General features: G+C 60.0%; 60 protein-coding genes, 2 tRNA genes and 1 pseudogene (2 of these 63 running past the window's edge). 39 read left to right on the top strand and 24 right to left on the bottom strand.

The window, feature by feature from the left end:
- Both pta and QF039_RS00550 read left to right on the top strand, forming a co-directional pair.
- Positions 1-372, top strand: partial view of a phosphate acetyltransferase gene (pta, locus tag QF039_RS00555; RefSeq protein WP_003208454.1) — the end only. Its footprint begins 1,728 nt before the window's first position; 372 of the gene's 2,100 nt are visible here — the last part of the coding sequence; its start codon lies off the left edge, out of view; the stop codon is at positions 370-372.
- Complete coding sequence (locus tag QF039_RS00550; RefSeq protein WP_307516542.1) at positions 373-1,272, top strand: acyltransferase; 900 nt, start codon at positions 373-375, stop codon at positions 1,270-1,272.
- Between the two features lie 168 nt (positions 1,273-1,440).
- Here QF039_RS00550 and cysN read toward each other — a convergent pair whose 3' ends face one another.
- The 3 genes from cysN to QF039_RS00535 all read right to left on the bottom strand — a co-directional run bounded on the left by cysN (position 1,441) and on the right by QF039_RS00535 (position 5,281).
- On the bottom strand, positions 1,441-3,339 hold the full coding sequence (gene cysN, locus QF039_RS00545) for a sulfate adenylyltransferase subunit CysN (RefSeq protein WP_003208449.1): 1,899 nt from the start codon (positions 3,337-3,339) through the stop codon (positions 1,441-1,443).
- A gap of 9 nt (positions 3,340-3,348) precedes the next feature.
- A complete protein-coding gene (gene cysD, locus QF039_RS00540) occupies positions 3,349-4,266 on the bottom strand; it encodes a sulfate adenylyltransferase subunit CysD (RefSeq protein ID WP_003208447.1) in 918 nt (305 codons plus the stop codon).
- Positions 4,267-4,522: 256 nt separating this feature from the next.
- Positions 4,523-5,281, bottom strand: coding sequence for a Nif3-like dinuclear metal center hexameric protein (locus tag QF039_RS00535; protein ID WP_003208444.1), 759 nt, complete (start codon positions 5,279-5,281; stop codon positions 4,523-4,525).
- Positions 5,282-5,384: 103 nt separating this feature from the next.
- On the opposite strand from QF039_RS00535, the pseudogene algW reads away from it, so the two are divergent.
- The 3 genes and pseudogenes from algW to QF039_RS00520 all read left to right on the top strand — a co-directional run bounded on the left by algW (position 5,385) and on the right by QF039_RS00520 (position 9,492).
- A pseudogene (algW, locus tag QF039_RS00530) lies at positions 5,385-6,540 on the top strand (Do family serine endopeptidase AlgW).
- A gap of 108 nt (positions 6,541-6,648) precedes the next feature.
- Positions 6,649-8,760 (top strand): TonB-dependent siderophore receptor, encoded by a 2,112-nt coding sequence (locus tag QF039_RS00525; RefSeq protein WP_307516541.1) that lies wholly within the window; start codon positions 6,649-6,651, stop codon positions 8,758-8,760.
- Between the two features lie 12 nt (positions 8,761-8,772).
- Entirely contained in the window at positions 8,773-9,492 is a 720-nt protein-coding gene (locus tag QF039_RS00520; RefSeq protein ID WP_307516539.1) for a DUF4198 domain-containing protein, read from the top strand.
- Positions 9,493-9,625: 133 nt separating this feature from the next.
- Here QF039_RS00520 and hemH read toward each other — a convergent pair whose 3' ends face one another.
- Both hemH and QF039_RS00510 read right to left on the bottom strand, forming a co-directional pair.
- Positions 9,626-10,651, bottom strand: a complete 1,026-nt coding sequence (gene hemH, locus QF039_RS00515) for a ferrochelatase (protein ID WP_307516537.1) — start codon at positions 10,649-10,651, stop codon at positions 9,626-9,628.
- 14 nt (positions 10,652-10,665) lie between these two features.
- Complete coding sequence (locus QF039_RS00510; protein ID WP_177036370.1) at positions 10,666-11,565, bottom strand: TIGR01777 family oxidoreductase; 900 nt, start codon at positions 11,563-11,565, stop codon at positions 10,666-10,668.
- Between the two features lie 209 nt (positions 11,566-11,774).
- Here QF039_RS00510 and QF039_RS00505 point away from each other — a divergent pair, with 209 nt between their 5' ends.
- From QF039_RS00505 to QF039_RS00450, 12 genes are all read left to right on the top strand, one after another.
- Entirely contained in the window at positions 11,775-12,761 is a 987-nt protein-coding gene (locus tag QF039_RS00505; RefSeq protein ID WP_003208434.1) for an NAD(P)/FAD-dependent oxidoreductase, read from the top strand.
- A complete protein-coding gene (locus QF039_RS00500) occupies positions 12,758-12,973 on the top strand; it encodes a TIGR02450 family Trp-rich protein (RefSeq protein ID WP_003208432.1) in 216 nt (71 codons plus the stop codon). Before QF039_RS00505 ends, QF039_RS00500 begins: the two co-directional genes overlap by 4 nt.
- Positions 12,974-13,085: 112 nt before the next feature.
- Positions 13,086-14,057 carry a DUF523 and DUF1722 domain-containing protein gene (locus tag QF039_RS00495; protein ID WP_307516533.1) on the top strand — a complete coding sequence of 324 codons (972 nt, stop codon included), beginning with the start codon at positions 13,086-13,088 and terminating at the stop codon, positions 14,055-14,057.
- Positions 14,058-14,060: 3 nt separating this feature from the next.
- Entirely contained in the window at positions 14,061-14,990 is a 930-nt protein-coding gene (locus QF039_RS00490) for a MerR family transcriptional regulator (RefSeq protein WP_134325749.1), read from the top strand.
- Positions 14,991-16,436 (top strand): deoxyribodipyrimidine photo-lyase, encoded by a 1,446-nt coding sequence (phrB, locus tag QF039_RS00485; RefSeq protein ID WP_307516530.1) that lies wholly within the window; start codon positions 14,991-14,993, stop codon positions 16,434-16,436. It begins immediately after the preceding gene.
- Positions 16,429-16,851, top strand: a complete 423-nt coding sequence (locus QF039_RS00480) for a nuclear transport factor 2 family protein (protein WP_003208426.1) — start codon at positions 16,429-16,431, stop codon at positions 16,849-16,851. The genes phrB and QF039_RS00480 overlap by 8 nt, the downstream gene beginning before the upstream one ends.
- Positions 16,848-17,630: an SDR family oxidoreductase gene (locus QF039_RS00475; protein WP_008432280.1), complete on the top strand. Its 783-nt coding sequence runs from the start codon at positions 16,848-16,850 to the stop codon at positions 17,628-17,630. The genes QF039_RS00480 and QF039_RS00475 overlap by 4 nt, the downstream gene beginning before the upstream one ends.
- Complete coding sequence (locus tag QF039_RS00470; protein WP_307516528.1) at positions 17,627-18,874, top strand: NAD(P)/FAD-dependent oxidoreductase; 1,248 nt, start codon at positions 17,627-17,629, stop codon at positions 18,872-18,874. The genes QF039_RS00475 and QF039_RS00470 overlap by 4 nt, the downstream gene beginning before the upstream one ends.
- Positions 18,871-19,677 (top strand): DUF1365 domain-containing protein, encoded by an 807-nt coding sequence (locus QF039_RS00465; protein WP_087693766.1) that lies wholly within the window; start codon positions 18,871-18,873, stop codon positions 19,675-19,677. The genes QF039_RS00470 and QF039_RS00465 overlap by 4 nt, the downstream gene beginning before the upstream one ends.
- Positions 19,664-20,935, top strand: a complete 1,272-nt coding sequence (locus QF039_RS00460) for a cyclopropane-fatty-acyl-phospholipid synthase family protein (RefSeq protein WP_017475993.1) — start codon at positions 19,664-19,666, stop codon at positions 20,933-20,935. The genes QF039_RS00465 and QF039_RS00460 overlap by 14 nt, the downstream gene beginning before the upstream one ends.
- Positions 20,928-21,419: a DUF2878 domain-containing protein gene (locus QF039_RS00455; protein ID WP_003208418.1), complete on the top strand. Its 492-nt coding sequence runs from the start codon at positions 20,928-20,930 to the stop codon at positions 21,417-21,419. The genes QF039_RS00460 and QF039_RS00455 overlap by 8 nt, the downstream gene beginning before the upstream one ends.
- 54 nt (positions 21,420-21,473) lie before the next feature.
- Positions 21,474-21,779, top strand: a complete 306-nt coding sequence (locus QF039_RS00450) for a YkgJ family cysteine cluster protein (RefSeq protein WP_003208416.1) — start codon at positions 21,474-21,476, stop codon at positions 21,777-21,779.
- Positions 21,780-21,916: 137 nt separating this feature from the next.
- On the opposite strand, the gene QF039_RS00445 is transcribed toward QF039_RS00450, so the two are convergent.
- From QF039_RS00445 to hemA, 6 genes are all read right to left on the bottom strand, one after another.
- Complete coding sequence (locus QF039_RS00445) at positions 21,917-22,435, bottom strand: acyloxyacyl hydrolase (RefSeq protein WP_003208415.1); 519 nt, start codon at positions 22,433-22,435, stop codon at positions 21,917-21,919.
- A 112-nt stretch (positions 22,436-22,547) separates the two neighbouring features.
- A complete protein-coding gene (murI, locus tag QF039_RS00440) occupies positions 22,548-23,342 on the bottom strand; it encodes a glutamate racemase (protein ID WP_307516525.1) in 795 nt (264 codons plus the stop codon).
- The gene (locus QF039_RS00435; protein WP_307516524.1) at positions 23,335-24,090 is read right to left on the bottom strand and encodes a molybdopterin-synthase adenylyltransferase MoeB; all 756 of its coding nucleotides are present in this window, start codon (positions 24,088-24,090) and stop codon (positions 23,335-23,337) included. The genes murI and QF039_RS00435 overlap by 8 nt, the downstream gene beginning before the upstream one ends.
- Complete coding sequence (gene prmC / locus QF039_RS00430; protein ID WP_003208408.1) at positions 24,087-24,914, bottom strand: peptide chain release factor N(5)-glutamine methyltransferase; 828 nt, start codon at positions 24,912-24,914, stop codon at positions 24,087-24,089. Before prmC ends, QF039_RS00435 begins: the two co-directional genes overlap by 4 nt.
- Positions 24,915-25,997, bottom strand: a complete 1,083-nt coding sequence (gene prfA, locus QF039_RS00425) for a peptide chain release factor 1 (protein ID WP_003208405.1) — start codon at positions 25,995-25,997, stop codon at positions 24,915-24,917.
- Positions 25,994-27,283, bottom strand: a complete 1,290-nt coding sequence (hemA, locus tag QF039_RS00420; protein WP_008432265.1) for a glutamyl-tRNA reductase — start codon at positions 27,281-27,283, stop codon at positions 25,994-25,996. The genes prfA and hemA overlap by 4 nt, the downstream gene beginning before the upstream one ends.
- 274 nt (positions 27,284-27,557) lie before the next feature.
- On the opposite strand from hemA, the gene QF039_RS00415 reads away from it, so the two are divergent.
- The 15 genes from QF039_RS00415 (at position 27,558) to QF039_RS00345 (ending at position 38,953) form a co-directional block, all read left to right on the top strand.
- The gene (locus QF039_RS00415; protein ID WP_307516520.1) at positions 27,558-29,282 is read left to right on the top strand and encodes a tetratricopeptide repeat protein; all 1,725 of its coding nucleotides are present in this window, start codon (positions 27,558-27,560) and stop codon (positions 29,280-29,282) included.
- 4 nt (positions 29,283-29,286) lie between these two features.
- On the top strand, positions 29,287-29,904 hold the full coding sequence (gene lolB / locus QF039_RS00410; protein ID WP_307516519.1) for a lipoprotein insertase outer membrane protein LolB: 618 nt from the start codon (positions 29,287-29,289) through the stop codon (positions 29,902-29,904).
- Between the two features lies 1 nt (position 29,905).
- The gene (ispE, locus tag QF039_RS00405; RefSeq protein WP_003208395.1) at positions 29,906-30,757 is read left to right on the top strand and encodes a 4-(cytidine 5'-diphospho)-2-C-methyl-D-erythritol kinase; all 852 of its coding nucleotides are present in this window, start codon (positions 29,906-29,908) and stop codon (positions 30,755-30,757) included.
- A 36-nt stretch (positions 30,758-30,793) separates the two neighbouring features.
- Positions 30,794-30,868 (top strand) — tRNA-Gln (locus QF039_RS00400).
- A gap of 45 nt (positions 30,869-30,913) precedes the next feature.
- A complete protein-coding gene (locus QF039_RS00395; RefSeq protein WP_003208392.1) occupies positions 30,914-31,855 on the top strand; it encodes a ribose-phosphate pyrophosphokinase in 942 nt (313 codons plus the stop codon).
- 138 nt (positions 31,856-31,993) lie between these two features.
- Positions 31,994-32,593, top strand: a complete 600-nt coding sequence (locus QF039_RS00390; protein WP_003208391.1) for a 50S ribosomal protein L25/general stress protein Ctc — start codon at positions 31,994-31,996, stop codon at positions 32,591-32,593.
- A gap of 165 nt (positions 32,594-32,758) precedes the next feature.
- On the top strand, positions 32,759-33,343 hold the full coding sequence (pth, locus tag QF039_RS00385) for an aminoacyl-tRNA hydrolase (RefSeq protein WP_003208389.1): 585 nt from the start codon (positions 32,759-32,761) through the stop codon (positions 33,341-33,343).
- A 23-nt stretch (positions 33,344-33,366) separates the two neighbouring features.
- On the top strand, positions 33,367-34,467 hold the full coding sequence (gene ychF, locus QF039_RS00380) for a redox-regulated ATPase YchF (protein WP_003208384.1): 1,101 nt from the start codon (positions 33,367-33,369) through the stop codon (positions 34,465-34,467).
- A 404-nt stretch (positions 34,468-34,871) separates the two neighbouring features.
- Positions 34,872-35,804, top strand: coding sequence for a sigma 54-interacting transcriptional regulator (locus QF039_RS00375; protein ID WP_177009586.1), 933 nt, complete (start codon positions 34,872-34,874; stop codon positions 35,802-35,804).
- A 206-nt stretch (positions 35,805-36,010) separates the two neighbouring features.
- Positions 36,011-36,163, top strand: coding sequence for a hypothetical protein (locus QF039_RS00370; RefSeq protein WP_307516515.1), 153 nt, complete (start codon positions 36,011-36,013; stop codon positions 36,161-36,163).
- 148 nt (positions 36,164-36,311) lie between these two features.
- Complete coding sequence (locus QF039_RS00365; protein WP_158660272.1) at positions 36,312-36,674, top strand: hypothetical protein; 363 nt, start codon at positions 36,312-36,314, stop codon at positions 36,672-36,674.
- Between the two features lie 7 nt (positions 36,675-36,681).
- Positions 36,682-37,488, top strand: a complete 807-nt coding sequence (sctJ, locus tag QF039_RS00360) for a type III secretion system inner membrane ring lipoprotein SctJ (RefSeq protein ID WP_307516513.1) — start codon at positions 36,682-36,684, stop codon at positions 37,486-37,488.
- 211 nt (positions 37,489-37,699) lie between these two features.
- Entirely contained in the window at positions 37,700-38,020 is a 321-nt protein-coding gene (locus tag QF039_RS00355) for a type III secretion protein (protein WP_307516512.1), read from the top strand.
- A gap of 19 nt (positions 38,021-38,039) precedes the next feature.
- On the top strand, positions 38,040-38,627 hold the full coding sequence (sctL, locus tag QF039_RS00350) for a type III secretion system stator protein SctL (RefSeq protein WP_003208376.1): 588 nt from the start codon (positions 38,040-38,042) through the stop codon (positions 38,625-38,627).
- Positions 38,628-38,734: 107 nt separating this feature from the next.
- A complete protein-coding gene (locus tag QF039_RS00345; RefSeq protein ID WP_307516509.1) occupies positions 38,735-38,953 on the top strand; it encodes a hypothetical protein in 219 nt (72 codons plus the stop codon).
- 9 nt (positions 38,954-38,962) lie between these two features.
- On the opposite strand, the gene QF039_RS00340 is transcribed toward QF039_RS00345, so the two are convergent.
- Positions 38,963-39,289, bottom strand: coding sequence for a hypothetical protein (locus QF039_RS00340; protein ID WP_173406097.1), 327 nt, complete (start codon positions 39,287-39,289; stop codon positions 38,963-38,965).
- Positions 39,290-39,361: 72 nt separating this feature from the next.
- Here QF039_RS00340 and sctC point away from each other — a divergent pair, with 72 nt between their 5' ends.
- From sctC to QF039_RS00325, 3 genes are read left to right on the top strand one after another with little or no spacing between them, the layout of a single operon-like run.
- Entirely contained in the window at positions 39,362-41,503 is a 2,142-nt protein-coding gene (gene sctC, locus QF039_RS00335) for a type III secretion system outer membrane ring subunit SctC (protein WP_307516507.1), read from the top strand.
- The gene (gene hrpT / locus QF039_RS00330; protein ID WP_003208370.1) at positions 41,500-41,694 is read left to right on the top strand and encodes an HrpT family type III secretion system protein; all 195 of its coding nucleotides are present in this window, start codon (positions 41,500-41,502) and stop codon (positions 41,692-41,694) included. The genes sctC and hrpT overlap by 4 nt, the downstream gene beginning before the upstream one ends.
- 5 nt (positions 41,695-41,699) lie before the next feature.
- A complete protein-coding gene (locus QF039_RS00325; protein WP_102368120.1) occupies positions 41,700-42,059 on the top strand; it encodes a transcriptional regulator in 360 nt (119 codons plus the stop codon).
- Here the strand turns inward: QF039_RS00325 and sctU are convergent.
- From sctU to sctW, 11 genes are all read right to left on the bottom strand, one after another.
- Entirely contained in the window at positions 42,056-43,153 is a 1,098-nt protein-coding gene (gene sctU / locus QF039_RS00320) for a type III secretion system export apparatus subunit SctU (RefSeq protein WP_307516504.1), read from the bottom strand. The two genes, QF039_RS00325 and sctU, sit on opposite strands and share 4 nt — an antisense overlap.
- Positions 43,146-43,937 (bottom strand): type III secretion system export apparatus subunit SctT, encoded by a 792-nt coding sequence (gene sctT / locus QF039_RS00315; RefSeq protein WP_003208364.1) that lies wholly within the window; start codon positions 43,935-43,937, stop codon positions 43,146-43,148. Before sctT ends, sctU begins: the two co-directional genes overlap by 8 nt.
- A gap of 10 nt (positions 43,938-43,947) precedes the next feature.
- Positions 43,948-44,211 carry a type III secretion system export apparatus subunit SctS gene (gene sctS / locus QF039_RS00310; RefSeq protein ID WP_003208363.1) on the bottom strand — a complete coding sequence of 88 codons (264 nt, stop codon included), beginning with the start codon at positions 44,209-44,211 and terminating at the stop codon, positions 43,948-43,950.
- 7 nt (positions 44,212-44,218) lie between these two features.
- Positions 44,219-44,872, bottom strand: a complete 654-nt coding sequence (gene sctR / locus QF039_RS00305; RefSeq protein ID WP_003208361.1) for a type III secretion system export apparatus subunit SctR — start codon at positions 44,870-44,872, stop codon at positions 44,219-44,221.
- Positions 44,869-45,882, bottom strand: a complete 1,014-nt coding sequence (locus QF039_RS00300; protein ID WP_008430697.1) for a FliM/FliN family flagellar motor switch protein — start codon at positions 45,880-45,882, stop codon at positions 44,869-44,871. Before QF039_RS00300 ends, sctR begins: the two co-directional genes overlap by 4 nt.
- A complete protein-coding gene (locus QF039_RS00295) occupies positions 45,879-46,337 on the bottom strand; it encodes a type III secretion system HrpP C-terminal domain-containing protein (RefSeq protein ID WP_307516498.1) in 459 nt (152 codons plus the stop codon). Before QF039_RS00295 ends, QF039_RS00300 begins: the two co-directional genes overlap by 4 nt.
- Positions 46,334-46,762: a YscO family type III secretion system apparatus protein gene (locus QF039_RS00290; protein WP_003208357.1), complete on the bottom strand. Its 429-nt coding sequence runs from the start codon at positions 46,760-46,762 to the stop codon at positions 46,334-46,336. Before QF039_RS00290 ends, QF039_RS00295 begins: the two co-directional genes overlap by 4 nt.
- Positions 46,749-48,107, bottom strand: coding sequence for a FliI/YscN family ATPase (locus tag QF039_RS00285; RefSeq protein ID WP_177055670.1), 1,359 nt, complete (start codon positions 48,105-48,107; stop codon positions 46,749-46,751). The genes QF039_RS00290 and QF039_RS00285 overlap by 14 nt, the downstream gene beginning before the upstream one ends.
- Complete coding sequence (locus QF039_RS00280) at positions 48,104-49,003, bottom strand: FHA domain-containing protein (protein ID WP_307516494.1); 900 nt, start codon at positions 49,001-49,003, stop codon at positions 48,104-48,106. Before QF039_RS00280 ends, QF039_RS00285 begins: the two co-directional genes overlap by 4 nt.
- A gap of 85 nt (positions 49,004-49,088) precedes the next feature.
- Positions 49,089-51,185, bottom strand: a complete 2,097-nt coding sequence (gene sctV, locus QF039_RS00275) for a type III secretion system export apparatus subunit SctV (protein WP_307516493.1) — start codon at positions 51,183-51,185, stop codon at positions 49,089-49,091.
- Positions 51,182-52,276, bottom strand: a complete 1,095-nt coding sequence (gene sctW, locus QF039_RS00270) for a type III secretion system gatekeeper subunit SctW (protein ID WP_008430704.1) — start codon at positions 52,274-52,276, stop codon at positions 51,182-51,184. The genes sctV and sctW overlap by 4 nt, the downstream gene beginning before the upstream one ends.
- Before the next feature lie 263 nt (positions 52,277-52,539).
- Here sctW and QF039_RS00265 point away from each other — a divergent pair, with 263 nt between their 5' ends.
- Positions 52,540-53,085, top strand: coding sequence for an RNA polymerase sigma factor (locus tag QF039_RS00265; protein ID WP_003208348.1), 546 nt, complete (start codon positions 52,540-52,542; stop codon positions 53,083-53,085).
- Positions 53,086-53,199: 114 nt separating this feature from the next.
- Here QF039_RS00265 and QF039_RS00260 read toward each other — a convergent pair whose 3' ends face one another.
- Positions 53,200-54,417: an MFS transporter gene (locus QF039_RS00260; protein ID WP_093201834.1), complete on the bottom strand. Its 1,218-nt coding sequence runs from the start codon at positions 54,415-54,417 to the stop codon at positions 53,200-53,202.
- A 426-nt stretch (positions 54,418-54,843) separates the two neighbouring features.
- Between QF039_RS00260 and QF039_RS00255 the strand changes: the two genes are divergently transcribed.
- The 3 genes from QF039_RS00255 to QF039_RS00245 form a co-directional block, all read left to right on the top strand.
- On the top strand, positions 54,844-55,164 hold the full coding sequence (locus QF039_RS00255) for a DUF6124 family protein (protein ID WP_177068010.1): 321 nt from the start codon (positions 54,844-54,846) through the stop codon (positions 55,162-55,164).
- A 269-nt stretch (positions 55,165-55,433) separates the two neighbouring features.
- Positions 55,434-55,510, top strand: a tRNA-Met gene (locus QF039_RS00250).
- A gap of 203 nt (positions 55,511-55,713) precedes the next feature.
- On the top strand, positions 55,714-55,884 hold the 5' portion of the coding sequence (locus QF039_RS00245) for a hypothetical protein (protein WP_307516490.1). 39 nt of this gene lie beyond the right edge of the window; the window shows 171 of its 210 coding nt (coding positions 1-171); its start codon is at positions 55,714-55,716; its stop codon lies beyond the right edge, outside the window.

Raw genomic sequence — 55,884 nt, 5'->3', positions numbered from 1 at the left:
GATTCGGCCACGGGCGAGGAGGTCGAGAAGGTCCGCGAAGCCACCCTGCTGGCCCACGAAGCCCAAAGCTCGCTGCTGATCGACGGCCCGTTGCAGTACGACGCCGCCGCCAACGAAAGCGTGGCCCGGCAACTGGCGCCCAACAGCCTGGTGGCGGGCAAGGCCACGGTGTTCGTGTTCCCGGATCTCAACACCGGCAACACCACCCACAAGGCCGTGCAGCGCAGTGCCGATTGCGTCAGCCTGGGCCCAATGCTGCAAGGCCTGCGCAAACCGGTGAACGACCTGCCCCGCGGGGCGCAGGTGGACGACATCGTGTACACCATCGCATTGACCGCGATTCAAGCCGCCAACCGACCTATGGATGTCTAAATGCTGGATTTTCTACCTGCCGCCGTGCGCGGGGTGATCGCCTCGCTGTTGCTGGCGTTGAATACGATTTTGCTGTGCTCGTTCCTGTTTATCGTGGCGCTGTTCAAGGCGCTGCCGTTTGCCAAACGCTTCAGTGAATGGCTGATGAACCAGACCCACGAGGCCTGGATCAGCAACAACAAGGCCTGGATGAACCTGGTGTGTCGCACCCGCTGGCACCTGAAAGGCCTGGAAGGCCTGGACTATGAACACTCATATCTGGTGACCAGTAACCACCAGAGCTGGGTCGATATCATGGTGCTGCAATACGTGCTCAACCGGCGCATTCGCCCGCTGAAGTTCTTCCTCAAGCAGGAGCTGATCTGGGTCCCGGTGATTGGTTTGGCGTGGTGGACACTGGGCTTCCCGTTCATGAAGCGCTACACCAAGGCGTACCTGGAAAAGCACCCGGAAAAGAAAGGCAAGGACCTGGAAACTACCCGCAAGACCTGCGCGAAGTTTCGCCACAACCCGGTGGGAATCTTCAACTTTGCCGAAGGCACGCGGTTTACCCCGGGCAAGCATGCACAGCAACAGTCACCGTTTCGCTACCTGCTCAAGCCCAAGGCCGGCGGCATTGCCTTTGTGCTGGATGCCATGGGTGAACAGCTGAAGTCGCTGGTGAACGTGACCATTCACTATCCTGGTGGGCGCCCCGGTTATTGGGATTTGCTGTGCGGGAATGTGAAGGACGTTGTCGTGCAGTTTGAAGAGGTGCAGATTCCGGCCGAGTTTATCGGCAAGAATTATGAGCAGGACGGGGAATATCGGTTGGCGTTCCAGGGCTGGATCAACCGGTTGTGGGAAGAGAAGGATGTGCTGCTCGCAAAATTGAACACAGATTATCCCGCCAGTCGCTGATCAAAATGTGGGAGCGGGCTTGCTCGCGAATGCGGTGTGCCAGCCTATACATGTGGCGGCTGACACTCTGCTTTCGCGAGCAAGCCCGCTCCCACATTTGACCGAGTTGTTTCCAAGGCCCCATAAAAAAGCCCGCCAACATGGCGGGCTTTTTTGCGCGCGTGAAGCTTAGATCGCGCCGCGCTGGCGCAGCAGGTCCAGCACTTGCTTGACGCTGTCTTCCAGCGACAACGCCTGGGTGTCGATCACCAGGTCCGCATTCAACGGTACGTCATACGGGAACGACTCACCCGGGATGTTATCGCCGCCCGCCGCGTACAAACCTTGCGGATCACGCTCGGCACACACCAAAGGCGAAGCCTGCACGTACACGGTCAGCAAACGATCACCGCCGATCAGCGCCTTGGCCTGTTCACGCCCTTCAGCATCCGGGGCAACAAACGCCGCCAACGTCAGCAAGCCGGCTTCGTTGAATTGACGCGCCACGTGCGCGGCACGACGCCAGTTCTCGGTACGCCCGGCACGGTCCTGCGGCAAGCCCTTGTTCAGGTCGTGGCGCAGGTTCTGGCCGTCCAGCACAAACACCGCACGGCCCATGTCGAACAGCTTGCGTTCAACCGCGTAGGCCAGGGTGCTTTTGCCGGCGCCCGACAAGCCGCTGAACAACACGGTCGCCGGTTGCTGGCCGAAGCGCTGGGCGCGCTCTTCGGTGGCCACGTGAGCCAGTTTGCCGTGCTGCGCCGCGCTGCCATGGGTCACCGGCGGCGCGATGATCATGCCCGCAGCCACGGTGCCGTTGGTCAAACGGTCGATGACGATGAACGAACCGGTGGTGCGGTTGCTCGCGTAACCGTCCAGGGCGATGACCGTGTCGAGGCTGACCTTGACCCGGCCGATCTCGTTCAACTGCAAGGCGCTCGCCGGGCCTTCTTCCAGGGTGTTCACATCCACGCGATGCACAATGCTGGTGATGGAACCCGGCACGTAGCTGGTGGCGCGCTTGATGTCGTATTTCTTGCCCGGCAGCATCGGTTCTTCAGCCATCCACACCAGCATGGCGTCGAAAGCGTCGGTCACTTGCGGCACGTTGTCGGCATGCACCAGCAGGTCGCCACGGGAGATGTCGATTTCGTCTTCCATGGTCAGGGTCACGGCCTGGCCGGGACCTGCGTTTTCCAGTTCACCTTCAAAGGTGACGATGGATTTGACGCGGCTGCTCTTGCCCGACGGCAGCACCACGACTTCGTCGCCCTTGTGCACGATGCCGCTGGCCAGGGTGCCGGCAAAACCACGGAAGTTCAGGTTCGGACGGTTGACGTACTGCACCGGGAAACGCAGGTCGGTGTAGTTGCGGTCATTGGCGATCTCGACGGTCTCGAGGATCTCCATCAGCGACTGCCCGGTGTACCAGGGCGAACGCTCGCTCTTGTTCACCACGTTGTCGCCCTTGAGCGCCGACATCGGCACGAAGGCCAGGGTGCTCGGCTTGAACGCGATACCGTCGGCAAACTTCAGGTAATCAGCCTTGATCGACTCGAATACGCTTTGGTCAAAGCCATTGATGTCCATCTTGTTGACGGCCACCACGATGTGCTTGATGCCCAGCAACGAGGCGATGAAGCTGTGGCGACGGGTCTGGGTCTGCACGCCGTAGCGGGCGTCGATCAGGATGATCGCCAGGTCACAGGTGGAGGCACCGGTGGCCATGTTGCGGGTGTACTGCTCATGGCCGGGGGTGTCGGCGATGATGAATTTGCGCTTGGCGGTGGAGAAGTAGCGGTAGGCAACATCGATGGTGATGCCCTGCTCACGCTCGGCCTGCAGGCCGTCGACCAGCAACGCCAGGTCGATGTCGTCACCGGTGGTGCCGGATTTTTTCGAATCGCGGGTGATGGCTTCCAGGTGATCCTCGTAGATCATCTTGGAGTCGTGCAGCAGGCGCCCGATCAGGGTGCTCTTGCCGTCGTCGACGTTGCCACAGGTCAGGAAGCGCAACATTTCCTTGCGCTCGTGCTGGCCCAGGTAGGCGAGGATGTCCTCGCTGATCAAATCAGATTGATGCGACATGACAGCCCCTTAGAAATAGCCTTGACGTTTTTTATCTTCCATCGAGCCTGCACCATCGTGGTCGATGACACGGCCCTGGCGCTCGGAAGTTCGCGTCAGGAGCATTTCCTGAATGATGTCCGTCAGCGTCTCGGCTTCGGACTCCACCGCGCCCGTCAACGGGTAGCAGCCAAGGGTACGGAAACGTACTTTCTTTTTGACGATTCGGGCTTTGTCTTCGTCGGACAGGTGCTCGAGGATGCGGTCGTCGTCGATCATGATCAACGTGCCGTTCTTCTCGATCACTTCGCGTTCGGCGGCGAAGTACAGCGGGACGATCGGGATGCCTTCCAGGTAGATGTACTGCCAGATATCCAGCTCGGTCCAGTTGGACAGCGGGAACACACGGATCGACTCGCCTTTGTTGACGTTGCCGTTGTAGACGTTCCACAGCTCCGGGCGCTGGTTTTTCGGGTCCCAGCGGTGCTTGCTGTCGCGGAACGAGTACACGCGCTCTTTGGCACGGGATTTCTCTTCATCGCGACGGGCACCGCCGAATGCAGCATCGAAACCATACTTGTCGAGCGCCTGTTTCAGGCCCTCGGTCTTCATGATGTCGGTGTGCTTGGCGCTGCCGTGGGTGAACGGGTTGATGCCCTGCGCCACCCCGTCCGGGTTGACGTGAGTGATCAACTCAAGACCAAGCTCTTCGACCATCTTGTCGCGGAACTTGTACATTTCCTGGAATTTCCAGCGGGTGTCGACGTGCATCACCGGAAACGGCAGCTTGCCCGGAAAAAAGGCCTTGCGTGCCAGGTGCAGCATCACGGCGGAGTCTTTACCGATCGAGTAGAGCATCACCGGGTTATCGAACTCGGCGGCGACCTCGCGGATGATGTGGATGCTTTCCGCCTCCAGCTGTTTCAGATGCGTCAGTTTGTCGACCATGGTTACTCACGGAAAAACGATCTTATGGACGGCCAGCGGGCCGTGTTCGAGCGGGGCATGCTAGCACAGCGCCTGATTCTATTGAGGGGGCTGGCTAGATCGAAACGGTATATCAATATACCGCTGGGTTTGGCCCGACTCGATCAAATGTGGGAGCGGGCTTGCTCGCGAATGCGGTGTGTCAGTCAATGCATATGGCGACTGATGCACCGCATTCGCGAGCAAGCCCGCTCCCACATGTGTCCGGTGGTGTTCGTTAGATCGGGTTTGGGCAATCGATGAAGAGGTGTTCGAGGGCGAAGCGTCGCGCCAGGTAATCACCCAACGCCTGTACACCATACCGCTCGGTGGCGTGGTGCCCGGCCGCGATAAAGCTGATGTCGTTTTCCCGGGCGCTGTGGAAGGTCTGCTCCGAGGCTTCGCCGCTCAGGTACAGGTCAACCCCGGCGAGCACCGCCTGGTCGATATAGCCCTGGCCACCACCGGTGCACCAGCCCACGCGGCGGATCATCTCGCTGCCTTCGATCAGCAGCGGCTCGCGGCCCATGGCTTCCTGCACGCGGCGGGCAAAATCACGGGGCGACGCCGGCTCGGCCAGGGAGCCCACCAGGCCGACGACCTTGAGGTTGTCCGGGTCCAGCGGGCCTTCGACGGTGATGTCCAGTTGCCGGGCCAGTTGCACGTTGTTGCCGACCTCAGGGTGCAGGTCCAGCGGCAAGTGATAGGCCAGCAGGCTGATGTCGTGCTTGAGCAGGGTTTTCAGGCGGCGCTGCTTCATGCCGGTGATGCACGGGCTTTCGCCTTTCCAGAAATAACCGTGGTGCACCAGCACCAGGTCGGCCTGGGCTTCGACCGCCGCGTCCAGCAATGCCTGGCTGGCGGTCACGCCGCTGACGATGCGCAGCACTTGCGGGCGGCCCTCGACCTGCAGGCCGTTGGGGCAGTAATCGGCGATTTTGGCACTATTAAGGTAGCGGTCCGCTTCCTCGACTAAGGTGCTCAGGGCAACGGCCATAAAAGACTCCTAAATATCCCGTTCAGAGGCGCTCACGGCCTCGTATAATGCGCGACATTATGGGCGCTCTCCCGCCCCCTGCAACCTGTCAGGATTTTTCTTCATGCTCAAGGCACTGCGTTTTTTTGGATGGCCATTGTTGGCTGGCGTGCTGATCGCGATGCTGATTATTCAGCGTTATCCACAACTGGTCGGCCTGCCGACCCTTGATGTCAACCTGCAACAGGCACCGCAAACCAGCGCGGTGGTACAAGGCCCGGTGACTTACGCCGATGCAGTGGTGATCGCCGCCCCCGCCGTGGTCAACCTGTACACCACCAAGGTCATCAATAAACCGGCGCACCCGCTGTTTGAAGACCCACAGTTTCGTCGCTATTTCGGCGACAACTCGCCCAAGCAGCGGCGCATGGAATCCAGCCTCGGCTCCGGCGTGATCATGAGCCCGGAAGGCTACATCCTCACCAACAACCACGTGACCACCGGCGCCGACCAGATTGTGGTGGCCCTGCGTGATGGCCGGGAAACCCTGGCCCGCGTGGTTGGCAGCGACCCGGAAACCGACCTCGCGGTGCTGAAAATCGATTTGAAAGGCCTGCCCTCGATCACCATCGGGCGCTCCGAAGGGCTGCGCGTAGGTGACGTGGCGCTGGCCATCGGCAACCCGTTCGGCGTCGGCCAGACTGTGACCATGGGCATCATCAGCGCCACCGGGCGTAACCAGTTGGGCCTCAACAGCTATGAAGACTTCATCCAGACCGACGCGGCGATCAACCCCGGGCAACTCCGGCGGCGCGCTGGTGGATGCCAACGGCAACCTGACCGGCATCAACACCGCGATCTTCTCCAAGTCCGGCGGCTCCCAGGGCATCGGTTTCGCGATTCCGGTGAAGCTGGCCACTGAAGTGATGAAGTCGATCATCGAGCATGGCCAGGTGATTCGTGGCTGGCTGGGGATTGAAGTCCAGCCGCTGACCAAGGAACTGGCCGAGTCGTTTGGCCTGACCGGGCGCCCTGGCATCGTGGTCGCCGGGATCTTCCGCGACGGCCCGGCGCAGAAAGCCGGCCTGCAACTGGGGGATGTGATCCTCAGCATCGACGGCGAGCCGGCCGGGGATGGTCGCAAGTCGATGAACCAGGTGGCGCGGATCAAACCCACCGACAAGGTGGCGATCCAGGTGATGCGCAATGGCAAGGAAATCAAGCTGTCGGCGGAAATCGGCCTGCGTCCGCCGCCTGCACCGGTGAAAGAAGAGGAATAACGGCTTCGGGAGCCCGTTCGCGGGCTCCTGTTACCTAATATTTCAAAAGAAATTCATTCTCATTAGTCATGTTATATTGTTTCAATATCGCTATTGGAACGCTCTATCATGCCGTCTCGAAGATTTGCCCCGCTGGCGGGAATCGCCCTGGGTTTGCTGGTGGACCCGGCCTACGCCGAAGACACCGCCCCCGTTGAACTGGAAGCCACCCGCATCACCAGCGAGGCGTACGAATCAGCCACCGGCCCGGTCAAGGGCTATCGCGCCACCCGCTCCGCCAGCGCCACAAAAACCGACACCGCCTTGCGGGATATCCCACAATCCATCAGCGTGGTTCCCGCTTCGGTACTCAACGACCTGGGCAGCACCAACGTCGAGCGTGCCCTTGAGTTTGCCGGCGGCGTGTCCAAACAGAACAACTTCGGCGGCCTGACGCTCTACGAATACAGCGTTCGCGGCTTCACCACGTCAGAGTTTTACGTGGACGGTTTCAGCGCCAACCGCGGTTACCCGAGCACGCCGGACGCGGCCAACATCGAGCGCATCGAGGTGCTCAAAGGCCCCGCCGCCAGCCTGTATGGCCGTGGTGACCCAGGCGGTACGGTGAATATCGTCAGCAAAAAGCCGCAGCACGAGGCCTTCACCACACTGCAGACCAGCGCCGGCAGTTGGGACCGCTACCGCACCGCGCTGGACGTGAACACGCCGCTGGACAGCGAGGGCAACGTGTTATCGCGGGTCAACCTGGCGGTGGAAGACAACCACAGCTTCCGCAACCACGTGGAGGCCAAACGGGTCTTCGTCGCGCCCTCCATCAGTTGGCAACTGGACCCGGACACACACCTGCTGGTGGAAAGTGAATTCGTGCGTCACCGCTCCACTTTCGACCGCGGCATCGTCGCGCCCAACAACCGCTGGAGCGGCGTCTCCCGCTCGACCTTTCTCGGCGAACCCGACGACGGCGATATCCGCAACCACAACAACCGCCTGCAAGCCAGCCTCGAGCATCACCTCAACGATGCCTGGCAACTGCGACTGGCCAGCCATTACAAACAAGGCAGCCTATGGGGCAACGCCTCGGAAAACCGCGCGCTGGATGCCGATGGCCACACCCTCAGCCGCCGCTACCGCGAGCGCTCCACCGGTTGGCATGACAGCATCACCCAGCTCGAACTGCGCGGTCGGTTCGACATCGGCAGTTGGCAGCACGAATTGCTGATCGGCACCGAGTACGAGGACTACCGCAAGAAAGAACGGGTGACCGCCATCGCCGGCGGCGATTACGCCATCGACATCTATGACCCGGTCTATGGGCAGCCCAAACCGAACGGCAAGCGCTCCGGCACTGACTTTTTCGAACAGGTGAAAAGCCAGGCGCTGAACCTGCAGGACCAGATCATCTTCACCGACCGCCTGCGCGGGATGATCGGCGCGCGGTTCGAACACTTCGAGCAGCGCACCGACGACTTCAGCCGCAACCATGCCAAAAGCCGGCAGACCCACGACGCCCTGACCCAACGCGCCGGCTTGCTCTACCAACTGACGCCTGAAGTGGGCCTGTTCGCCAACGCCTCCACCTCGTTCAAACCCAACAATGGCCTGGACGCCGGCGGCAAATCCTTCAAGCCGGAAGAAGGCGTGGGGTATGAAATCGGGATCAAGAGCGAGCTGTTCGACGACCGCCTGAGCACCACCCTCGCCGCCTTCCATATCGAGAAAGAAAATGTCCTGGCCCTGGACCCGGCTACCGACACACTGCGTGCCATGGGCAAGGCCCGCAGCCAGGGGTTTGACCTGCAACTGACCGGCCAGGTGACTGACGCCGTACGGGTGATCGGCGCCTTTGCCTACATCGACGCCGAAGTGACCAAAGGCGACAAAGCCATCCCCACTGGCAGCCGGATTCTCGGCGTAGCCAAACGCAGCGGCAGCTTGCTCGGGGTGTATGAATTCCAGGACGGCCTGCTGCGCGGCTCCGACCTTGGCGCAGCCTTCACCTACGTCGGCGATCGCTCCGGTGAAGCCGGCAAAAGCTTTGAATTACCGGCCTACCACACCGTCGATTTGCTGGCCCATTACAAGGCCAGCGACAACGTCACCGTGGGCCTGAACCTCAACAACCTGTTCGACGAAAAGTACTACGAGCGCTCCTACAGCAACTACTGGGTCAATCCCGGCGAGCCGCGCAACTTCACCGTCAGCCTGACCCTCAACCTGTAAAAGGACGTCTCCATGCAAGCCTTCAAATCCCTGGCCGTGCTCGGCCTGCTGTTTGCCACCCAAGTCTCGGCCCACGGGCTGTGGACCGAACAACGGCGCGGCAATATCGAAGTGATCTACGGCCACGGCGCCGAAGACAACGCGTTCAAGGCGCAGAAAATCAGCGGCGCCTGGGCTTATGACGCGGGCGGCAAAATGATCCCGGTGACCGTGGAACGTCTGCCCGACCATGCGCGCCTGAAGCCGCTCAAATCGCCGGCTGTACTGGCGGTCGCCCTGGATAACGGGATGTGGTCACAGACGCCTGACAAGAAGTGGATCAACGAGGGCCGCAGCAAGGTGCCGGGGGCGATTGAGTCGACCCAGACCTTCAAGTACAGCCTGGCGATCTACCAGCCGGGGGCGAAGGTGCCGCAGCTGGATCAGATCAAGCTACTGATCTTGCCGGAAGTTGATCCGCTGACGGTCGGCCCGGGTAAATCACTGCCGGTACGGGTGCTGCTGGATGGCAAGCCGGCGGCAGGAGTCAAGCTGATCGGAGACTATCGCAACGCACCGAACACCCTGAGCACCGAGACCGATAAAGACGGTCGCGCCCAGGTGCTGGTGAGAAATGAAGGATTGAATGTGATTGCGGCGCAGGTGGAAATCCCGCTCAAAGACAATGCTGATGTCGCGACTCGCGGACTGTTCAGTTCCCTGACTTTCCTGGGCGAGCCGCATCACGAGTAACCCCGCAAAACAATGTAGGAGCCGGGCTTGCCCGCGATGGCGATTTTTCAGTCGAGGCATCTGGTGACTGATCCACCGCTATCGCGGGCAAGCCCGGCTCCCACATTTGCTCTCTATCGTTTCGACAATCGGATTACAGCGCGACCGGCGCTCTTTCACACAGGGTATTGAGCGCCGCCGCCCACTGCGGGTCATCATTCAGGCACGGCACCAACACCAACTCTTCGCCCCCCGCTTCGCGGAATTGCTCCAGGCCGCGATCACCAATTTCCTCCAGTGTCTCGATGCAGTCCGCAACAAACGCCGGGCACATCACCAGCAGCTTCTTCACGCCCTGTTGAGCCAACGCTTCAAGGCGTGCCTCGGTGTACGGTTCGATCCACTTGGCCCGGCCCAGCCGCGACTGGAACGCCATCGACCATTTGCCATCCGGCAACCCCAGGCGCTCGGCAAAATCCCGCGCAACGCTGAAACACTGCGCGCGATAGCACGTGGCAAGCACCTCGGGAGAGGCGTTCTGGCAGCAGTTGGCGTCCTTGAAGCAGTGTTGCCCAGTAGGGTCGAGCTTTTTCAGGTGGCGCTCGGGCAACCCATGAAAGCTCAGCAGGAGGTGATCGAAATCCTCTTCCACATAGGCTCTGGCGCTGTTGGCCAAGGCGTCCAGGTACTCCGGTTCATCGTAGAACGGCTGCAGAATCGAAAACTCGATCGCCAACTTTTTGTGCCGCACCACGCGCCGGGCCTCTTCGATTACCGTGGTCACGGTGCTGTCGGCAAACTGCGGGTACAACGGCGCCAGGGTCACTTTCTTGATGCCTTGGGACGCCAGCCGGGTCAGTACGCTTTCAATCGACGGCTCGCCATAGCGCATGGCCAACTCCACCGGCCCCTGGGTCCACTGTGCAGTCATCTGTTGTTGCAAGCGACGGCTAAGAACTACCAGCGGCGAGCCTTCGTCCCACCAGATCGAGGCGTAGGCATGGGCCGATTGCTCCGGGCGCTTGATCAGGATCAGCGACACCAGCAAACGCCGAACCGGCCATGGCAGGTCAATGACGTAAGGGTCCATCAGGAACTGATTGAGGTAGCTGCGCACATCCGCCACCGAAGTGGACGCCGGTGAACCCAGGTTGACCAGTAACAACGCGTGATCCGTCATGCAACATCCTATCTCTAGAGGCGGCTGGACAAGTCGTCCAGGGCCGCATGCAACTCAGTGAACTGGAAAGTGAAACCGGCCGCCAACAGCCGCTGCGGCAAAGCCCGCTGGCCACCCAGCAACAAACCGGACAACTCGCCCAGGCCGATGCGCAAGGCAAACGCCGGCATGGGCATGAACGCCGGGCGGTGCAGCACCTTGCCCAGGGTCTTGGCGAACTCCAGGTTGCGTACCGGGTGTGGCGCGCAGGCATTATAAGGACCGCTGGCATCGGTCTTGTGCAGAAGAAAATCAATCAGGGCGATTTGATCCTTTATATGGACCCATGGCATCCACTGCCGACCATTGCCGATAGGCCCGCCCAGCGCCAGTTTGAACGGCAGCAACAGCCGCGACAAAAAGCCGCCCTCCGCCGCCAGCACCAGCCCGGTACGCACCAGCACCACGCGGATGCCCAATGCCTCGGCACGCTGGGCGGTTTCTTCCCAGGCAATGGATAACTGGCTGCCGAAATCGTCCTGCACCGGGCCGCTGTCTTCGGTCAGCTCGCGCTCACCGCCGTCGCCGTACCAGCCCACCGCGGAACCGGAGATCAACACCGCCGGTTTGTGCTCAAGGTCCTCAAGCCAGGCCAGCAGGGTTTCGGTGAGGCCGATACGGCTGCTCCACAACAGCGCCTTGCGTTTATGCGTCCAGGGCCGGTCGGCAATCGGCGCGCCGGCCAGGTTGACCACCGCGTCCACCGCCTCGTTTATGTCCTGCAGGCGGGCGACGCCACGCACCTGGGCGCCGCACAATTTAGCCACTTGTTCGGGATGGCGGCTCCAGACCGTGAGGCGATGGCCCTGGGCAAGCCAGTATTGGCAAAGTTGACGGCCGATCAAACCGGTACCGCCGGTCAGCAAAATGTGCATGAGTTGTTCCTCGTGTAACGTTCGCCGACCACCGTTAGTCTATTTTATAAACAGGGATGTTTTAATCGGGCGCAACGCTGGTTAAACCTTCAGGTTTAACCATAGGTCACGCCAAACGATCAGGTACGCCAAAACTTATACCAAAAAACAATATTGTACAGCTATTGGTGTCGGCGTAGTCTGTACCCAACGGTAAAACGAGGCCTCCCATGACTGTTCCCATCGCGATCATTGGCACCGGCATCGCCGGTCTCTCCGCCGCCCGAGCGTTGAAAGACGCGGGGCACGTTGTACAACTCTTCGATAAAAGCCGCGGCAGTGGCGGTCGCATGTCCAGCAAGCGCAGCGATGCGGGCTCGCTGGACATGGGCGCACAGTACTTCACCGCCCGCGACCGGCGCTTCGTCAATGAGGTGCAACGCTGGCAGGCCAATGGTTGCGCCGAGCAATGGAAGCCACAGCTGTACAACTTCAAGTCCGGCCAACTGACGCCCTCCCCCGATGAACAGATCCGCTGGGTCGGCACGCCGCGCATGAGCGCGATCACCCGCGCCCTGCTCGATGACTTGCCGGTGCAGTTCGGTTGCCGCATCACCGAAGTGTTCCAGGGCAAACATCACTGGAACCTGCTGGACGCCGACGGCGAAAGCCACGGCCCGTTCAGCCACGTGATCATCGCCACCCCGGCGCCCCAGGCCACTGCCTTGCTGGCCGCTGCGCCCAAGCTGGCGAGTGTCGCCGCCGGGGTCAAGATGGACCCGACCTGGGCCATTGCCCTGGCCTTCGACAAGCCGCTGGATACGCCCATGGAAGGCTGCTTCGTCCAGGACAGCCCGCTGGACTGGCTGGCGCGCAACCGCAGCAAACCGGGGCGCGACACCACCCTCGACACCTGGGTTTTGCACGCCACCAGCACCTGGAGCAAGCAACACCTGGACCTGTCCAAGGAAGCCGTGATCGAACACCTGCACGGCGCCTTCGCCGAACTGCTGCACAGCGCCATGCCGGCGCCATCCTTCACCCTCGCCCACCGCTGGCTGTACGCGCGGCCGTCCACCAGCCATGAATTTGGCGTGCTGGCCGACGCCGACCTGGGCCTGTATGTATGTGGCGACTGGTGCCTGTCAGGCCGCGTGGAAGGTGCGTGGCTCAGCGGCCAGGAGGCGGCGCGGCGGTTGATCGAGCACCTGCGATGAACCGCATCAATCCCGCCAAGTTGCTGCTGTCGAAGTGGACTGCAGCCCGCCCGCAGCACAAGGAAAAACATTTTCTGGTGACCAAACTGCTGCGTGATGACGAAGGCGATGTGCAGGAAATCGAGCTGGAAGCCGTGATGAGCCATCGCGTGCAGCGCCTGGCCTGGCAAACCCTGCAAAACGCCGAAGACTGGAAAATCGGCTGGAAATAGCCATTCCGCAAATACCTGTACAAATTATTTGACTTGTACAGCTTCAAACCTATGATGAGTTTAAGTTGTACAGAAATTTAACTCTGTACAGGAATTTCATCGAGGTTTGGCCATGTCCAGCACCCTGCCCGCCACCGGCAAACCGAAAATCGCCATCAGCGCCTGCCTGTTGGGCGAGAACGTGCGCTTCAACGGCGGGCATAAACAATCCCAGCTGTGTAGCCAGACCCTGGCCGATTATTTCGACTTCGTGCCGCTGTGCCCTGAAGTCGCCATTGGCCTGGGCATCCCCCGCGAGCCGATTCGCCTGGTGGGCGACCCGCTCAATCCCCAGGCCGTTGGCACCGTAAACCGCGAACTTAACGTGACCCAGCCGCTGGACGATTACGGCCAGCAAATGGCTGCTGAACACACCGACCTCTGCGGTTACATCTTCATGCAGAAATCCCCGTCCTGCGGCCTGGAACGGGTCAAGGTCTATCAGGACAACGGCATGCCCATCGACGGCGGCGGGCGCGGCATCTACGCCCAGGCGTTTTGTGCACGCCACCCCAACCTGCCGGTGGAAGAAGACGGTCGGCTGAATGACCCGGTGCTGCGGGAAAACTTCCTGACCCGGGTGTTCGTCTACGCCACCTGGCAGCAACTGCTCACCGAAGGCCTGACCCGTCATCGCCTGCTGGAATTTCACTCGCGCTACAAATACCTGCTGATGGCCCACAGCCCGGTGCATTACAAAAGCCTCGGCAACCTGCTGGGCAGCATGCCCAGGGACGTCGACCTGGGCGCCTTGGCCGCCGGCTACTTCAGCGAACTGATGAGCGCCCTGACCCAGTGCGCCACACGCGGCACCCACACCAACGTGCTGCAACACATCAGCGGCTACCTCAAGCAAGCCATCAGCGCCGAAGACAAACAGGAAATGCAGACCATCATCAGCCAATACCGCCAGGGCATCGTGCCGCTGGTGGTACCGCTGACGCTGCTCAAGCACCACTTTCGCCAGCATCCGGACCGCTATATCGCGCAGCAGGCCTACCTGCAACCGCACCCGGAAAACCTCAGCCTGCGTAATGCGATTTAACCTATGACTTTTCCCCTGCAAGAACCTGGCGAAGACATCGCCGAGGCCATCGAACAAGGCTGGCTGCCGATCCGCGAAGTGGCGCGCCAGACCGGCGTCAACGCCGTGACCTTGCGCGCCTGGGAGCGGCGCTACGGGCTGATCGTGCCCCAGCGCACGCCCAAGGGGCACCGCCTGTTCAGTGCCGAGCACGTGCAACGCATCCATACCATCCTGACCTGGCTCAACCGCGGTGTGCCGGTCAGCCAGGTCAAGAGCCTGATCGACACCGCGCAAGCCACCAGCGAACCGCCGGTGGAAAACGAATGGCACAACCGCCGCCAGCACCTGGTGCAGGCCATCAGCGAACTGGCCGAGCGCCGGGTGGATGATGCCTTCAACCAGGCCATGGCGCTGTACCCGCCGCGCACCTTGTGCGAGCAACTGTTATTGCCGTTGCTCAAGGAGCTCGAACTGCGCTGGCAAGGCCAGTTCGGCGCGCAGATGGAACGGGTATTTTTCTATTCCTGGCTGCGCAGCAAATTCGGTGCGCGGATGTATCACAACAACCGCCAGCTCAACGGCGCCCCCCTGCTGCTGATCAACCATTCCGACCTGCCGCTGGAGCCGCACCTGTGGCTCACCGCCTGGCTCGCCAGCAGCGCCGATTGCCCGGTGGAAGTTTTCGACTGGCCATTGCCGGTGGGCGAACTGGCCCTGGCCGTCGAGCATCTGCAACCCCGTGCGGTACTGCTGTATTCGAGCAAGGCACTCCATACCTCGGTGCTGGGCAAACTGTTGAGCGGCTTCAGTTGCCCAAAACTGATAACCGGACCAACGGTATGCATCCACCAGGCGGAGCTGTCCGTATTAACCGAAGAGATTCCTGAATTGCTCCTGGCCGAAGACCCGTTGTCGGCCCATCAGGTACTGATCCAGCGTGGACTTATTTAAATGCACTTGATCTGGCTGCGCACCGACCTGCGCCTACATGACAACACCGCCCTCGCCGCCGCCGCACAGCGTGGCCCGACAGCGGCCGTCTACCTGATCAGCCCCGGGCAATGGCTGGCCCACGATGACGCGCCGTGCAAGGTCGATTTCTGGCTGCGCAACCTGCAGCGCTTGAGCTCGGCGCTGGGCGAGTTGAACATTCCGTTATTGATCCGCCATGCCGACACTTGGGATCAAGCACCTGAAGTTTTGGCAGGCCTGTGCCAGGAACTGTCGGTGGAGTCGGTGCACGTCAATGACGAATACGGCATCCACGAAGAGCGCCGCGACGCCGCCGTGGCCAAGGCCCTCGAAGCTCAAGGCATCACATTCCACACCTATCTGGACCAGTTGTTTTTCCAGCCCGGCAGCGTGCTGACCAAGACCGGCACCTACTTCCAGGTGTTCAGCCAGTTCCGCAAGGTCTGCTACAGCCGCCTGCATGGCGCCTTGCCGCGTTTGGTCGCCACTCCCAAGGCGCAGGCACCGCTCAAACTCAAAAGCGACGAGGTTCCGGATCACGTCGAGGGCTTCGCTACCCCGAGCGAAGCCTTGCGCGCCCTGTGGCCTGCCGGCGAAGCCGAAGCCCGGCGCCGTCTCGACCAGTTCGCCGACGCACAAATCAGCTACTACAAGGACGAACGCGACTTCCCGGCCAAGCCCGGTACCAGCCAGCTTTCGGCCTACCTTGCAGCGGGCGTGGTTTCACCGCGCCAGTGCCTGCATGCCGCGCTGCAAAGCAACCAGGGTGAATTCGAAAGCGGCGACATCGGCACGATTACCTGGATCAACGAGCTGCTGTGGCGCGAGTTCTACAAACATATTCTGGTGGGCTACCCACGGGTCTCGCGCCACCGCGCATTCCGTCCAGAGACCGAAGCCGTGGCCTGGCGCAACAGCCCGGAAGACTTGAAAGCGTGGCAGGAAGCACGCACCGGCCTGCCGATCATCGACGCCGCCATGCGCCAGCTGCTGGAAACCGGCTGGATGCACAATCGCCTGCGCATGGTGGTGGCGATGTTCCTGACCAAAAACCTGCTGATCGACTGGCGCGAAGGCGAGCGCTTTTTCATGCGTCACCTGATCGACGGCGACCTGGCAGCCAACAACGGTGGCTGGCAGTGGAGCTCGTCCACCGGCACCGACTCGGCCCCGTACTTCCGGATTTTCAGCCCCTTGAGCCAATCGGAAAAATTCGACGGCGAAGGTGTGTTTATCAAGCACTGGCTGCCGCAACTGGCGGCGCTGAACAAAAAGGAAGTGCACAACCCCGACGCCGTGGGCGGCCTGTTTGGTGTGGCCGACTATCCTCGTCCTATCGTCGATTTGAAAAAATCCCGCGAGCGCGCCCTCGCCGCTTTCCGCAGCCTGCCTTCACGCCAGGCGGTCGGAGGTGCTTATGAGTGATTTCCTGCGCCGCTTCGCCCAGGTGTTCGCCAGTGTGGACAAGCACAACCTGCACCTGCTCGACGGCCTGTACAGCCAGGACATCAGTTTCACCGACCCACTGCACGAGGTGCACGGGCTACCGGCGTTGCACCGCTACTTCGCCGAGCTGTACGACAACGTCACTCAGTTGCGCTTTGACTTCCATGGCTTTGATCAAGTAGCGGAAGGCGAAGGCTATCTGCGCTGGAAAATGAGCTTCTGCCACCCGCGCCTGGCCAAGGGCGAAGTGATTCGTGTGGAAGGCTGCTCGCACCTGCTGTGGCGCGACAAGGTGTATCGCCACCGGGATTATTTTGACGCTGGACAGTTGCTGTATGAACACGTGCCGGTCCTTGGCGGTGTGGTCAGCTGGCTGAAAAGGAGAATGGGATGAGCCTTAACCTTCCACGTCGTTACTGGTTGACCGGTGCCAGCAGTGGCATCGGGGCCGAACTGGCGAAGACGCTGCTCGAAAGCGGTGCCCATGTGGCCCTCAGTTCCCGCTCCAAGGCGCCCCTGGAACAGCTTGCCCAGCAATACCCCGGGCAAGTGCTGGTGGTGGCCGGCGACCTGACCAACAGCCAGACCGTGCGCGAGATCGGTGAGCACATCGCGGTGGCCTGGGGTTCGCTGGATACGGTGATCCTGAATGCCGGCACCTGCGAATACGTGGATGCCAGGCAATTCGACGCCTCGATCATCGAGCACGTGGTGCGCACCAACCTGCTGGCCAGCAGTTACTGCATCGAGGCCGCGCTGCCGCTGTTGCGCGCCGGTCATACACCGCACCTGGTCGGTGTGGCCAGTGCGGTGACCTACCTGCCGATGCCCAGGGCGGAAGCCTATGGTGCGTCGAAGGCCGGCCTGCGTTACCTGTTCGAGTCCCTGCGTATCGACCTGTCGCCTGAAGGGATCGACGTCACCGTGGTCAGCCCGGGGTTTGTCGACACGCCGCTGACCGCCCGCAATGATTTCCCGATGCCCCTGAGCTGGCCGGCAGACAAGGCCGCGCGACATATCTTCGCCAAGCTGCAAAACCGTCCATTGGAAATTGCCTTCCCTGCCCTGTTTATTGCCGCCTTGTGGCCACTGTCGAAACTGCCGAACCGCGTCCAGTTGATCATTGGCAAACGCATGCTGCGCAGCCCGCCGCCGAGAAAGGACGACCTGTGAAGATCGCCATTATCGGCAGCGGCATTGCCGGGCTGACCAGCGCCTACCTGCTCAGTCGCCGCCACGACATCACCCTGTTCGAAGCGGGCGACCGCATCGGCGGCCACACCCATACGGTGAATGTCACGGTGGAAGGCAAAAGCCATGCGGTGGACACCGGCTTTATCGTGTTCAACGACTGGACCTATCCCAACTTCATCAAGCTGCTGGGGCAAATTGGCGTGACGTACAAACCCACCGAGATGAGCTTTTCGGTGTGCGACCCGAACGCCGGGCTCGAGTACAACGGCAACAACCTCAACAGCCTGTTTGCCCAGCGCCGGAATATTCTGTCGCCGGGGTTCTGGGGCATGTTGCGCGATATCCTGCGCTTCAACCGCCAGGCGCCCCTGGACCTGCAAGAGCAACGCATCAGCGCCGAGATGACCCTGGGCGAGTACCTGCAAGCGGGCGGCTACGGCCAGCGATTTATCCAGCACTACATCGTGCCGATGGGCGCGGCGATCTGGTCGATGTCCCTGGCTGACATGCTCGGGTTTCCCCTGCAATTCTTCGTGCGGTTCTTCAAGAACCATGGCTTGTTGTCGGTGAGCAACCGGCCGCAGTGGTGCGTGATCGAAGGCGGTTCCAGCCGCTATATCGAACCGCTGACCCAGTCCTTCCGCGAAAATATCCGCCTCAATTGCCCGGTCACCCGGGTTGAGCGTTCAGCCATCGGCGCAGTTATCCACAGCGCCGCCGGCAGCGAGGCATTCGACAAGGTGGTGTTCGCCTGCCACAGCGACCAGGCCCTGGCCTTGCTGGGGGATGCGAGCCTGGCCGAGCAACAGGTCCTCGGTGCCCTGCCCTACGCCGACAATGACGTCGTCCTGCACACCGATACCCGTCTGCTGCCCGAGCGCAAACTGGCTTGGGCCAGCTGGAATTACCGGCTGGATGGCCGCGCGCAAAAACAGGCGGCGGTGACCTACGACATGAACATCCTGCAAGGCATCGACAGCACCACCACCTTTTGCGTGAGCCTCAATCAAACGGCGCTGATCAACCCGCTCAAAGTCCTCGCCCGCTACACCTACGCCCACCCGCAATACAGCCTGGCCGCCGTGGCCGCCCAAGCGCGCTGGGAAGAACTGCACGGCGCGCAGCACACCTATTATTGCGGCGCCTACTGGGCCAACGGTTTCCACGAAGACGGCGTGGTCAGCGCATTGCGCGTGGCCAAGGCGTTCGGGGAAATCCTGTGAACAGCGCCCTGTACAGCGGCTGGATCGCCCATCGGCGGTTTACGCCAAAGGGCCATGCCTTTCGGTACCGGATCGGCCTGCTGTACCTGGACCTCAGCGAACAGGACGAAGTGTTCGGCTTGTCGCCATTGGCGGGTGAGCGCTGGGCGCCGTTCGCGTTTCGCCAGCAGGATTACCTGCGTGAATTGACCCGTCACGGCATGAGTTTGACCGATGCCGTGCGCCAAGAAGTCGGCAAGGCCCTGGGGCGCATCCCCTCGGGCGTTATCTGCCTGCTGACCCAGGCCCGCAGTTGGGGCCTGGCCTTTAACCCGGTGAGTTTCTTCTACTGCTTCGAGGCCGACGGAACGCTGGCCGCGATCCTTTGTGAAGTGACCAACACCCCGTGGCGCGAGCGCTATCACTACGTGCTGCCGGCCCAGGCGCTGCCTGCCGGTGAGCATCAGCACTTCGCCGTGGCCAAGGCGTTTCATGTCTCGCCGTTCTTGCCCCGGGACCTGGAATACCGCATGAGCTTCAGCCCGCCCGCCGCCAGGCTCGGCGTGCATATGGCCGACTGGCAGGGCGAACTGAAAGTCTTCGACGCCACCTTGAGCCTGCAACGCGAAGCCCTGAACCGCGCCAGCCTGCACCGCTACCTGTGGCGCTTCCCGTGGATGACCGCCAAGACCTGCCTGGCCATTTATTGGCAGGCCTTGCGCCTCTTGCTTAAACGCACGCCGATTTTTTCCCATCACGCCGCCGAAGGCGCTTCTCGCACCGCAGTCGGGTACACCAAGGATCGCCGCCATGAAATCCCCTAGCTTATCGGTCAAATCCAACCGCTTGAACGTCAACGGCATGACCGCCGCGCTGCTGCGCAAAGCCGTGCTGCGCCAGCTCGGCCAACTGCGCCACGGCCAGTTGGTGGTGATCGAGGACGGCGAACGGCAAGTCTTCGGCGCACGGGAAGCGCACCTGCTGGGGGAGATCCAGATCCTCGATTCAGCCGTGTGGGGGCTGGTGGCGGCCAACGGCTCCATCGGCGCCGGCGAGGCATTTATCCATGGTTACTGGAGCAGCCCGGACCTGACCGCCGTGGTACGGGTGATGGTCAGCAACCTCGACGTGCTGGATGCGCTGGAAGGTGGGCTGGCGAAACTCGCGCGGCCCTTCACCCAGGGCCTGCACTGGCTCAACCGCAACACGCGCAAGGGCTCGCAGAAAAACATTGCCGCCCACTACGACCTGGGCAACGACCTGTTCGAGGAATTCCTCGACCCGACCATGATGTATTCGGCCGCGCAGTTTCTCACCGCTGACGACACCCTGGAACAGGCGCAGTTGAACAAGCTGGAACGCATCTGCCAGAAGCTCGCGCTGAAACCATCCGACCACCTGCTGGAAATCGGCACCGGCTGGGGCAGCATGGCGATTTATGCCGCGCAGCAGTACGGCTGCAAGGTCACCACCACGACCCTGTCCAAAGAGCAGTTTGCCTACACTGAAAAACGCATCGAGGCCCTGGGTTTGCAGAATCAGGTGACGTTGCTGCTGGAGGACTACCGCGACCTGACCGGGCAGTACGACAAGCTGGTGTCGATCGAGATGATCGAAGCCGTGGGCCACCGCTTCCTGCCGACCTATTTCAAACAGTGCGCGCAGTTGCTCAAGAGCAACGGCCTGATGTTGCTGCAAGCCATCACCATTCGCGAGCAGCGCTACGAACAAGCCAAGAGCAGCGTGGATTTTATCCAGCGCTATATCTTCCCCGGCGGCGCCTTGCCGTGTGTACAGAAGATGCTGGAGATCGTCAGCCGCGACACGGACATGAACCTGCTGCACATGGAAGACTTCGGCCTGCACTACGCGCGAACCCTGCGCCTGTGGCATGAGAACTTTCGCCGCGCCCACAGCCGCCTGACGGAAATGGGCTACGACGAATACTTCCTGCGGCTGTGGGAATTTTACCTGTGCTACTGCGAAGGCGGCTTCATGGAGCGCACCATCGGCACCGCGCAGATGCTGCTGGCCAAGCCGGCGGCGCTGACCCAGCCACTGCTCGGGCGCTTTGATGCTTAAACCACTGGCAAATGCCGTGCTGTTCCAGTGCGGCTGGTTTGCCTGTGTGCTGGGCGGCGACAGTCTGTGGCTGTTGGTGGGGTTGGCGGTGCTGGTAATCCACCTGCTGTGGATAAGTTCGTGGTCAGCGGAAGGCCAGGTGATTGTTGCCGTCACCTTGTTGGGCACCGTGATCGACACCGTGCTACGTGCATTCGGCGTGTTTCATTTCAGCCTGCCCGGGCTGTTGGCGCCATTGTGGCTGATCCTGTTGTGGGCATTGCTGGCGACCACACTGCGCCATTGCCTGGCCTGGAGCGCGCAGCCCTGGTGGCGTGCGAGTTTGTTGGGGGCGGTGGGCGGGCCGTTGTCCTATTACGCGGGCAGCCAACTGGCGGGGGTGAGTTTCGGCTATGGCACCGTGCCGACCGTCATCGGCCTGGCGTTACTCTGGGGGATGATTTTTCCGTTGTTGCATTGGGTTGCCAGGCAGTTGGCACATTGACGTCCGTCAGGCCTTTCACACACCTATGAGCCGCTTGCCTTACACTGCGCGCCTATGACCAACATCCCCCATACCCAAATCGCCGAACCTGCCGTCACCTGCTCCACCTGCGCCGCATGCTGCTGCCAGCTGGAAGTCATGCTGATCACTGATACCGGCGTGCCCGATCGCTTTATCGATACCGACGATTGGGGCGGCGAAGTCATGCTGCGCCTGGATGACGGCTGGTGCGCGGCGCTGGACCGCGACACGATGATGTGCACGATTTACGAGAAGCGGCCGCTGATCTGCCGGGAATTCGAGATGGGCGCGCCGGAGTGCATCGATGAGCGCCAGGGGATTGCGACGGTGTATCGCTGATTTCGGAACCAATGAGTAGCAAATGTGGGAGCGGGCTTGCTCGCGAAAGCGGTGTGTCAGTCAACTGATTCGTGGCTGATATACCGCTTTCGCGAGCAAGCCCGCTCCCACAATGGTTTTGCAGTGTGCTTAAAAAACTACAACGGCAGCGTGTAGTGCAGCGAATAACTCTCTACACCATCGTTATTGCTGCTGATCCCGGCATTGGAGTAATGGGTGGCCCGAATCCCCACTTCACTGCCACCGACAAAGCGCAAGCCAAAGCCCAGCCGGTCTTCAAACTGGAAAGCCTGGCCGATATTGTTGTCTTCTACCCGCGTGCGGGAGAACACGGCCACACCCACGCCGGCCTCGATGTACGGCTTCACCCTCTCCCCGGCAAACTCATACACAAACACGGGTGAGAACGACAGGCTGCTGACGCTGGCCCGCTTGTCACCGTCCCAATAGGTGTAGGCGCCGCTCCAGTACCCGGTCACGCGCCCCGTATCGGTCTGCCACCAGCTTTTATCCCAGTCCGAGGTCAGCCCCAACCGATAGGTCATGGTCGAATCGCTCGTACTTCCCACCCCAAGTTCCAGGCCTGCCGCCTGTGCGGAAAAAGAGTGCCCCAACATTGCGGCCGCAATCGCAGCCAAACAGAACAAGCGCTTCATAGAGAAACATCCCTTCCGAACGAAGTTGTATGATTTTGTACCGGCTAACTTGCTATAGAAGCTGCCGTATAGCCAGAAGTTCAGCGGATAAAGGCGTTATTTCACGTTTTTTTCACACGCCAAAACTACTCACAACTCCGGGAGATTTCCATAGGGTCGGTAGGATATTTCTTAGATGCTGCGGATCGCCGCTGGTCCAGAACTGTACAGGCGGCGGATTGCCAGTGGCCAGCAATTCGCGATCACTCAAAAGACGCTGCAATTGACGCGCTACTGCCGCCCCGGTGTCGATCAAAATGATCGTCGGCGGGAGCATCTCGGCGAGCAGGGGCTTGAGGAACGGGTAGTGGGTGCAGCCGAGGATGATGGTGTCGCAACCGGCCGCAATCAGCGGCTCCACGTAGCCTTGCAACAGCAGGCGCAGGGCCGGGCTGTCCAGGTCGCCGGTTTCGATCAGCTCCACCAGGCCCGGGCAGGGTTGGGTGATCACCCGCACATCGGTGGCGAAGCGGTCGAGCAAGGCGGCGAACTTGGCGCTTTGCAGGGTGCCGGTGGTCGCCAGCACGCCGACGACGCCACTGCGGGTCGCGGCGGCCGCGGGTTTGACTGCCGGTTCCATGCCCACCAATGGCCAGTCGGGATAGTCCTGACGCAAATCGGCAACCGCCGCAACGGTCGCCGTGTTGCAGGCAATCACAAACGCTTTGGCGCCCTTCTCACGGAAGAACGCCGCCACCTGTCGCGAACGATCGAGGATGAACGCCGGGGTTTTCTCGCCGTAGGGGATATTCCCGCCATCCGCCACGTACAGCAGCGACTCATGGGACAGCAGACGCTGGATTTCGTCCAGCACCGACAGGCCGCCGACACCGGAGTCGAACACACCAATCGGCGCATCCTTAACCATGTTGGCTACCGCAGACGCTGCAACCGGGATCGCGCTTGACCCGCAACTCGCGAAAACGCGTGGTCAGGGCGTCGATCAACAACAGCCGCCCCACCAACGGCTCGCCGAAACCGGCCAGCAATTTCAAGGATTCCAGGGCTTGCAGGCTGCCGACCAGACCCACCAGCGGGCCGATGACACCGGCTTCGCTGCAGGTCAGTTCGGCGTCGCTGCCGTGCCCGTATAAACAGTGGTAGCAGGGGCTTTCGGCGCGACGAGGGTCGAACACCGACAGCTGGCCTTCGAGGCGAATCGCCGCACCGCTCACCAAAGGCTTGCCGGCAGCGACACACGCAGCGTTGACCGCTTCGCGGGTGGAGAAGTTGTCGCTGCAATCCAGTACCACATCGACCACCGCCACGGCGGCCGCGAGGGAATCCTCATCCAGCGCGCTGCGATGGGCAACCAGCAGTATTTGAGGATTGATCGCGCTCAGGCGGCGAATCGCCGAGTCGACCTTGCTCAGGCCGACGCTGTCAGTGTCGTGAATGATCTGGCGTTGCAGGTTGGTCAGGTCGACAGTGTCGAAATCCGCCAAATGCAGCTCACCCACACCCGCCGCCGCCAGGTACAGCGCCACCGGCGAACCGAGGCCACCCAGGCCGACGATCAGCGCGCGGCTGTTTTTCAGGCGCAACTGGCCTTCGATGTCGACATGCTGCAACAGAATCTGCCGGCTATAGCGCAACAGCTCCTGGTCGTTCATCACGGGCGGCGTCCCAACGTGATGCGTTCGTGGCCGCCCAGGTCGATGCGGCTGTGGACTTCTTCAAAGCCTTCCCCCAGCAGCAGGTCGCGCACGGCGGGCGCCTGGTCGTAACCGTGCTCCAGCAGCAACCAACCCGCGGCGTCGAGGTGCGCAGGCGCCTGGGCGATGATCAGCCGCAGGTCGTCCAGGCCGTCATGCCCGGATACCAGCGCGCTGGCCGGTTCAAAGCGCACGTCACCGGCCACCAGGTGCGGGTCGGTGTCGGCTATATAAGGTGGGTTGCTGATGATCAGATTGTAAGTGTGGCCTTCGAGGGCACTGAACCAATGGCTGTTCAGCACCGTGGCGTTGTTCAGGTGCAGGCGCTGGCGGTTGCGTTCGGCCAGGGCCACAGCTTCCAGCACGCGGTCGACCGCCGTGACTTGCCAGGCCGGGCGTTCGCTGGCCAGGGCCAGGGCAATCGCGCCGCTGCCGGTGCCCAGGTCCAGGACCTTGGCCGGTGTGGCAGGCAGCAATTCCAGGGCGGCTTCCACCAGCATCTCGGTTTCCGGACGCGGGATCAGCGTGTGCGGTGCCACTTCCAGGTCGAGCTTCCAGAAGCCTTGCTGGCCGAGGATGTAGGCCACGGGCTCGCCGGCACGACGGCGTTGCAGGTAGTCGGCAAAGGTCAGCGCGTGTTCACTGCTGACGATTTTTTCCGGCCAGGTGTGCAGGTAGCTGCGGGACTTGCCCAAGGCGGCGGCCAGCAACAATTCCACGTCCAGGCGCGCAGTCGGCGAGTCCGGCAGGTCGGCGGCGCGTAACAAACTGGCAATAATGGTCATTTATTCACCTATCGCCGCAAGCTGGTCGGCCTGGTATTCGGCCAACAACGGCTCGATTACCGCATCGACGCCACCGGCGAGAATTTCGTCCAGGGAGTACAGCGTCAGGTTGACGCGGTGGTCGGTGACCCGGCCCTGGGCAAAGTTGTAGGTACGAATGCGCTCGGAACGGTCGCCCGAGCCCACCAGCAACTTACGCTCGCTGGCAATCGCATTGGCGGCGGCGCTGGTCTGCTGGTCATTCAGCTTGGCCGACAGCCAGGACATGGCCCGCGCACGGTTCTTGTGCTGGGAACGTTCTTCCTGGCACTCCACCACGATGCCCGAAGGCAAGTGAGTGATACGGATCGCCGAGTCGGTCTTGTTGACGTGCTGGCCACCGGCGCCCGATGAGCGGTAGGTGTCGACCCGCAGGTCTGCCGGGTTGATCTCGATGGCTTCCTGCTCGTCGGGCTCGGGCAACACGGCCACGGTGCACGCCGAGGTGTGGATACGGCCCTGGGATTCCGTGGCTGGCACCCGCTGCACGCGGTGCACGCCGGATTCGAACTTCAGTTTGCCGTAGACATTCTCGCCCTCAACCCGGGCGATGACTTCTTTATAGCCGCCGTGTTCGCCTTCGTTCTCGGACAGGATCTCCACACGCCAGCCGCGACGCTCGGCATAGCGCGAATACATGCGGAACAGGTCGCCGGAGAAAATCGCCGCTTCGTCACCGCCGGTGCCGGCGCGGATTTCAAGGAATACGTTGCGCCCGTCGTTCGGATCCTTGGGCAACAGCATGCGTTGCAGGTCGCCTTCCAGTTCGATCAGCTTGTCCTTGGCCTCTCGCACTTCTTCAACGGCCATTTCGCGCATGTCCGGGTCGCTGTCCTTGAGCAGCGCCTGGGCGCCTTCGAGGTCAGCCTGAACCTTGAGCAACTGTTTATAGGTGCCCACGATCGGTTCAACTTCCGCGTATTCCTTGGAATAGGTGCGGAACTTGGTCTGATCGGAGATGACCTCGCCATCGCCGAGCAAGGCGGTCAGTTCTTCGAAACGGTCCTGAAGGACGTCCAGTTTATTGAGCAGTGACGCTTTCATTGCGGTTTTTTATCCGAAGAGCTTTCTGTCGCGCCCTCACCGAGGGCAAAGAGTTCCTGGGCCATGGCCAGCGCATCGAGGCGGCCTTCGGCGGTAAGCTTTTTCAACTGGACACTGGGAGCGTGCAGCAATTTGTTGGTCAGGCCGCGCGCCAGTTGCATCAGCACGTCTTCGGCGCTGCTGCCGTTGGCGAGCATACGCTGGGCCTTGATCAATTCCTCGTCCCGCAGGCGTTCGCCTTGCTGACGGTAGGCCTTGAGCACGTCCACTGCCGCCAGTTCACGCAGGCGCACCATGAAATCGTCGGCACCGGTGCTGACCATTTCCTCGGCAGCCTGGGCAGCGCCCTGGCGACTCTTGAGGTTTTCGGCGACCACTTCGTGCAGGTCGTCGACGCTATAGAGGTAAACGTCGTCCAACTCGCCGACTTCAGGCTCGATATCCCGGGGAACGGCGATATCCACCATGAAGATCGGCTTGTGCTTGCGCAGTTTCAGGGCGCTTTCCACCGCGCCCTTGCCGAGGATCGGCAACTGGCTGGCAGTAGAGCTGATGACGATGTCGCTGCGCACCAGCTCGGCCGGGATGTCGGAAAGCAACACCGCGTGGGCACCGAACTGCTCGGCCAGGATGCTGGCGCGTTCCAGGGTACGGTTGGCGACGACGATGCGCTTTACGCCCAGCTCGTGCAGGTGGCGGGCGACCAGGGTGATGGTCTCGCCGGCGCCGATCAGCAGGGCCTGGCTGCGCTGCAAGTCACTGAAAATCTGTTTGGCCAGGCTGACGGCGGCAAACGCCACGGACACCGGGTTTTCACCGATGGCGGTGTCGGTGCGCACCTGCTTGGCGGAGTTGAAGGTGGCCTGGAACAGGCGCCCCAGCAGCGGGCCGATGGTGCCGGCCTCGCGGGCCACGGCGTAGGCGGACTTCATCTGGCCGAGAATCTGCGGTTCGCCCAACACCAGCGAATCCAGCCCGGAGGCGACGCGCATCATGTGACGAACTGCCGCATCCTCTTCGTGCACATATGAGCTTTGGCGCAGCTCATCGAGGCTCAAATGGTGGTAATCGGCCAGCCAGCGCAGCACCACATCCGCTGAAAGATGTTCCTGCTCTATATAGAGCTCGCTGCGATTACAGGTCGAAAGGATCGCAGCTTCGCGACTGTCGGTGAGCCGGCAGAGCTGCTGCAAGGCCTCAACCAACTGCTCGGGAGTAAAAGCCACGCGCTCGCGGACGTCTACAGAAGCAGTCTTGTGGTTAATACCGAGTGCAAGGAAGGCCATTCAATATCGCTGATGATGTCGGGAAGCCGGCAATTGTCCTACTTCGAATGATTCAGAACAACCACCGTAGGCTATTGTCCTAGTAGCTTACGCCTATAAAGGCCATCTGTAGGAGCGAGCTTGCTCGCGATGGTCGTTAACGATAACGCTGGCTTACGGGATAAAACGCGTTGTCCTCTGGTTCTTCGCGAGCAAGCTCGCTCCTACACGGTTATGTTTGGCCGAAGGCTTGTGTCATGATGATCCGACCGCAGGTTAGTCGTCCTCTTCCTATATGAATAGATCTTCCGCGTTGCTCCTTGCTTTTGTCTTTCTCAGCGGCTGCCAGGCCATGGCACCCGTGTCGCCGGACGGTACGCCGCCGGTAGAAGACAGCACCCCCGCCCCTGAAAGGCCCAAGGTTTATTCCTCGTTCAGTGAAGAGACGATCTTCAGCCTGCTGAGCGCGGAGCTGGCCGGCCAGCGCAATCGTTTCGACATTGCCCTGGATAACTACGTGACCCAGGCCATCAATACTCAGGATCCGGGGATTTCGGAGCGGGCGTTTCGCATCGCCGAGTACCTGGGCGCCGATCAGGCGGCCCTAGACTCCTCGCTGATCTGGGCGAAAAACGCCCCGGACGATCTCGAGGCACAACGGGCAGCGGCCATTCAACTGGCCCGCGCCGGGCGCTATGACGACTCCATGGTGTATATGGAGAAGGTCCTGCAGGGCAAGGGCGACACGCATTTTGACTTCCTCGCGCTGTCAGCCGCCGACACCGATCAGGACACCCGCAACGGCCTGATGAAGAGTTTCGACCGCCTGCTGCAAAAACACCCGAACAACAGCCAGCTGATTTTCGGCAAGGCGCTGTTGTTGCAACAGGATGATGAGCCCGAGGCTGCGCTGAAGCTGCTGGAGCAACACCCGCCGGAAGAGGGCGAGATTGCGCCGATCCTGCTGCGCGCCCGCCTGCTGCAAAACCTCAACCGCGGCAAGGAAGCGATTCCGCTGCTGGAAAAAAGCATCAAGAAGTACCCGGGCGACAAACGCCTGCTGCTGACCTATGCCCGCATGCTGGTTGAACAGGACCGCATGGAAGACGCCAAGGTGCAGTTCGCCAACCTCGTGCAGCAATACCCGGACGATGACGAATTGCGCTACTCCCTGGCGCTGGTGTGCCTGGAAGCCAAGGCCTGGGATGAGGCCAAGGGTTACCTGGAAGACCTGATCGCCCGCGAGAGCCACGTGGATTCGGCGCACCTGAACCTGGGCCGCATCGCTGAAGAGCGTAACGACCCGCAGGCTGCATTGCTTGAATACGCTCAGGTCGGCGCCGGCAATGACTACCTGCCGGCGCAACTGCGCCAGGCCGATATCCTGATGAACAACGGCCGCACCGACGAGGCGGAAAAACGCCTGGCTGCCGCACGGGATGCCGAACCGGACTACGCGATCCAGCTGTACCTGATCCAGGCCGAGACCCTGTCGGCCAACAAGCAGGGCGATCGCGCCTGGAAAATTCTCCAGCAAGCCTTGCTGCAATATCCGGACGACTTGAACCTGCTGTACACCCGCGCCATGCAGGCGGAAAAACGCAATGACCTGGCGCAGATGGAAAAAGACCTGCGCCTGATCATCAAGCGCGACCCGGACAATGCCATGGCACTGAACGCCCTGGGTTACACCTTGTCCGACCGTACAACGCGTTACGCCGAAGCCAAGGAGCTGATTGAAAAAGCTCACCAGCTCAACCCGGAAGACCCGGCCGTACTCGACAGCCTCGGCTGGGTGAATTACCGCCTGGGCAACCTGGACGAAGCCGAACGCTTGTTGCGCCAGGCGCTGGAGCGCTTCCCCGACCAGGAAGTCGCCGCACACCTGGGCGAAGTGCTCTGGGCCAATGGCAAGCAGCGTGAAGCGCGACAAATCTGGGAGAAGTTCCTCAAGGAACAGCCCGAAAGCCCAATCCTGCGCAGCACCATCAAGCGCCTGACCGGATCCGAGACCCTTTAACTTTATGTTTTTGCGCCACGTTATCGTTTTCAGCTTTATTGCCCTGCTTGCCGGCTGTTCCGGTCTTAGCACCCGTGAATCTGTCGAAGGCCCGGGCAACCCGGCGCAGTGGCAGCAGCACAAGGATCAACTGAGCAGCCTTGATGGCTGGCAGATCGAGGGCAAGGTGGGCATTCGCGCCCCGAAAGATTCGGGCAGCGGCACCTTGTTCTGGCTGCAACGCCAGGACTATTACGACATTCGCCTGTCTGGCCCGCTGGGCCGCGGTGCCGCACGCCTGACCGGCCGGCCGGGGCAAGTCAGCCTGGAAGTGGCCAATCAGGGCCGCTATGAAGCGCCAACGCCGGAAGCCCTGCTGGAAGAACAGATGGGCTGGAAACTCCCCGTATCGCACCTGGTGTGGTGGGTACGCGGTCTTCCTGCGCCAGACAGCAAGAGCCGCCTGAGCCTCAATGGCGACAGCCGCCTGGCTTCGCTGGAACAGGATGGCTGGCAGGTCGAATACCTGAGCTATGTGCAACAGAACGGTTACTGGCTGCCCGAGCGCATCAAGCTGCATGGCACCGACCTTGACGTCACGCTGGTGATCAAGGACTGGCAACCGCGCAAGCTGGGGCAGTGAGATGAACGAGCAACGCCTGACCCTGCCCTCCCCGGCCAAACTGAATTTGATGCTGCACATTCTTGGTCGCCGTGAAGACGGCTATCACGAGTTGCAGACGATTTTTCAATTTCTCGACTACGGCGATGAGCTGACCTTCGCCGTTCGCGATGACGGCGTGATCCAGTTGCACACCGAATTCGACGGCGTACCTCACGACAGCAACCTGATTGTGAAGGCCGCGAAAAAACTCCAGGAACAATCCGGTTGCCCATTGGGCATCGACATCTGGATCGAAAAAATCCTGCCCATGGGCGGCGGCATCGGTGGCGGCAGCTCAAATGCCGCAACGACATTGCTCGGCCTGAATCACTTGTGGCAACTGGGTTGGGACCACGATCGCCTGGCGGCGCTGGGCCTGACACTGGGCGCGGACGTCCCGGTTTTCGTGCGTGGGCACGCCGCTTTTGCCGAAGGCGTGGGGGAGAAACTCACCCCTGTAGACCCCGAAGAGCCGTGGTATGTCGTGCTTGTTCCGCAAGTATCTGTAAGTACAGCAGAAATTTTTTCAGATCCACTGTTGACACGTAACTCTCCTCCCATTAAAGTGCGCCCCGTTCCCAAGGGAAACAGTCGAAATGACTGCTTACCGGTTGTAGCAAGGCGTTATCCAGATGTACGTAACGCTTTGAATTTGTTAGGTAATTTTACCGAAGCAAAATTAACCGGAACTGGAAGTTGTGTGTTTGGGGGCTTCCCAAGCAAAGCTGAAGCTGATAAAGTCTCGGCCCTTCTTACAGAGACCCTTACAGGGTTTGTAGCAAAGGGAAGCAACGTTTCGATGTTGCATCGCAAGCTGCAAAGTCTGCTCTAAAGGAACCGAGTACTGGGTACTCGTTGCAACAGATACAGGGGCGTCGCCAAGCGGTAAGGCAGCAGGTTTTGATCCTGCCATGCGTTGGTTCGAATCCAGCCGCCCCTGCCATTTTCTATACTCATCCAGGTTACCCTCAGCCTCTAGGTACTGCGCGTGTCCAAGATGATGGTCTTTACGGGGAATGCTAACCCCGATCTGGCTCGGCGTGTTGTACGTCAGCTGCATATCCCTCTCGGTGACATCTCTGTCGGTAAATTCTCCGACGGCGAAATTACAGCCGAGATCAATGAAAACGTCCGCGGTAAAGATGTCTTCATTATTCAGCCGACTTGCGCTCCGACCAACGATAACCTGATGGAACTCGTCGTGATGGCTGATGCCTTCCGCCGCTCCTCAGCGACTCGAATCACAGCTGTAATCCCTTACTTTGGTTATGCCCGTCAGGATCGCCGTCCGCGTTCCGCACGTGTGGCTATCAGCGCGAAAGTCGTTGCTGACATGCTGACCGTGGTAGGTATCGACCGTGTTCTCACGGTTGACCTGCACGCTGACCAAATCCAGGGGTTCTTCGATATTCCGGTAGATAACATCTACGGCTCCCCCGTCCTGGTGGATGACATCGAAGACCAGCGCTTTGAAAACCTGATGATCGTGTCCCCGGACATTGGTGGCGTCGTGCGTGCACGGGCTGTTGCCAAATCCCTGGGCGTGGATCTCGGGATCATCGACAAACGCCGCGAGAAAGCCAATCACTCTGAAGTGATGCATATCATCGGTGATGTCGAAGGGCGTACCTGTATTCTGGTTGATGACATGGTCGACACCGCCGGCACCCTGTGCCACGCGGCGAAAGCCTTGAAAGAGCACGGTGCAGCAAAAGTCTTCGCCTACTGCACACACCCTGTGCTGTCGGGCCGAGCGATCGAGAACATCGAGAACTCAATGCTGGACGAACTGGTGGTGACTAACACCATCCCGTTGTCCGCTGCCGCTCAAGCCTGTTCGCGTATCCGTCAACTGGATATCGCACCGGTAGTTGCCGAAGCGGTTCGCCGCATCAGCAACGAAGAATCGATCAGCGCGATGTTCCGTTAAGGGTCAAACCTTAGCAGCATCAACCTGACGAAAAGCGCCCCGCCCCAGCATTCTGTTGGGGCGGGGCTTTTTTGCCCATATCGCCTTTAGCGCTGGTCGCAAACGCTAGGGCGAATGTGGTTATTTTGGAGATACAACATGAACGATTTTACTTTGAATGCTGAACTGCGTTCCGACCTGGGGAAAGGTGCGAGCCGCCGCCTGCGTCGTCTCGCAAGCCTGGTTCCAGCTGTAGTTTACGGTGGCGAAAAAGCCCCTGAATCCATCAGCATGCTGGCTAAAGAAATCGCCAAACTGCTCGAAAACGACGCGGCTTACAGCCACATCATCGAGCTGAACGTTGGCGGCACCAAGCAGAACGTCATCATCAAGGCACTGCAACGTCACCCAGCTAAAGGCCACGTGCTGCACGCTGACTTCGTACGCGTAGTAGCTGGTCAGAAACTGACCGCTATCGTGCCTGTGCACTTCGTTGGTGAAGAAGCTCCGGTCAAGAAAGGCGGCGAAGTTTCGCACGTTATCGCCGAGATCGAAGTGACCTGCCTGCCGAAAGACCTGCCTGAGTTCATCGAAGTCGACCTGTCGGCTCTGGAAATCGGCGCAATCGTTCACCTGTCCGACCTCAAGGCTCCTAAAGGCGTTGAGTTCGTTGCACTGGCTCACGGTGACGACAAAGCTGTTGCAAACGTACACGCTCCACGCGTTGCACCAGAAGCTGAAGAAGGCGCTGCAGAGTAATTCACTCTGTAATGCCGGAGCTTGAGGAAACATCGCGGACCGGAACGTAGCGAGAAAGCGGGCGAGAATGCGAAGTTGGCCTCTAACGGTTAATGAGTTTTTGTCGTCCACTTTCGCCGCACCAACGGCGATGTTATCCACAACTCCAAAGGAAGGGCCCCTGTCGTGACTGCCATTAAACTGATCGTTGGCCTGGGAAATCCAGGCGCCGAATACGAACAGACCCGGCATAACGCGGGGGCCCTTTTTGTTGAGCGTATCGCCCACGCCCAAGGCGTCAATCTTGTGGCCGATCGCAAATATTTTGGCCTGACCGGACGCTTTTCGCATCAGGGTCAGGATGTTCGTCTGTTGATTCCCACCACCTACATGAACCGCAGCGGCCAGGCTGTCGCGGCGCTTGCGGGCTTCTTCCGGATCAAACCCGAAGAAATCCTGGTGGCCCATGACGAACTAGACCTGCCACCCGGCGTTGCCAAGCTCAAGCAAGGCGGCGGCCATGGCGGGCATAATGGCCTGCGCGACATCATCGCGCAGTTGGGCAATCAGAATACGTTCTACCGCTTGCGGCTTGGCATTGGCCACCCGGGCGTTGCCAGTATGGTTTCAAATTTCGTCCTGGGTCGTGCGCCACGCGCCGAACAGGAAAAACTCGATGCCAGCATCGATTTTGCCCTCGGCGTGCTGCCGGATATCTTCGCCGGTGAATGGAACCGTGCGATGAAAAACCTGCACAGCCAGAAGGCCTGACTCTTTACCCGAGGGGAAACACCATGGGATTCAATTGCGGCATCGTCGGCCTACCTAACGTCGGCAAGTCCACCCTGTTCAACGCCCTGACCAAATCCGGTATTGCGGCGGAGAACTTCCCCTTCTGCACCATCGAACCGAACACCGGTATCGTGCCGATGCCCGATACACGCCTGGACGCCCTGGCGGCCATCGTGAATCCAAAGCGCATCCTGCCGACCACCATGGAGTTCGTCGACATCGCGGGCCTGGTAGCCGGCGCGTCGAAAGGTGAAGGCCTGGGCAACAAGTTCCTCGCCAACATCCGCGAGACCGATGCCATCGCCCACGTGGTCCGCTGCTTCGAAGACGAGAACGTGATTCACGTCTCCAACAGCGTCGACCCGAAACGCGACATCGAGATCATCGACCTGGAACTGATCTTCGCCGACCTCGACAGCTGCGAGAAGCAACTGCAAAAGGTCACGCGTAACGCCAAGGGCGGCGACAAGGACGCAGTGGTCCAGAAAGCCTTGCTGGAGCAACTGATTGCCCACTTCACTCTGGGCAAGCCGGCACGCAGCCTGATGAAGAACATGAGCACCGACGAAAAGGCGGTGATCAAGGGCTTCCACCTGCTGACCACCAAGCCGGTGATGTACATCGCCAACGTGGCTGAAGACGGTTTCGAGAACAACCCGCTGCTCGACGTGGTCCTGGCCATTGCCGAAGAAGAAGGCGCGATGGTTGTTCCGGTGTGCAACAAGATCGAAGCGGAAATCGCCGAGCTGGAAGACGGCGAAGAAAAAGACATGTTCCTCGAGGCCCTGGGCCTGGAAGAGCCTGGCCTGAACCGCGTGATCCGTGCCGGCTACGAAATGCTGCACCTGCAGACCTACTTCACCGCCGGTGTTGAAGAAGTACGCGCCTGGACCGTCAAGGTCGGTGCCACTGCCCCGCAAGCGGCTGGGGTGATCCACACCGACTTCGAAAAAGGCTTTATCCGCGCCGAAGTCATCGCCTACAACGACTTCATCCAGTTCAAGGGTGAAGCCGGTGCCAAGGAAGCCGGTAAATGGCGCCTGGAAGGCAAGGAATACATCGTCAAGGATGGCGACGTGATGCACTTCCGCTTCAACGTATAAGCTTTACCTGCGGCCTATGCCGCAAAACAAAAAGCCGATGCACTGCATCGGCTTTTTTGTGGGCGATGTTTGCAACTTTCTACAAAGATCGACTTTGAAATATCCCCTGACATCTTAATACGGCAACCCTATAAAACAACCACAGCCCTCAATACGTAAAAATACGCCATTCCTCCCTGACACCCCCCCGAGTTTAAGATTATTCCGACCCATTATCAGGCAATCACGAGCGAGCGCCCACTTGATAATATTTAACTTAAGATTTTTTGGTTTTTCACACATCACAAACGTCTATTTCGCACTCTCCGACAGAATGACAAATCAGCTAAATTCCGTTCTACTTATCCATATCAGCAGGGAAGCCCCTCAGTAAAACAATGAGACACAATAGGAGCAACAGCGATATGTCGGCCTCCTATCAAAGCACGTTTGAAACGGATGATCCATTTACTGAATGCCCAACCATTGAAGCCACTATCAACAATACTGCGGCTTTAAACATCGACATACTTTTGCTGGGGGAAACCGGCACCGGTAAAGATACCCTGGCCCAACGCATCCACCGCTTATCGGGCCGGCGAGGCAACTTCGTCGCCGTCAACTGTGCTGCAATTCCCGAAAGCCTGGCGGAAAGCCAACTGTTCGGGGTCAACAGCGGCGCCTACACCGGTGCGATGCAATCACGGGCAGGCTTTGTCGAAGCCGCACACTTGGGTACCTTGTACCTCGACGAAATAGACAGCATGCCCCTCACCCTGCAAGCCAAACTGCTGCGGGTACTGGAGTCCCGGGGCGTTGAGCGATTGGGTTCTACCCGCTTTATCCCGGTGGACATGCGCGTTATCGCGTCCGCCCAGCATTCGCTGCACGAAATGGTCGAGCAAGGGTTATTCAGGCGCGACCTGTATTTTCGCCTGAACGTAATCAGCATCAGCCTCCCTCCCCTGCGCGAACGTCGCGAGCAGATTATCCCCTTGTTCCTGAACATCGTCCGCCAGGAAGCCGAGTACTTTAAATACCCGATACCCCTGGCATCCAGCTCGCTGCTGCAACAATTGCTATGCCATTCCTGGCCGGGCAACGTCCGCGAACTGCGCTCGACAGCCAAGCGCTTTGTGTTGGATCTTCCGCCGCTTTCAGAGTCGATGAGGGACCATCAGGACATAGAGATGAACCTCAAGGCGCGGCTACAGCAAATCGAGAAATCGCTGATTGAAGAGTCGCTGCGCCGTCACGGCGGCAACGTGGATGTAGTAGCCGGGGAATTGGGGGTTGCCAAGCGCACGCTGTACTACAGGATGAAACAACTGGATATATCACTCGGCGGAACAGGTTAAACCCAGGACCAGCAGTTTTTTCTGGAACTGAAATCTTCATTTAACCACTCAAGGAAAGGCCATCTACATGATCAGCAACTTCGCCGATCGGGCCAGCCATGTGCTTGGTTCATATGCCTGACGGGCAATGATGGGTCTACGTTCGTGGTTAAGCATCAACGCATAAGCAAGCAAAAATTTAAATCAAGCAACTCAGAGGTGATGTTATGAGTGAAATCGATATTAACAAACGGGTTACTGCCGGCAGTCTTGGTGGCGGAGACAATTCCGATATCGAAGATGCAAAAAAAGCTGAAATGCGTCGACTAAAAATAGAGGAGGTTAAAAACGAAATAATGACAAAGAACTCGAAAACATAGGCAAACTGAGGTTTTAAACCTTTGCTTCCTCTATTAAACATAGAGGAAGCAACCCGTTTGCTGGCATGGCTCATGCTGAACAGTCGAAAAAAACCACCATTAATCCCAAACCAACAAGAACGTTCCTAGCGTCTTGCCGGAGGTTTACATGCGCGTGCTCGCTGACGACTTCACAGAACGCCCGGTTTCACGAACGGTTGAATCGCGAGGTGTTGATACCTCTGCTTCCGACATGAATTTTTTCCAAGCCAGCCTGGTTGATCGCGCGTCTTCCCCGGGTAGCCAAAATTCAATAGTCGGTACGAACGCGCTATCCGAACAGTCTTCTCATTTAACGAGGCTATCAAAACGTGCGACCAAAGGTTTGCGTGACCTGAGCCTTAATAAAAAATCAACGGAAATGCATCAAATTGCCAAGTCACTTTCAGACGCCCATCGGGAGCTGTCCATGTCAGTCAAGGTCATCAGCAAAACCGTGCAATGTTGCGAGAAAATAACCAACCTTCAGTAGGTAAGTCATGCTCCGCTGGATCACCACCCCATTAGTTTTATCATTGGCATTGCTGCTGGCCGGTTGCGGTGAAAAAGTAGAACTCCATAGCCGACTGTCCGAACAGGAGGCTAATGAGGTTGTTGCAGAACTCGCGGATAAACAAATCCGGGCCCAAAAAGTGCCAGCCAAAGACGGCGTTGTTGTGCGCGTCAACGCGTCGGACATCAGCAGGGCGGTCCGGACGCTCGAGGCCGCTGGCCTGCCAAAACTGGCCCGGTCGACCCTGGGCGATATCTTCCGTAAAGAAGGCGTTATCTCAACACCGCTGGAAGAACGTGCCCGCTACATCTATGCATTGTCTCAGGAGCTGGAGGCAACCTTGTCGAACATCGACGGGGTCATCGTCGCTCGAGTCCATGTCGTGCTCCCCGAACGGATTGCCCCGGGTGAACCCGTACAACCGGCATCAGCCTCGGTGTTCATCAAACATGATCCACGACTTGAGCCTGATAATATCCGACCCCGAGTACGCAGGATGGTGGCCAGCAGTATCCCCGGCATGGCAGCTGCTGTAGAAAACACTCAAAAATTAACCGTAGTGTTTGTCCCCGCCGCGGCGTATCTGGAGCAGCAACGTCTGACCTATTTTGGTCCGTTCCTGGTTCAGGATAACGATCTCGGTTTCTGGCGCATGAGTCTTACCGCATTCCTCATCATATTGACGCTTGCGGGGGCTGGCGCGTTTATCTGGCGCAAACGGGGGGTGAATCAACAACACGACTCATCTGTCGTACCGGCTCATGCCTCACTAAACCCGTCTGTTCATGAGTAATCAGCTGGCGTGGGTTCGATGGTGGGCCCGCCCATGGGAAACGCCAGCGTGTGACTGGGAGGTCCTCAGACCATATATCGCCTCGACCGATCTATGTCGCAGCCGGCATGAACGAGTGAGCACCGCACTGGCCATCACCCCCTGCCTGCCACCCTCACCCTCCCCTGCCTTGCTGCACCTGGTGCAAGCCTCCCCACCACAACGCGACCGCATGCTGACGCTGATCGGCAGTGTCTGCCAGCCTGTACGCGACCACTTGCTGGAGGAGGATGAATACCTCTGGTGTCAGCGCCTTGCCAAAGCGCTCCCTGCGGACTCACGGGTACTGAACACAGACGATCCTCTGCAGTACCTGCGCGCCTGGGTTGAGCCTGCGGTATGGCAACGCCTACGACTTGGCTTTGCGAATGAACGGGTAGTCGACCTGGAGAGATACTCCAACCTGCCCGACCGTCATGGTCGGCTGGATACTCTGTGGCGAGCCGTCATCTGGCGAGCTACCGCCATCACGAATGATCACGCGTGGCCCTGATCAGGAGCAAACAACCTGCATGTTATGCCGACGTAAAATTGAGCTGAATAAAGGCCAGGACCTGCCACAAACCCTGATTGCCCGAGAGATGCTTATCGACTGTGCTCAGGCGGGCACATTACTTATTCGCGCCAAAGCCGAAGCGCGCGAACTACTACGCCAGGCCGAAGAGCAGCGCGAAATACTTTACGCAAATGCTTGCCGTGAGTTCTGGGAACGCGCCAACACTCAGTTGCAACGCTGGGAGATTGAACGCCAGGCTATCTGCGACAACATTGAACCCATTGCCGCCTCCATCACCAGCCTGGCCATTCGTAACCTGCTGGAGGAAACAGTCTCCCCCCAACGCCTGAGCGTCCTGCTAAAGCAATTACTGGCCACCCAGGTCCCGCGAATCGAAGCCACTCTGCTCTGCAATCCATTGGACCGTAAAAACGTAGACCAGTGGCTGAGCAGGCACACAGACCTTCCCTGGACACTGCGCACCGAGGAGAACATCGCACCTCAAATGCTCATTCTGGAAACGCCCGAAGGTGGATTTCGGATCGACTGGGATTCGATGGTGGAAACCCTATGGAATTCCGGCACGTCGGGTTCAACCCAATAACACGCAGGGGCTGCGGTTCAACGAGCGCTGACGTTTAACGAAATACCCGTGGAACTGGAATCACGCGTCGAGCCACACAGAACGTAACATCCTCTGGAGCAAAACCAATGAGCTTTGATTATCGCCTGCAAGCGAATCTCTACAGGCAACTGGAAAATTCGCAAAAGCGCTTTGAAAAGATAGAACGCGATGGATTGAACAACGACGAAGCCCTGGCGGCAATGAATGACGAAAAACTCTTCCTCGCGGCCACGTTATCAGCCAGTTCCACCTACACCAATTACATGAGCGAAACAGCCAAGACCGTTATCGAAGGCATACAGTGAGTGGAAGCGTTACTCGGTCGTTGGTTGAGTAGCAGCGAACCGCTGATCACGTTGTTTGAAGATAATGACGAAATCAAGGTGCGGCGCGACCAACAAGCTTTTTTGATCAGTGTTCAACTGACCCACCATCGGGTCGACAAAAGAGCCTTGGAGGCGTGGATGCGCCTCGGACTGGAAAGTCTGAGGCATTTCCAGGGTGCCTTGGCGCAGGAAGCAATGACTGGTCATCTTTGGCTGCTTCAAAAACTCCCTGGCGACTGTGCCCTGCCCCACCTGCTTGGCAAACTCGAAACCCTGCTGAACCAGCGTGATACCTGGCGGGGCATTGTTGCGCACCTTGCCAGCCCAGCCCGGAAACTTAGGCCTACTTCGCTTCGGTCGCTGCGTCACTAAAACAGAGAATTCTCAATGCCTAACAAGATCGACAAGCACATCCGCTTGCGCGTCAATTCGCCTGCCGCCGCCGTAAAGCCTGCCCGTTGGCGCTACCTGATCCTCATGCCCTGGTTGTTGGCGCCCCTGGAAAGCACCCTGGCCGCCGTCCCCAGCGAATGGAAAAACACCGCCTATGCCTATGAGGCCGAACACAAGCCTCTGCGGGATGTGCTGGAAGACTTCGCCCAGACCTTCGGCACCCAACTGCAAATCGACGGCCTCCTCGAAGGCAACGTCAACGGCAAGATACGCGCCAATACCCCACAATCGCTTCTCGACAGGCTCGGCGTAGAGCACCGCTTCCAGTGGTACCTGTACAACAACACGCTGTACGTCAGCACCCTGGACCAACAGGAATCTGCACGCCTGGAGGTCTCCTCCGAGACCATCGCCGACCTCAAGCAGGCCCTCACCGATATAGGCTTGCTCGATAGCCGCTTCGGCTGGGGCGAATTGCCTGAGGACGGCGTCGTACTGGTCTCCGGGCCCAAGCGCTATATCGAACAGATCAAGCAGTTCAGCAGCCAGCGCAAGTCCCCGGATGAAAAGCAGAGCGTCCTCAGCTACCCGCTGAAGTTCGCCAATGCGGCGGACCGCCAGATTGATTATCGCGGCGAGAAACTGACCATCCCAGGCGTTGCCAGCATGCTGCGGGGGCTGCTGGAACCTCGCACGGCCTCGACGCTTTCAGGCATGAGCCCACGCCCTCCCTCTGCCTCCCAACCCTCACCCATAACCCCGGTATTTCCGCGCCTGAGTAACCCGATGCTGGGGCAAATGCTCGGTCAGACGATGAACCCGGGGCCGGCAGACACCGGCATGTCACTCACCCCTCGGGCACCGGTCTCCACCAGCAAAATCCGAGTCGAAGCCGATGTGCGCAACAACGCCATCCTGATCTACGACCTGCCGGAGCGCCAGGCGATGTACCGTGAGCTGATCAGCCAGCTCGACGTAGCCCGCAAGCTGGTGGAAATCGATGCGATAATTCTTGATATCGAGCGCACTCAACTGCGGGAATTCGGGATTAGATGGGGTTTTCAAAACAGCCGTTTCCGGGGTGGCGTGAACATGGCGCCCGGGTCTTCATCACAGCTGTCGATCGAGCACCGTGATCGTTTCAACGCCGATATTCGCGCATTGGAGCAACGTGGCCTGGCGACCATGGTGTCCAACCCGTCGGTGCTTACTTTGGAAAACCAGCCGGCGGTGATCGATTTCAACCGCACCCAATACCTCACCGCCGGCACCGAGACTGCAACCATCCTGCCCATCACGGTCGGCACCAGCTTCCAGGTGGTTCCGAGGGTGATCACTACCCGCGGCAATCACCAGATCCACCTGGTGGTGGATATCGAGGACGGTAACTTCGACGAGTCCAACCCCGCGCGCACCAGCCCCGATGTACGCCGCGGCAAAGTCAGCACCCAGGCGGTCATGGCGGAAAAACGTTCGCTGGTGGTCGGTGGCTTCCATGTCACTGAAAGCACCGACAAACAAAGCAAGATCCCTCTGCTGGGAGACATTCCGCTGCTGGGCAAGGCCCTGTTTTCTTCCTCCGAGCGCCAGAACAACCGGCGCGAACGCCTGTTTATCCTGACGCCGCGCGTGATCGGCGATCAGGCTGATCCTTCACGCTACTTGCCCCAGGAGGATCAAGCCGAACTGCAGGCCGCACTCAAGCCATTGGCCCGGCGGTATGCCGAGCATCAACCGGTGATCAAGCGCAGCGACATCACCAGCACCCTGGCTCACCTCGTCAGCGGGCAAGTACCCACGGCCTTCAAGGCCGCGCCCATGCCACTGGGCCTGGACACCTTGTGCAGCACCCGCGAGCTATTGGCCCTGAACACCGAACGCAGCCAATGGTATGCAGGCCCGCAGTTCAATGTGGCCGTGGTGGTGATACGCAATCAGTTCAACCGTAACGTGCGCATCGATGAAAGAGAATGCAGCAACTCCCAGACCCTGGCCGTCAGCGTCTGGCCACGTGCCTGGCTCAAGCCGGGAGAAGAGGCGGAGGTATTTATCGCCATGCGGCCCGTGGTCAAAGATGAACACATCGGTGTGTCCCGCCCCTCCCTGATCACCCCCACCCGGAAGAACGCGCCATGAAACGCCTACTCACCCTCCTCGGCCTGGCCCTGCTTATCGTTGGTTGTACGCCGACGTGCAAGGGCGACTCCTGTTCACGCCCGCAATCGGGCGCCGATAAGCTGGTGGTCTGGTGGCCGCCGCAGATGCGCGTCGAATCGGGCCCTGCCGGCGAGCGCTCCGACTATCAAACGATCTCACTGGAACGGTAAGTTCCATGGGGCCGAACGATACGTCGTCTCGCCAGGTATTCCTGGATAACCTGGTGGGCGGCAAGGACGCCCACCTGTCCCTCGGCCCGGGCATAAGCGTGTGCCGGTTAAAGGCCGGTGGTAAACCCGGGCTTGCGTTGCTGGTCGACCGTGGAGCGCTGGAAGCCGGACAGTTGGAACGGGTGCTGGAGCGGCTTTTTGAACAGGCGGTGGCGTTTGACGGCTGCTTTGCCTGTCTCGATGCCAGGGATGCACTGGTGATCTGGCACGCGCTGCCGGCAGGTGCAGAGGAGGCAGATGACATCATCGGCAAGCTGCTTTCGCTGGGCTGCCTCGATATGCTGGACGTGCACCGCTACCGTTAACGTTGCTTAAGCTCCGGAAACTCCAGCGTTTCACGCTTGGCCTCGTCATTGAGCTCACGCAGGGTGCGGTAGAGGAACGCTACCGCCTGCAACGTCTCCCGGGGAATGTTCGCCCCAAGCTTCTTCTCGTACAGCGTGCGCGCGAGCCATACACACTGGATCACCGGCACATCGGCCGCCTTGGCCCGGTCTATCAGTTTCCGGGCCTCGGCATCCGTGCCTTTATCCACCAGCAGCGGCAGCGGCGTTTTGCCCGGCCGGTAATACAGCGCGACAGCAAAGTGCGTCGGGTTGACCACCAACATGTCGGCCTCCTCCAGCTTGGGCAACTTGACCTTCGGCTCCTCCTGGGCCAGCTGTTGGGCCAGGGCGCGGCGCTGCCCCTTGACGTGAGGGTCGCCCTCCATGTCCTTGTATTCCTTGACCACCTCGACCTGAGTCATGCGCATGCTCTTGGCAAAGAAGTGCTTCTGCAGCGCCATGTCGATCAATGCCAGGACCAGCAGCAATCCCAGGCAAGCGTGCAGCAGATGGCGAAACAGGATGATCAGCGCGAGGATGTAACTCTGCAGGTCGCTGGTGGCCAGATTGATCAAGGCCCCTAGTGACGGCCTGATCACCACGTACAAAATCAGCGCAAGCAGTAGCGCCTTGGCCAACCCCATCAACAGGTTCGTCACTGACTTGGCAGAGAACATCTGCTTGACCTGGCTGAGTGGGTTGAGACGGCTGAAATTCAGCTTCAGGCTTTCCGGCGCAAACAGGAAACCGAACTGAATCCAGCCGCTGATCAACTTCACCGTGATCGCCAGTCCGGCCATCAGCAAGGCGAAGGAAAAAAACACGATCAAGCCTTCCGTCAGCACTTCCTCCAGCGCCCGCACAAAGGGCTGCCCGAAACGTGACATGGGCATCACCAGCAACTGCTGGAAGCGCTGCATGCTGGTTTCGGCGGTGAACAACGCGATTTCGCTGAGGGCGGTCAACACCAGTAGCTTACCGACGTCCTGGCTTTGGGCGACCTGGCCTTTCTGGCGCTGATCCGTGAGTTTCTTGGGCGTGGCCGCGTGTTTTTTCTCACCCGAATCACTCATGTCCCGAGCCCCTGAACATCAGGCCGAGGGAATGCTTGAGGTCTCCCAACTGCGCCATGCGCCCGACGATCAAGTCCTGCAACAGCGGGAAGTACAGCAGTAGGATAACCAGCCCCGCCAGGCTCTTGACCGGCGTTGCCAGGGTAGAGACTTGCAATTGCGGGCTGTACAGGCCCAACAAGGCGAAGCCGAACTCCAGGAACAGCAGCACGGCAATAAACGGTGCGGCATACAGCATCATGTGGGTAAAAGTATCGCCCAGCAGCCCGATGAATACACTGAACCCATTGACCGCCGGCAGCGGCAACCAGGCGGTTGGCGGCCAGATCAGGTAGCTGTCCCAGATCACTTGGGTCAGCACGCTCAAGCCCAGGACGGCAATCAGCAAATAAATCACCAACTGTTTGAACAGGTGCCCGATCGGCGTCGCATCCGGTCCCAGCGAGGGGTTGAGTTGGCCACCCGCCAAAGCCCCCCGCTGGTTATCCAGCAGTGCGCCCACTGACTCGAACATCCAGAACGGCATGGCCAACAGAATCCCCAGCAAAAACCCCAGGGCAGCTTCCTTGAGTACCAACCCGCTGATCATCAGCGCGGAGTAATCCTTGGCAGCCAGGACGGCATGAATGCCGGGCGCCGGAATCAACGCCATGACCATCACGATGATGTGGCGGGGCATGCCGCGTATATGTTGGAAACAAAACGCAGGCACCAGAAATGCACAGGGATAAATGCGCGCCATGGCCACGAGCAGGCTGGGCAGGAATTCAAGATAAAGCAGCACACGCAGGCCCTCAGTTCAATGCCGAGCGGGCAATCATGTCGAACATCAGGTTGATCAGTTGGATCAGCTCCACGCCAATCCAGCGACCGGTCAAAATCAGCGTGATGCCCACCGCAACCAGCTTGATGCCAAAGGGCAGCGTCTGGTCCTGTATCTGCATCAGGGCCTGCACCAGCGACGTCAACACACCGACGACCACCGCCACGATCAGCGGCGGCGCCGACAGCACCACCACCAGCAACATGCCCTGCTTGAACAGCACGATCGGTTCCATAGGGCACTCAGAGGTAAGAAAGGAACAGGCTGTCGAGCAGCCGCGACCAACCGGAAACCATGACGAACAACAGCAGTTTGAGCGGCAGCGAAATGGTCATGGGCGAGACCATCTGCATACCGAGGGCCAACAGCAGGTTGGACACAATCAAATCGATGACGATGAACGGAATGTAGATCAGAAAGCCGATCTCGAACCCCGCCTGCAGTTGCGACAGCACGAAGGCCGGGACCAGCAGGATCAAGTCTTCGCGCTGGGTGCTCTGCGCCATTTCAGGCGGCCACATGCGCGCACTGTTTTCCAGCAGGTGAGTCAACACATCTGCATCGGTGTTGCGCAGCATGAACGCGCGCAACGGCTGTATGGCCGCCTGCCCGGTTTCCAGAAGGCTTTGCACGCTACTCGTGTCCACGGGCGAGGCCTTGACGTTCTCGGCAATCTGGTACCCCACGGGCGCCATGATGAACAGTGTCGCAGCCAGCGCTATTCCGTTGATGGCCATGCTCGGCGGTACCTGCTGCACGCCGATGGCGTTACGGGTGATCATCAGCACAATCACGATCTTCAAGAACGATGTGCAGATGATCAGCAGCATTGGCATCAGCGACAACGAACCTAAAAACAGCGCCAGGACAAGAGGGTCGACCCCCTGAAATGTCATCGCGAAAAAATCACGCGGGACAACTGCAAACCAAGGCGCCCATCTACTTCCACCAACTGCCCTTGCCCTATCGGCCTGTCGCCGTAATAAAGCCCGGCCATGCCCGGCGCGTACCCGGCAATGCCCAACACCGCACCGGGGGCGAGATTGCGCAGTTCGCCCAGGGTCAGGTTCAGGGTGCCACAACGTACCGTCAGGGCCATGTTCAACTCATCGAAAGGCTCGTGGCCAAAGACATCCACTACCGGTTCATCCAGCTCATCCCCCGGGTACTGCGATGTTGCAAAATCCTCGTCCACGGACGTTTCCTCGATCGAAACAAGCGTCAGGCACAACGGCCCGGATTCATCATCAATGCACCCTTGCAGCCGGTGCTTGCCGACATACAGGTGACCATTGCCCTGCACATCGAAAAAGGGTTGCTCAAGCATCACCACGTCACCGGCACGGACACCGCTCAATTGCGTGATGGATAGCTTCAGGCGGCCCAGGGTCATCGCCACTGCCAACTGGAACGACGCCGGCAATGGCCCCGCTATCGACTGCCACGGACCGGCCTCGCACAGTGCCAGCAAGCGCTCAGGAGTCAGCCACAGGTAACCCACGACCCTGGACTTCCCCAGCGTCACCGTGAAGCGACAACCGAAGTTCAATTTCCTGGGCGCCGGCAGCAAACGCAGGAAGCCAAACAGCCCCCGCACCTGCGGGCTCAGGTGGTGCTGGAACAGTTCCCAGAACCACGAGTCTGGATCGTTATCGGCCTCTGCCAGCGTCACCGGGCACTCCCCCAGCAGGCTGAACAGCGGCCCTGGTTCGGCGAAAGCCAGCACCCCGCAGGCGCTCTCGAAAAACAGCGGCTTGACGCCTGCGGGGGCACGGCCCGGTTCCATCAACAGTTCCCCGTTCTGCCCCGCGACCTGAAACGCCATGCGCAAGCCGCGCCCCAGCCTGCGCCGCGCCGCGACATTGGCGCCGCTGACCACCGGCAAGGTTAAAAACGGCATGATCATGCCGGGTCCACATGTGCCAGGTGTACGGTGACAGGCTGCGCCAACGCGCCGGCCAGCCCGTCCTCAAGGTGCTGGCGCACCCCAGGCAGCCAGCGCGCGGTGCGCTCTTCCTGCGCCTCCAGCTCAACGTTCCAGGTACCTTGCTCGCGGCGCACGCTGGCGTTGATCCGCCCCAGGCTCGGCAGGTAAAGCACAGCGTGCAAAGGCCACTGGACAGCGGCGTGAATCCGCGGTACCAACTGCTCGGTCATGGCCGCGATCATCGCGGCATGACTTGATGCAGGGGTTCCCGGTAGGGCGGAACCGAAACCGCCCCCTTCATCATCGCTGCCAAACAGCTGGGCAAATAACCGTCCGTGCTCCCATGGCACTATCGCCCCCGGGCCGGGTTCACGTTCATCCCGAGGCTCACCCGGACGCGGGCGCTCAGGACTGTTCACTGGAACTTGCGTCATGTTTCTTCCTGCACGGCTTCTTCCTGCCCCAACAAAAGGGACAGTTCCTGGAGTTTTTCAACCTCGCGCAAGCACTGGGTAACCTGCTTCTGCGCGCTGTCGATGTGGATCAACTGCTCATCGCGCTGGCCGTGCAGCTCATGTAACTGCCCTTCTTCGCGGCGAGTGTCGGCGGACAAGGTGCGCTCCTGGGCATTCCAGGACTTGATGTCCTGGAACGAGATCACTTGCCCTTGATGCTTGCTCAGCAACTCAGCGGTTTTCCGGGCTTCGTCCAGCCGGGTCTGCTCAAGGGCATCCGCCGCCTGCCGGATCTGCAACAGCAGCGCTTGCTGTTGCCTTTTGGCGGCACGCAGCGCGCGCTCCGCCCGGTCAGCCCGGTGCTTGCGCAAACGCCGCAAGGTATCGATTTCAGAAAGGGACATCGGTGGTCAACTCCATCAATTGGTCCAGCGTCATCGCCATCGCGGCCGGCTCACGCAGGTCCTGGCGCAGAAAGCCATCGACGGCCTGGCGGCTGTCCACCGCCAGGTCGGTCAGGGCATCACTGCCGGGTTGGTACTCGCCCAACTTGAGCATCAGTTCGATCTGCTGGTACGCCGACAACAAGCGGCGCAAGGCGGTGCCCGCCCTTATATGCTCGGGCGTGGCGACGTTGCTCAAGATCCGCGAAAGGCTGCCCAGCACATCCACCGCCGGGTAGTGGCCACGCTCGGCCAGCTTGCGTGACAACACGATGTGGCCGTCGAGCAGGGAGCGCACTTCATCCGCTACCGGATCGTTCATCGAGTCCTGCTCGATCAGCACGGTGTAGATGGCGGTAATCACTCCGTCACGGGTCAGCCCGGCCCGCTCCACCAGGCGCGGCATCAGGCTGTATACCGACGGTGGCAAGCCGCCGCGGCCCAGGGGCTCGCCCGCGGCCAGGCCGATTTCACGCTGGGCCCGGGCAAATCGGGTCAGGGAGTCAATCAGCAGCAGTACCCGCTGGCCCTTGCGCCGGAACCCTTCGGCCAGCGCTGTCGCAGTGAACGCCGCGCGGGCGCGTTCCATGCTTGAGCGGTCGGAGGTGGCACACACCAGCACCGCCTTGGCGCGCAATTGATCATCCAGCTCATGGTCAAGAAATTCCCGCAGCTCGCGTCCGCGCTCACCAATCAACCCGAACACGATCACATCGCACTCGACGTTTCGGGCGATCTCGGCCAACAAGGTGGTCTTGCCGCAGCCCGCGCCGGCGAACAGGCCGACGCGCTGCCCTTCTCCCAGCGTGATCAATCCATCAATCGAGCGTACGCCGGTGGACAACGCCCGGCTGATCCTCGGGCGTTCGGTAGGCAACGGCGCCTCGCACAACACCGTGCTCGCCTCTGCGATGTCGGCCTCCACAAAGGCGCTGGGGCCATCGCCCGCAATCGGCCGGCCAAACCCATCGAGCACCTGGCCGAGCAAATCGTCGCCGACCCGCACCCGGTGTGGCACCCCCAGGCGTTGCACACTGGCACCCACGCGCACGCCTTCAAGATTGCCCAACGCACTGAGCACTGCATCCTGCTGGTCGAAACCGATGATCTCCGCCAGCATGTATTCACCGATGGACTTTTCGACCTGGCACAAATCACCGATGCGCGCCTGGGGCAGCCGGCATTGCAACAACATGCCGTTCACCCGCTGGATACGACCGCGCACCGACACCGGTGCGAAGCTGGCCAGCGCACTCGACTGGCGTTGCTCCCAGGCCTCAAGACGGGCTTGCAGGTCACGGCTCACCAGCGCACCTCGAAGCGTTGCTTACCGTCGAACACCACTTTGGTGTTATCGATCAGCACCAGTCGCAAGCCGTCCACTTCATCCCCCACAAACAGTCGGTTCCCCTGTTCCAGAACCACGTGACCGTTGGGGCCGCCGACAATCTGCAAAATCTTGAAAGGGAACGTTCCGTCGCGAGTCCTGACCCGGCTCATCACCGGCACCGCGGTATCGAACTGTTCGCCAAACCGGCTGAGCATGCGCGATACCAACTCCATGTCTTCCTGGAGTACATCGCCGTCGAGCAGCACCTGGTCATTGACCAACTGGATGCTTATACGGTTGATCAATTCGCGCTCGCTGAGCATCCTGAGCAACTGCTGGCGCACCTCGAAAGGTGAGACCAGCTCGTTCTTGCGGATCACCGGTGACATCAACGACGCCTGGGCTTCGCGGTCACCGCTAGTGGTCATGCCCAGCGCGGTGATGATGACCGCAACGACGACGACCAGGCTGATCAAGCGTTTCTGCTGCGTGCTCGAAATTGAAGAAAGCTTCAGCGGCACGAGGGGCTCGGCCGCAGGCGTGGGCGCCTGTTCGGCAGTCACCGTCGGCTGGGGCCAGGGCTGGTCGGCGCGGGTGACGCAGAGCCGAACGTTGCCAATCGAAAATGTCGTGTTGAGTGCCAGGTCGGCAATCTGCGCCAGGATCAGGCCGGCGGCATCCTGCATCACCCCTCCCTCGGCCTGCACCGACCAGCGCTGGTCAACACACTGCAATCGCACATGACGCTCGGCAATGCCCGGGTCGTATAGCGCCAGGTCAGCGTCAGGGTGCGCACCAATGCTCCACTGCTCGCCGAACAACGGCAGCGCCGCCCCCTGGTGCATACCATCGAGTACTCGTAGCTCAAACATTGTCAGGCCCTCATGGCCGCACGGACCAACCGGCCCCACGCAGCACCGTCCGTTTCAAGGCAATGCGCAATCGCCAAAACAGTACTCATGCCACGGCCCCACGCAGCAGATCGTCCTGACTCAGGTCAAACCGCCCCAGCACCTTGACCTTCGACGAACTGCCCAACTCGGCAAACGACAACACCGGCACATGGTTGAACTCTTCCACAAGCAATGTCCGCAAGGGGCTGCGCAAGTCTTGCGCAACCAGCAGCACACTTTTGCTCTTGGCCCGCACGGTAAAGGCTTGCTTGAGCAAGCTCACCAGCGTCGCACTGCTGTCGTTGTCGAGGGAAAAGAACACCCCGGTCTGGGTCTGGCGCAGCGCCTCGCGCAGGACATTCTCGGTATGCGGTGACAACAACCAGGCGTGCAGGCCATCAGCTTCGCTGTACTGGTGCAGAATCTGCGACTTGAGGGCGATTCGCGCATAGTCGGCCAGGGCATCCGCTTCACGCTCATGCTGGCCGTACTCGATCAACGACTCGACAATCAACCGCACCGCGCGCAGCGGAACGCCCTCGCTGGCCAGGCGCTGCAACACGGCAGAGAAGCGCGAAAGCGGCATGATCCGCTGCAGCTCCTGAACCAGCTCCGGCTGGTTGAACTCGAGCCAGCTGAGAATCGACTTGCACTCCTGGATACCGAGAAACTGCGGCCCGCTGAGCAGCATCGCGCGTGTCATGCGCTCGATGATCAAGTCATGGGCGGTATGGCGTTCAAGCTGTGCATCGTCGAGCAGCGGATCATCGGGCGCCAACCATAACCAGTCTTGCTCGTCTCGCTCCGCCAGACCCTGGGTACCTGCTTGTGGCTCGACGCCCAGCGCCGCCGATTCCACCGCTACCCGATCACCGAAGGTAGCTTTGATCACAGGGACTTCGTGCACGCAAAAGCGAAACTCATCGTCGGATAAGGCGGGAATAAACTCGACGTTAAAGGGCGGCAGTGTCAGGCCGATATGGGCAACCAGGCGGTTTCGGGCCTGGCGAATGCCATGAACCACTTGGCCTGTTCGGTCAGAGCCCTGCAGGCCCGATGAAAACTGCAGCAAGTAAGGCCGGGATGGATCAAAGGCGCGCAAGTCTTCGTCACCGTTTATCTCCGCCGGGACGGCGTCAGCCGCCGCATCTGCGGGCGCGTCCTGCTTTTGACGCTGACGCATAAGGTAATAACCCAGCGAGCCCGTCATCAGCGAAATGAGGATAAAGACCACCGTCGGCATGCCCGGAAGCGCTGCAAAAGCCAGCATGCCGATCGAAGCAATGATCCAGCTCTTGGGCTCACTGGTCATTTGCCGGGCGATTTCGGCGCCCATGTTATTGGCCCCTTTATTCGCCCCGGCCGGTGCTACACGGGTAATGATCATGCCGGCGGTCAGGGAGATCAGCAGTGCGGGAATCTGCGCAATCAGGCCATCGCCAATCGTCAGTACCGAATACAGCGCCATGGAGTCGGCGGCGCTCATGCCATGCTGGAACATGCCGGTGCTGAACCCGCCCAGCAAGTTGATCACCACGATAATCAGCCCGGCCACGGCATCGCCCTTGACGAACTTCATGGCCCCGTCCATCGCCCCGAACAGCTGGCTCTCACGGGACAACTGCTCGCGTTTGTCGCGCGCCTGTCCACCATCGATCAGGCCGGCACGCAAGTCGCTGTCGATGGACATCTGCTTGCCGGGCATGGCATCCAGGCTGAAGCGCGCCGCCACTTCGGCGACACGCTCCGAACCCTTGGTGATCACCAGGAAGTTGACGATGGTCAGGATCATGAAGATCACCAACCCCACCGCCAGGTTGCCCCCCACCACGAAGTTGCCGAAGGCCTCCACGATGTCACCGGCGTCCTGTTCCAGCAGGATCAGGCGCGTGGTCGCAATCGACAATGCCAGGCGGAACATGGTGGTCAACAGCAGGATCGACGGAAACGAGGAAAACGCAAGCGGCCCGGGCAGGTACAGCGCCAGCACGATCAACAGGCACGAAATGCAAATGTTGACGGCAATCAGGATATCCACCAGCCAGGTCGGCAACGGCACGATAAAGATGAACACAATGCCCAGGATCACGACCGCACCCAGCACCTCGGCGCGTTGTGCAACCTTGAGCAGTATCGCGTTGACTGCCCGCAGCGCACTCATGAGTGGTTTATCGGCAGCGCGCCGACATGCCGGGAGCCTCGTTCGATGCGAGCGTACTCATCCATTACCACCATGAAATTGTGCAACGCTTCCTGGCGGCCCTTGCTGTCGCGCCACAACGCCAGGGGCAGGCTCCCGAGCACGGGGTAAAGGGCATTGAGCGAAACAATCTGGACGGATGATGCCGGCCCACCCAACTCGCAGGCCAGGCGCTGGACTTCGGCAGACGCGATGCCCGTGCCCGCGTAACCGAGAATGCGCTGCAGCAGCGCTACGGTGTCCCGATCAATTTCGGGGTGCAATACGGCCAGCCGATCGATCAAGTCACGGCAGCTGGCCAGCACACTGCCCAGTTGACCACAACTGCTCAACCCCAACAGCAAGGTGCGCAGCTGGGCGGTGGGGAGCGAAGGGCAATACGCCGCAATGTCGTCTGCCAGGGCCCGACGCATCAATTTCAACCCGCGGCCAAACTCATCGCCACCGAACAACCCCAACAGCGCCTGCATCATGCTGGCGAGCGATTGCCGGGCGACCACGCTGGCGTAATACACACTGCGTACCGCCTGCCGCAAACTCGGGTCGTCACTGCTTGCCTGCAAGGCCTGCGCGATGTTCAAGCCGGCCTGGATCTGCGGCTTGAAGCGGACCTCCAGCCGCGCCAGGGCATCGCTGGCCAGCGCCGCCTCGGAGGTACGCGCTTCAGCTTGTGCCTGCGCAGCCACCTGCTTGAGCACGACAAACGTACGGGCCGGGTCGTTTCCTGTCAGCTCCAGCAACTTCTCGAGGCTGGGCTTGAGCAACAGTTGAACTCTGATGGAGCGCGCAATGGTCGCCAGTGTTGCCTGAGCGGGATGGCCCAGTTGCTCATAGAGTTGTGTCAACTGCGCCACAGGCGTCACGCCCAGCCCCAACATACGCCGGCTCAAGGCCTTGCTGTTGAGTTCAACCTCCAGGCCGAACAGCGCCTCGAAATTGTCGACCGCCGTCCCGGCGGGTGCCTGGCGAACTGGCGGGTTATCAATACTCGCTGGAACAGGCTGATCCAGGCTCTGGTTTTTTTGCACATCAATAGAAGGATCAAGTTTCATGGAGATGCCTGGACAGGAAGTTTCGTTTCCTTGTGTGGCTGGCAATCCCGTTACGGTTCCATGTTTATCGACGATACCGGGCATGTGAAAAGATCGGCACGCGCCCGTAGCCACTTGTGCAAAACCTTGCACAAAAAAGCCTGGAAACAAGATATTTATTTATATAAATCAATTGCTTATGAATTTTTTTCCCTTGGCACAGGCAGTGCTAAGAGGGTTCCCGTCGAAATCATTTCGACCGTGTCTACCCTGAGGAAAAAATCATGGATATCCCTATCGATGTTTTAGTTCACCTTACACCTGACCCGCACCGCTCCATCCAGAACCTGTCGGAAGACCACCACAAGAAACTCCGGCGCTTCATTCATAAACGCGTACTCAACCCGGAAGATGCAGACGATATTCTGCAACTGACGTACCTGGAGGCCTGGCGCAGCCGAGACCGCTTCAGCGGCCAGGCCACCGTCAGCACGTGGATGTGCGGGATTGCCCAGAACCTGATCCGCAATCACTTTCGGCGCATGTATGCCAAGCCGGTGCATTGCGAGTTCGATGAGGCGCTGTGGCATGGGCAGGAAGACAACAACAACCTGGACTGGCAGTTCGAGGTCAACCGCAAGCTCGAAAGAACCCTGCGGGCGATCACGGATTTGCCGCTGGAAATGCGTAAAACGCTGTACGCCTCACTGGAGACCGACGGCAGCTACCAGGACACCGCCGACGCCATGGACATCCCCATTGGCACCGTGCGCTCACGTTTGTCCCGGGCGCGCGAACACCTGAAGCGGGCCACCTACAACCCGCTGTAGGCGTAAATCAGGGCACCGGCGCAACGCCGACACCCTTTGCAGGAGCAGTTGATTTACCCGTTTGACGCAAGCGTTGGGCAGCAGGGATATCTGCCCGACTCGATTGATCTGGTATCAGGCCTTTTTGGTACGCGGCAACAGAATCGCCAACACCCCGAACAGCGGCAGGAACGAGCACAGCGTGTACACGTACTCGATGCCGTGGATGTCTGCCAGGTGCCCCAGCAGCGCCGCACCGATCCCGCCAAAACCGAACATCAAACCGAAGAACACCCCGGCGATCATCCCCACATTGCCCGGCACCAACTCTTGCGCATACACCACAATTGCCGAGAACGCCGAGGCCAGGATAAAGCCGATCACCACGCTCAGAATGCTGGTCCAGAACAGGTCCACATGGGGCAGAATCAGGGTGAACGGCGCCACGCCGAGGATCGAAAACCAGATCACTGCCTTACGGCCGATCTTGTCGCCAATCGGCCCGCCAAAGAACGTGCCCGCCGCCACCGCGCCGAGGAACAGGAACAGATGCAGCTGGGAACTGGCCACCGACAGGTCGAACTTCTCGATCAGGTAGAAGGTGAAGTAACTGGTGAAACTGGCCATGTAGAAGTACTTGGAAAACACCAGCAGCCCCAGCACCACCAACGCACTCAGCACCCGGCCCTTGGACAGGCCGTGAGTGGCCGCCTGGCCTTGCTTGAGCTTGAACAGGTTCAAGTGGTGGGCGTACCAGCGGCTGATCGCATACAGCACAAACAACGCAAACACCGCGAACAGGCCGAACCAGGCCACATTGCCCTGGCCGAACGGAATGATGATCGCCGCCGCCAGCAACGGGCCGAAGGCCGAGCCGGCATTACCGCCCACCTGGAACGTCGACTGCGCCAAACCATAACGCCCGCCCGAGGCCAGGCGCGCCACGCGGGAGGCTTCCGGGTGGAAGGTCGACGAGCCGATGCCGATCAACCCCGCCGCCAGCAGGATCAGGGGGAAGCTGCCCACCTGGGACATCATCAGGATGCCCACCAGCGTGCAGATCATTCCGCAGGGCAACAGGTACGGCTTGGGATGGCGATCGGTGTAATAACCCACCCACGGCTGCAGCAGGGACGCGGTGAGCTGGAACGTGAGGGTGATCAGGCCGACCTGGGTGAACGTCAGGCCGTAATTGGCCTTGAGCATCGGGTAGATCGAGGGCAGTACCGACTGGATCAAGTCATTGATCAAATGCGCCAGCGCCACCGCGCCGATTACACGCATCACCAACGGGCTGGTTTGCCCGGCGGCAGGCGTCGTAGCCACGGAGGGCTGGGAATTGCTCAGAGCCATGGGAGGTTTTCCGTACAGCAGATGGATGCACAGGTGCAGGTGCGACAATGTGCCACTTTTGGGTGCAGGAAGGCTATCCCGTTAGCAGGCTAACGAGTAGATGAATCGATGCAGCGGTCATGGTTTGTAAAGGGCCAGCAAGATGAATCCCTTTAATTTGCGGGACGTTTCCTAGAGAATCTTTCGGCCTTGTGCCTGGGGGAGTCGGTGGCTAGTCTTCGGTCCGTCGCTGGTTTTCAGTGATCGGGTTTAGTCGCCCGGACTTATATCAGGCGCATGCTTTCATGAGGTCTCATGGTGGCTGTGCGCAGGGCACCTTCGGGTGCGCCGGGTTTTCCTGATTAGCCGGTCGACTAACCTGCGTACAGTCGCCACCCTTCGTTTAGTCGCGAACGGTACGGCTCCAAGTTAATCAGGAGCTATGCCATGTTTAAAATTGTCCCCGATCCACCCCGTGACCAAGCCAAAGACCGCGCCGCCTTCAACCGAGCGCTCGACCACTACTTACCCACCGACCCGCCGCAACCCTCGACAAACTTCTACGCCATCAGCGACGAAATCAGCTTCGAAGACTCCCTGCTCTACACCGCCGACCTGCTGCACAGCGCCTCAGCCACCGCGCTCGACTGTGGCGAACAACTGCAAAGCCCCGAGCGCGCCAAAGTGCTCGCCGTGTGGCACCTGCTGGAAATCGCCAAGGCCATGGTCGACCGCTCGATAGAGTGCCTGCACCCGCGCAAAACCTGACGCGCGAACGCCAGAACACCGCAGATCAAATGTGGGAGCGGGCTTGCTCGCGAAGGCGGTGGACCAGCCAATACCTCTGCTGACTGACACACCGCATTCGCGAGCAAGCCCGCTCCCACCTTTTGATCTTCGCTGCCTTGGGACCTGCGCAAACCCCAACCGCTCGTCACCAAACCCGGTGTTTCCCGTTAAACAGTTGATAGCGTAGATAAATTTTCAAAAAAAGCGCTTGACGCATTCCCGTTCTCCGCGAATAATGCGCGCCACTTGGCTACATAGCTCAGTTGGTTAGAGCATAGCATTCATAATGCTGGGGTCCGGGGTTCAAGTCCCTGTGTAGCCACCAAGTACCGATCCATAGATGTCTACAGCAGTCTATGAATCACCTCAAGAAGCCCGCCTTGTGCGGGCTTTCTTGTGTCTGGCTGTCCACCTCTATCTACCCCTATCGTTCCCCACCGCCTGCTTGACCTGTTGGCGGCCTAACCTCAATCCTGCCCGAGGCAATCGGCGAAGGCGGGTTGCTTCAGGCTTACCATCGGTCTAACCATGAACCAACCACCACAGAACAGTGCTCAGATGCCTGATTACCTAAAGGCCCGAAAGCTGCATTTGAAGGGAATAATTGCCGGCATGGCGGGCGTGAAAAAGCTCAACGCAAGGGCAAACACTGACACTAAAGTTGAGACGCTCACGATTGATGCTATCAAGGCAGAGCTT

Source organism: Pseudomonas sp. W2I6 (assembly GCF_030815935.1).
Classification (GTDB): Bacteria; Pseudomonadota; Gammaproteobacteria; order Pseudomonadales; family Pseudomonadaceae; genus Aquipseudomonas.
The sequence above is the reverse complement of the archived record's forward strand: the minus strand, read 5'-3'. Positions and strand labels throughout refer to the sequence as shown.

Excerpts from the sequence above, each read along its gene's own strand:
- sctV (WP_307516493.1), bottom strand. The coding sequence starts at position 51,185 with ATGAGTGCGCTGCGGGCAGTCAACGCGATACTGCTCAAGGTTGCACAA.
- QF039_RS00415 (WP_307516520.1), top strand. The coding sequence starts at position 27,558 with ATGAATAGATCTTCCGCGTTGCTCCTTGCTTTTGTCTTTCTCAGCGGC.
- QF039_RS00390 (WP_003208391.1), top strand. The coding sequence starts at position 31,994 with ATGAACGATTTTACTTTGAATGCTGAACTGCGTTCCGACCTGGGGAAA.
- QF039_RS00445 (WP_003208415.1), bottom strand. The coding sequence starts at position 22,435 with ATGAAGCGCTTGTTCTGTTTGGCTGCGATTGCGGCCGCAATGTTGGGG.
- murI (WP_307516525.1), bottom strand. The coding sequence starts at position 23,342 with ATGGTTAAGGATGCGCCGATTGGTGTGTTCGACTCCGGTGTCGGCGGC.
- hemH (WP_307516537.1), bottom strand. The coding sequence starts at position 10,651 with ATGACGGATCACGCGTTGTTACTGGTCAACCTGGGTTCACCGGCGTCC.
- QF039_RS00345 (WP_307516509.1), top strand. The coding sequence starts at position 38,735 with ATGAGCTTTGATTATCGCCTGCAAGCGAATCTCTACAGGCAACTGGAA.
- cysN (WP_003208449.1), bottom strand. The coding sequence starts at position 3,339 with ATGTCGCATCAATCTGATTTGATCAGCGAGGACATCCTCGCCTACCTG.
- QF039_RS00525 (WP_307516541.1), top strand. The coding sequence starts at position 6,649 with ATGCCGTCTCGAAGATTTGCCCCGCTGGCGGGAATCGCCCTGGGTTTG.
- QF039_RS00325 (WP_102368120.1), top strand. The coding sequence starts at position 41,700 with ATGGGGCCGAACGATACGTCGTCTCGCCAGGTATTCCTGGATAACCTG.
- QF039_RS00280 (WP_307516494.1), bottom strand. The coding sequence starts at position 49,003 with ATGTTTGAGCTACGAGTACTCGATGGTATGCACCAGGGGGCGGCGCTG.
- sctL (WP_003208376.1), top strand. The coding sequence starts at position 38,040 with ATGTTATGCCGACGTAAAATTGAGCTGAATAAAGGCCAGGACCTGCCA.
- QF039_RS00365 (WP_158660272.1), top strand. The coding sequence starts at position 36,312 with ATGCGCGTGCTCGCTGACGACTTCACAGAACGCCCGGTTTCACGAACG.
- QF039_RS00300 (WP_008430697.1), bottom strand. The coding sequence starts at position 45,882 with ATGATCATGCCGTTTTTAACCTTGCCGGTGGTCAGCGGCGCCAATGTC.
- QF039_RS00550 (WP_307516542.1), top strand. The coding sequence starts at position 373 with ATGCTGGATTTTCTACCTGCCGCCGTGCGCGGGGTGATCGCCTCGCTG.
- sctR (WP_003208361.1), bottom strand. The coding sequence starts at position 44,872 with ATGACATTTCAGGGGGTCGACCCTCTTGTCCTGGCGCTGTTTTTAGGT.
- QF039_RS00460 (WP_017475993.1), top strand. The coding sequence starts at position 19,664 with ATGAAATCCCCTAGCTTATCGGTCAAATCCAACCGCTTGAACGTCAAC.
- QF039_RS00455 (WP_003208418.1), top strand. The coding sequence starts at position 20,928 with ATGCTTAAACCACTGGCAAATGCCGTGCTGTTCCAGTGCGGCTGGTTT.
- ychF (WP_003208384.1), top strand. The coding sequence starts at position 33,367 with ATGGGATTCAATTGCGGCATCGTCGGCCTACCTAACGTCGGCAAGTCC.
- QF039_RS00535 (WP_003208444.1), bottom strand. The coding sequence starts at position 5,281 with ATGGCCGTTGCCCTGAGCACCTTAGTCGAGGAAGCGGACCGCTACCTT.
- QF039_RS00295 (WP_307516498.1), bottom strand. The coding sequence starts at position 46,337 with ATGACGCAAGTTCCAGTGAACAGTCCTGAGCGCCCGCGTCCGGGTGAG.
- QF039_RS00355 (WP_307516512.1), top strand. The coding sequence starts at position 37,700 with ATGCTGACGCTGATCGGCAGTGTCTGCCAGCCTGTACGCGACCACTTG.
- QF039_RS00480 (WP_003208426.1), top strand. The coding sequence starts at position 16,429 with ATGAGTGATTTCCTGCGCCGCTTCGCCCAGGTGTTCGCCAGTGTGGAC.
- QF039_RS00490 (WP_134325749.1), top strand. The coding sequence starts at position 14,061 with ATGACTTTTCCCCTGCAAGAACCTGGCGAAGACATCGCCGAGGCCATC.
- QF039_RS00375 (WP_177009586.1), top strand. The coding sequence starts at position 34,872 with ATGTCGGCCTCCTATCAAAGCACGTTTGAAACGGATGATCCATTTACT.
- QF039_RS00290 (WP_003208357.1), bottom strand. The coding sequence starts at position 46,762 with ATGTCCCTTTCTGAAATCGATACCTTGCGGCGTTTGCGCAAGCACCGG.
- sctW (WP_008430704.1), bottom strand. The coding sequence starts at position 52,276 with ATGAAACTTGATCCTTCTATTGATGTGCAAAAAAACCAGAGCCTGGAT.
- sctC (WP_307516507.1), top strand. The coding sequence starts at position 39,362 with ATGCCTAACAAGATCGACAAGCACATCCGCTTGCGCGTCAATTCGCCT.
- cysD (WP_003208447.1), bottom strand. The coding sequence starts at position 4,266 with ATGGTCGACAAACTGACGCATCTGAAACAGCTGGAGGCGGAAAGCATC.
- QF039_RS00510 (WP_177036370.1), bottom strand. The coding sequence starts at position 11,565 with ATGCACATTTTGCTGACCGGCGGTACCGGTTTGATCGGCCGTCAACTT.
- QF039_RS00520 (WP_307516539.1), top strand. The coding sequence starts at position 8,773 with ATGCAAGCCTTCAAATCCCTGGCCGTGCTCGGCCTGCTGTTTGCCACC.
- hemA (WP_008432265.1), bottom strand. The coding sequence starts at position 27,283 with ATGGCCTTCCTTGCACTCGGTATTAACCACAAGACTGCTTCTGTAGAC.
- phrB (WP_307516530.1), top strand. The coding sequence starts at position 14,991 with ATGCACTTGATCTGGCTGCGCACCGACCTGCGCCTACATGACAACACC.
- QF039_RS00500 (WP_003208432.1), top strand. The coding sequence starts at position 12,758 with ATGAACCGCATCAATCCCGCCAAGTTGCTGCTGTCGAAGTGGACTGCA.
- hrpT (WP_003208370.1), top strand. The coding sequence starts at position 41,500 with ATGAAACGCCTACTCACCCTCCTCGGCCTGGCCCTGCTTATCGTTGGT.
- QF039_RS00495 (WP_307516533.1), top strand. The coding sequence starts at position 13,086 with ATGTCCAGCACCCTGCCCGCCACCGGCAAACCGAAAATCGCCATCAGC.
- ispE (WP_003208395.1), top strand. The coding sequence starts at position 29,906 with ATGAACGAGCAACGCCTGACCCTGCCCTCCCCGGCCAAACTGAATTTG.
- prfA (WP_003208405.1), bottom strand. The coding sequence starts at position 25,997 with ATGAAAGCGTCACTGCTCAATAAACTGGACGTCCTTCAGGACCGTTTC.
- QF039_RS00505 (WP_003208434.1), top strand. The coding sequence starts at position 11,775 with ATGACTGTTCCCATCGCGATCATTGGCACCGGCATCGCCGGTCTCTCC.
- QF039_RS00255 (WP_177068010.1), top strand. The coding sequence starts at position 54,844 with ATGTTTAAAATTGTCCCCGATCCACCCCGTGACCAAGCCAAAGACCGC.
- QF039_RS00450 (WP_003208416.1), top strand. The coding sequence starts at position 21,474 with ATGACCAACATCCCCCATACCCAAATCGCCGAACCTGCCGTCACCTGC.
- QF039_RS00265 (WP_003208348.1), top strand. The coding sequence starts at position 52,540 with ATGGATATCCCTATCGATGTTTTAGTTCACCTTACACCTGACCCGCAC.
- lolB (WP_307516519.1), top strand. The coding sequence starts at position 29,287 with ATGTTTTTGCGCCACGTTATCGTTTTCAGCTTTATTGCCCTGCTTGCC.
- QF039_RS00475 (WP_008432280.1), top strand. The coding sequence starts at position 16,848 with ATGAGCCTTAACCTTCCACGTCGTTACTGGTTGACCGGTGCCAGCAGT.
- sctJ (WP_307516513.1), top strand. The coding sequence starts at position 36,682 with ATGCTCCGCTGGATCACCACCCCATTAGTTTTATCATTGGCATTGCTG.
- sctU (WP_307516504.1), bottom strand. The coding sequence starts at position 43,153 with ATGAGTGATTCGGGTGAGAAAAAACACGCGGCCACGCCCAAGAAACTC.
- prmC (WP_003208408.1), bottom strand. The coding sequence starts at position 24,914 with ATGACCATTATTGCCAGTTTGTTACGCGCCGCCGACCTGCCGGACTCG.
- QF039_RS00260 (WP_093201834.1), bottom strand. The coding sequence starts at position 54,417 with ATGGCTCTGAGCAATTCCCAGCCCTCCGTGGCTACGACGCCTGCCGCC.
- sctS (WP_003208363.1), bottom strand. The coding sequence starts at position 44,211 with ATGGAACCGATCGTGCTGTTCAAGCAGGGCATGTTGCTGGTGGTGGTG.
- QF039_RS00370 (WP_307516515.1), top strand. The coding sequence starts at position 36,011 with ATGAGTGAAATCGATATTAACAAACGGGTTACTGCCGGCAGTCTTGGT.